The sequence below is a fragment of the Winogradskya consettensis genome (genome assembly GCF_018332715.1).
Classification (GTDB): Bacteria; Actinomycetota; Actinomycetes; order Mycobacteriales; family Micromonosporaceae; genus Actinoplanes; species Actinoplanes consettensis.
Map to the genome: position 1 here is coordinate 57458 of NZ_BOQP01000021.1, position 54573 is coordinate 112030.

At 70.1% G+C, this 54573-nt stretch carries 58 protein-coding genes and 1 pseudogene (2 of these 59 only partly in view); 32 read left to right on the forward strand and 27 right to left on the reverse strand.

Features of this window, described 5'->3' with window-relative positions:
- From Aco04nite_RS20410 to Aco04nite_RS20425, 4 genes are all read right to left on the reverse strand, one after another.
- Positions 1-374: the start of a glycosyltransferase family 2 protein gene (locus Aco04nite_RS20410; protein ID WP_212998838.1), read on the reverse strand. It extends 2398 nt beyond the left edge of the window; 374 of the gene's 2772 nt are visible here — the first part of the coding sequence; its start codon is at positions 372-374; its stop codon lies beyond the left edge, outside the window.
- Positions 375-444: 70 nt separating this feature from the next.
- Positions 445-1962 (reverse strand): glycosyltransferase family 39 protein, encoded by a 1518-nt coding sequence (locus Aco04nite_RS20415; RefSeq protein ID WP_212998839.1) that lies wholly within the window; start codon positions 1960-1962, stop codon positions 445-447.
- A gap of 172 nt (positions 1963-2134) precedes the next feature.
- Positions 2135-3907 carry a discoidin domain-containing protein gene (locus Aco04nite_RS20420; RefSeq protein WP_212998840.1) on the reverse strand — a complete coding sequence of 591 codons (1773 nt, stop codon included), beginning with the start codon at positions 3905-3907 and terminating at the stop codon, positions 2135-2137.
- Positions 3908-3972: 65 nt separating this feature from the next.
- Complete coding sequence (locus Aco04nite_RS20425; protein WP_212998841.1) at positions 3973-4398, reverse strand: DUF1810 domain-containing protein; 426 nt, start codon at positions 4396-4398, stop codon at positions 3973-3975.
- A gap of 89 nt (positions 4399-4487) precedes the next feature.
- On the opposite strand from Aco04nite_RS20425, the gene Aco04nite_RS20430 reads away from it, so the two are divergent.
- The gene (locus Aco04nite_RS20430) at positions 4488-5585 is read left to right on the forward strand and encodes a sensor histidine kinase (RefSeq protein WP_212998842.1); all 1098 of its coding nucleotides are present in this window, start codon (positions 4488-4490) and stop codon (positions 5583-5585) included.
- On the forward strand, positions 5582-6244 hold the full coding sequence (locus tag Aco04nite_RS20435) for a response regulator (RefSeq protein ID WP_212998843.1): 663 nt from the start codon (positions 5582-5584) through the stop codon (positions 6242-6244). The genes Aco04nite_RS20430 and Aco04nite_RS20435 overlap by 4 nt, the downstream gene beginning before the upstream one ends.
- A gap of 2 nt (positions 6245-6246) precedes the next feature.
- Here Aco04nite_RS20435 and glgX read toward each other — a convergent pair whose 3' ends face one another.
- Entirely contained in the window at positions 6247-8352 is a 2106-nt protein-coding gene (gene glgX / locus Aco04nite_RS20440) for a glycogen debranching protein GlgX (protein ID WP_212998844.1), read from the reverse strand.
- A 332-nt stretch (positions 8353-8684) separates the two neighbouring features.
- Positions 8685-10112 carry a DHA2 family efflux MFS transporter permease subunit gene (locus Aco04nite_RS20445; protein WP_212998845.1) on the reverse strand — a complete coding sequence of 476 codons (1428 nt, stop codon included), beginning with the start codon at positions 10110-10112 and terminating at the stop codon, positions 8685-8687.
- A gap of 62 nt (positions 10113-10174) precedes the next feature.
- On the opposite strand from Aco04nite_RS20445, the gene Aco04nite_RS20450 reads away from it, so the two are divergent.
- Both Aco04nite_RS20450 and Aco04nite_RS20455 read left to right on the forward strand, forming a co-directional pair.
- On the forward strand, positions 10175-11614 hold the full coding sequence (locus Aco04nite_RS20450) for an MFS transporter (RefSeq protein ID WP_212998846.1): 1440 nt from the start codon (positions 10175-10177) through the stop codon (positions 11612-11614).
- A gap of 20 nt (positions 11615-11634) precedes the next feature.
- The gene (locus Aco04nite_RS20455) at positions 11635-12531 is read left to right on the forward strand and encodes an LLM class flavin-dependent oxidoreductase (protein WP_212998847.1); all 897 of its coding nucleotides are present in this window, start codon (positions 11635-11637) and stop codon (positions 12529-12531) included.
- Here Aco04nite_RS20455 and Aco04nite_RS20460 read toward each other — a convergent pair.
- A complete protein-coding gene (locus Aco04nite_RS20460) occupies positions 12509-13285 on the reverse strand; it encodes an SDR family oxidoreductase (protein WP_212998848.1) in 777 nt (258 codons plus the stop codon). The genes Aco04nite_RS20455 and Aco04nite_RS20460 overlap by 23 nt on opposite strands.
- A gap of 103 nt (positions 13286-13388) precedes the next feature.
- Between Aco04nite_RS20460 and Aco04nite_RS20465 the strand changes: the two genes are divergently transcribed.
- Positions 13389-14210, forward strand: coding sequence for a helix-turn-helix transcriptional regulator (locus Aco04nite_RS20465; protein ID WP_212998849.1), 822 nt, complete (start codon positions 13389-13391; stop codon positions 14208-14210).
- 298 nt (positions 14211-14508) lie between these two features.
- Entirely contained in the window at positions 14509-15486 is a 978-nt protein-coding gene (locus Aco04nite_RS20470) for a DUF6602 domain-containing protein (protein ID WP_212998850.1), read from the forward strand.
- 67 nt (positions 15487-15553) lie between these two features.
- On the opposite strand, the gene Aco04nite_RS20475 is transcribed toward Aco04nite_RS20470, so the two are convergent.
- Positions 15554-16354 carry an aldo/keto reductase gene (locus Aco04nite_RS20475; protein ID WP_212998851.1) on the reverse strand — a complete coding sequence of 267 codons (801 nt, stop codon included), beginning with the start codon at positions 16352-16354 and terminating at the stop codon, positions 15554-15556.
- Here Aco04nite_RS20475 and Aco04nite_RS20480 point away from each other — a divergent pair.
- Positions 16353-17078, forward strand: a complete 726-nt coding sequence (locus Aco04nite_RS20480; RefSeq protein WP_212998852.1) for a helix-turn-helix domain-containing protein — start codon at positions 16353-16355, stop codon at positions 17076-17078. The genes Aco04nite_RS20475 and Aco04nite_RS20480 overlap by 2 nt on opposite strands.
- Positions 17079-17103: 25 nt before the next feature.
- Here the strand turns inward: Aco04nite_RS20480 and Aco04nite_RS20485 are convergent, their stop codons facing one another.
- Positions 17104-17454 (reverse strand): DoxX family protein, encoded by a 351-nt coding sequence (locus Aco04nite_RS20485; protein ID WP_212998853.1) that lies wholly within the window; start codon positions 17452-17454, stop codon positions 17104-17106.
- A 90-nt stretch (positions 17455-17544) separates the two neighbouring features.
- Between Aco04nite_RS20485 and Aco04nite_RS20490 the strand changes: the two genes are divergently transcribed.
- Positions 17545-17973, forward strand: a complete 429-nt coding sequence (locus Aco04nite_RS20490) for a MarR family winged helix-turn-helix transcriptional regulator (RefSeq protein WP_212998854.1) — start codon at positions 17545-17547, stop codon at positions 17971-17973.
- A 4-nt stretch (positions 17974-17977) separates the two neighbouring features.
- Here Aco04nite_RS20490 and Aco04nite_RS20495 read toward each other — a convergent pair whose 3' ends face one another.
- Positions 17978-19549 (reverse strand): CocE/NonD family hydrolase, encoded by a 1572-nt coding sequence (locus tag Aco04nite_RS20495; RefSeq protein WP_212998855.1) that lies wholly within the window; start codon positions 19547-19549, stop codon positions 17978-17980.
- Between the two features lie 97 nt (positions 19550-19646).
- On the opposite strand from Aco04nite_RS20495, the gene Aco04nite_RS20500 reads away from it, so the two are divergent.
- The 3 genes from Aco04nite_RS20500 (at position 19647) to Aco04nite_RS49665 (ending at position 24501) form a co-directional block, all read left to right on the forward strand.
- On the forward strand, positions 19647-20216 hold the full coding sequence (locus tag Aco04nite_RS20500; RefSeq protein ID WP_212998856.1) for a TetR/AcrR family transcriptional regulator: 570 nt from the start codon (positions 19647-19649) through the stop codon (positions 20214-20216).
- A 68-nt stretch (positions 20217-20284) separates the two neighbouring features.
- Complete coding sequence (locus tag Aco04nite_RS20505; protein ID WP_212998857.1) at positions 20285-23275, forward strand: glycosyl hydrolase 115 family protein; 2991 nt, start codon at positions 20285-20287, stop codon at positions 23273-23275.
- Positions 23272-24501, forward strand: a complete 1230-nt coding sequence (locus Aco04nite_RS49665; protein ID WP_212998858.1) for an SGNH/GDSL hydrolase family protein — start codon at positions 23272-23274, stop codon at positions 24499-24501. The genes Aco04nite_RS20505 and Aco04nite_RS49665 overlap by 4 nt, the downstream gene beginning before the upstream one ends.
- A 3-nt stretch (positions 24502-24504) precedes the next feature.
- Here Aco04nite_RS49665 and Aco04nite_RS20515 read toward each other — a convergent pair.
- Positions 24505-25253, reverse strand: a pseudogene (locus tag Aco04nite_RS20515) (SDR family NAD(P)-dependent oxidoreductase).
- An 87-nt stretch (positions 25254-25340) separates the two neighbouring features.
- Here Aco04nite_RS20515 and Aco04nite_RS20520 point away from each other — a divergent pair.
- Positions 25341-25973: a TetR/AcrR family transcriptional regulator gene (locus Aco04nite_RS20520; protein ID WP_212998859.1), complete on the forward strand. Its 633-nt coding sequence runs from the start codon at positions 25341-25343 to the stop codon at positions 25971-25973.
- Here Aco04nite_RS20520 and Aco04nite_RS20525 read toward each other — a convergent pair.
- From Aco04nite_RS20525 to Aco04nite_RS20545, 5 genes are all read right to left on the reverse strand, one after another.
- Complete coding sequence (locus Aco04nite_RS20525) at positions 25930-26262, reverse strand: ArsR/SmtB family transcription factor (protein ID WP_280519361.1); 333 nt, start codon at positions 26260-26262, stop codon at positions 25930-25932. The two genes, Aco04nite_RS20520 and Aco04nite_RS20525, sit on opposite strands and share 44 nt — an antisense overlap.
- Complete coding sequence (locus tag Aco04nite_RS20530; protein WP_212998860.1) at positions 26259-26720, reverse strand: SRPBCC family protein; 462 nt, start codon at positions 26718-26720, stop codon at positions 26259-26261. Before Aco04nite_RS20530 ends, Aco04nite_RS20525 begins: the two co-directional genes overlap by 4 nt.
- A 74-nt stretch (positions 26721-26794) precedes the next feature.
- Entirely contained in the window at positions 26795-27307 is a 513-nt protein-coding gene (locus Aco04nite_RS20535; RefSeq protein WP_212998861.1) for a hypothetical protein, read from the reverse strand.
- A gap of 107 nt (positions 27308-27414) precedes the next feature.
- Positions 27415-28065 carry a response regulator gene (locus tag Aco04nite_RS20540; RefSeq protein ID WP_244876148.1) on the reverse strand — a complete coding sequence of 217 codons (651 nt, stop codon included), beginning with the start codon at positions 28063-28065 and terminating at the stop codon, positions 27415-27417.
- On the reverse strand, positions 28062-29159 hold the full coding sequence (locus Aco04nite_RS20545; RefSeq protein ID WP_244876149.1) for a sensor histidine kinase: 1098 nt from the start codon (positions 29157-29159) through the stop codon (positions 28062-28064). Before Aco04nite_RS20545 ends, Aco04nite_RS20540 begins: the two co-directional genes overlap by 4 nt.
- A gap of 75 nt (positions 29160-29234) precedes the next feature.
- On the opposite strand from Aco04nite_RS20545, the gene Aco04nite_RS20550 reads away from it, so the two are divergent.
- The gene (locus Aco04nite_RS20550) at positions 29235-29540 is read left to right on the forward strand and encodes a DoxX family protein (RefSeq protein WP_212998862.1); all 306 of its coding nucleotides are present in this window, start codon (positions 29235-29237) and stop codon (positions 29538-29540) included.
- A 100-nt stretch (positions 29541-29640) separates the two neighbouring features.
- Positions 29641-30489, forward strand: coding sequence for an MEDS domain-containing protein (locus Aco04nite_RS20555; RefSeq protein ID WP_212998863.1), 849 nt, complete (start codon positions 29641-29643; stop codon positions 30487-30489).
- 150 nt (positions 30490-30639) lie between these two features.
- Here the strand turns inward: Aco04nite_RS20555 and Aco04nite_RS20560 are convergent, their stop codons facing one another.
- The 3 genes from Aco04nite_RS20560 to Aco04nite_RS20570 are packed head-to-tail and all read right to left on the reverse strand — an operon-like array spanning position 30640 to position 32730.
- Complete coding sequence (locus Aco04nite_RS20560; RefSeq protein WP_212998864.1) at positions 30640-30948, reverse strand: metallophosphoesterase; 309 nt, start codon at positions 30946-30948, stop codon at positions 30640-30642.
- A gap of 55 nt (positions 30949-31003) precedes the next feature.
- Positions 31004-31759, reverse strand: a complete 756-nt coding sequence (locus Aco04nite_RS20565) for an SDR family oxidoreductase (protein ID WP_212998865.1) — start codon at positions 31757-31759, stop codon at positions 31004-31006.
- A gap of 38 nt (positions 31760-31797) precedes the next feature.
- Complete coding sequence (locus Aco04nite_RS20570; protein ID WP_212998866.1) at positions 31798-32730, reverse strand: RNA polymerase subunit sigma-70; 933 nt, start codon at positions 32728-32730, stop codon at positions 31798-31800.
- Between the two features lie 104 nt (positions 32731-32834).
- Between Aco04nite_RS20570 and Aco04nite_RS20575 the strand changes: the two genes are divergently transcribed.
- Positions 32835-32987 (forward strand): hypothetical protein, encoded by a 153-nt coding sequence (locus Aco04nite_RS20575; RefSeq protein WP_212998867.1) that lies wholly within the window; start codon positions 32835-32837, stop codon positions 32985-32987.
- Here the strand turns inward: Aco04nite_RS20575 and Aco04nite_RS20580 are convergent.
- Complete coding sequence (locus Aco04nite_RS20580) at positions 32984-33391, reverse strand: OsmC family protein (RefSeq protein WP_212998868.1); 408 nt, start codon at positions 33389-33391, stop codon at positions 32984-32986. The genes Aco04nite_RS20575 and Aco04nite_RS20580 overlap by 4 nt on opposite strands.
- 50 nt (positions 33392-33441) lie before the next feature.
- Here Aco04nite_RS20580 and Aco04nite_RS20585 point away from each other — a divergent pair, with 50 nt between their 5' ends.
- A complete protein-coding gene (locus tag Aco04nite_RS20585) occupies positions 33442-34059 on the forward strand; it encodes a hypothetical protein (RefSeq protein WP_212998869.1) in 618 nt (205 codons plus the stop codon).
- On the opposite strand, the gene Aco04nite_RS20590 is transcribed toward Aco04nite_RS20585, so the two are convergent.
- The 4 genes from Aco04nite_RS20590 to Aco04nite_RS20605 form a co-directional block, all read right to left on the reverse strand.
- On the reverse strand, positions 34056-35702 hold the full coding sequence (locus Aco04nite_RS20590; protein ID WP_212998870.1) for an alpha/beta hydrolase: 1647 nt from the start codon (positions 35700-35702) through the stop codon (positions 34056-34058). The two genes, Aco04nite_RS20585 and Aco04nite_RS20590, sit on opposite strands and share 4 nt — an antisense overlap.
- A complete protein-coding gene (locus tag Aco04nite_RS20595; RefSeq protein ID WP_212998871.1) occupies positions 35699-35998 on the reverse strand; it encodes a hypothetical protein in 300 nt (99 codons plus the stop codon). The genes Aco04nite_RS20590 and Aco04nite_RS20595 overlap by 4 nt, the downstream gene beginning before the upstream one ends.
- A gap of 120 nt (positions 35999-36118) precedes the next feature.
- Entirely contained in the window at positions 36119-36850 is a 732-nt protein-coding gene (locus Aco04nite_RS20600; RefSeq protein ID WP_212998872.1) for a DUF3152 domain-containing protein, read from the reverse strand.
- Between the two features lie 38 nt (positions 36851-36888).
- Positions 36889-37290 (reverse strand): NUDIX hydrolase, encoded by a 402-nt coding sequence (locus Aco04nite_RS20605; RefSeq protein ID WP_212998873.1) that lies wholly within the window; start codon positions 37288-37290, stop codon positions 36889-36891.
- 110 nt (positions 37291-37400) lie between these two features.
- Between Aco04nite_RS20605 and Aco04nite_RS20610 the strand changes: the two genes are divergently transcribed.
- Complete coding sequence (locus tag Aco04nite_RS20610) at positions 37401-38534, forward strand: serine hydrolase domain-containing protein (protein WP_244876150.1); 1134 nt, start codon at positions 37401-37403, stop codon at positions 38532-38534.
- Here Aco04nite_RS20610 and Aco04nite_RS20615 read toward each other — a convergent pair.
- Positions 38531-39292: an SDR family NAD(P)-dependent oxidoreductase gene (locus Aco04nite_RS20615; protein ID WP_212998875.1), complete on the reverse strand. Its 762-nt coding sequence runs from the start codon at positions 39290-39292 to the stop codon at positions 38531-38533. The genes Aco04nite_RS20610 and Aco04nite_RS20615 overlap by 4 nt on opposite strands.
- 94 nt (positions 39293-39386) lie before the next feature.
- On the opposite strand from Aco04nite_RS20615, the gene Aco04nite_RS20620 reads away from it, so the two are divergent.
- The gene (locus tag Aco04nite_RS20620; RefSeq protein ID WP_244876151.1) at positions 39387-40073 is read left to right on the forward strand and encodes a 3-keto-5-aminohexanoate cleavage protein; all 687 of its coding nucleotides are present in this window, start codon (positions 39387-39389) and stop codon (positions 40071-40073) included.
- Here Aco04nite_RS20620 and Aco04nite_RS20625 read toward each other — a convergent pair.
- Complete coding sequence (locus Aco04nite_RS20625; RefSeq protein WP_244876152.1) at positions 40055-41695, reverse strand: PP2C family protein-serine/threonine phosphatase; 1641 nt, start codon at positions 41693-41695, stop codon at positions 40055-40057. The genes Aco04nite_RS20620 and Aco04nite_RS20625 overlap by 19 nt on opposite strands.
- A 156-nt stretch (positions 41696-41851) precedes the next feature.
- Here Aco04nite_RS20625 and Aco04nite_RS20630 point away from each other — a divergent pair, with 156 nt between their 5' ends.
- From Aco04nite_RS20630 to Aco04nite_RS20690, 13 genes are all read left to right on the forward strand, one after another.
- Positions 41852-42688: a transglutaminase family protein gene (locus Aco04nite_RS20630; protein WP_212998877.1), complete on the forward strand. Its 837-nt coding sequence runs from the start codon at positions 41852-41854 to the stop codon at positions 42686-42688.
- Between the two features lie 177 nt (positions 42689-42865).
- On the forward strand, positions 42866-43672 hold the full coding sequence (locus tag Aco04nite_RS20635; RefSeq protein WP_212998878.1) for an ABC transporter ATP-binding protein: 807 nt from the start codon (positions 42866-42868) through the stop codon (positions 43670-43672).
- Between the two features lie 85 nt (positions 43673-43757).
- Positions 43758-44621, forward strand: coding sequence for an ABC transporter permease (locus tag Aco04nite_RS20640; protein ID WP_212998879.1), 864 nt, complete (start codon positions 43758-43760; stop codon positions 44619-44621).
- An 84-nt stretch (positions 44622-44705) separates the two neighbouring features.
- Positions 44706-45800 carry an ABC transporter substrate-binding protein gene (locus tag Aco04nite_RS20645; RefSeq protein WP_212998880.1) on the forward strand — a complete coding sequence of 365 codons (1095 nt, stop codon included), beginning with the start codon at positions 44706-44708 and terminating at the stop codon, positions 45798-45800.
- A gap of 55 nt (positions 45801-45855) precedes the next feature.
- Positions 45856-46992 carry an ABC transporter substrate-binding protein gene (locus Aco04nite_RS20650; RefSeq protein WP_244876153.1) on the forward strand — a complete coding sequence of 379 codons (1137 nt, stop codon included), beginning with the start codon at positions 45856-45858 and terminating at the stop codon, positions 46990-46992.
- Positions 46993-47029: 37 nt separating this feature from the next.
- Positions 47030-48079, forward strand: coding sequence for an LLM class flavin-dependent oxidoreductase (locus Aco04nite_RS20655; protein ID WP_212998881.1), 1050 nt, complete (start codon positions 47030-47032; stop codon positions 48077-48079).
- Positions 48076-48729 (forward strand): cysteine hydrolase family protein, encoded by a 654-nt coding sequence (locus tag Aco04nite_RS20660; RefSeq protein ID WP_244876154.1) that lies wholly within the window; start codon positions 48076-48078, stop codon positions 48727-48729. Before Aco04nite_RS20655 ends, Aco04nite_RS20660 begins: the two co-directional genes overlap by 4 nt.
- Positions 48726-50060 (forward strand): NtaA/DmoA family FMN-dependent monooxygenase, encoded by a 1335-nt coding sequence (locus Aco04nite_RS20665; protein ID WP_212998882.1) that lies wholly within the window; start codon positions 48726-48728, stop codon positions 50058-50060. The genes Aco04nite_RS20660 and Aco04nite_RS20665 overlap by 4 nt, the downstream gene beginning before the upstream one ends.
- Positions 50060-51292 carry an MFS transporter gene (locus Aco04nite_RS20670; protein WP_212998883.1) on the forward strand — a complete coding sequence of 411 codons (1233 nt, stop codon included), beginning with the start codon at positions 50060-50062 and terminating at the stop codon, positions 51290-51292. The genes Aco04nite_RS20665 and Aco04nite_RS20670 overlap by 1 nt, the downstream gene beginning before the upstream one ends.
- On the forward strand, positions 51289-51678 hold the full coding sequence (locus Aco04nite_RS20675; RefSeq protein ID WP_212998884.1) for a riboflavin kinase: 390 nt from the start codon (positions 51289-51291) through the stop codon (positions 51676-51678). Before Aco04nite_RS20670 ends, Aco04nite_RS20675 begins: the two co-directional genes overlap by 4 nt.
- Positions 51679-51713: 35 nt before the next feature.
- Positions 51714-52142 carry a hypothetical protein gene (locus Aco04nite_RS20680; RefSeq protein ID WP_212998885.1) on the forward strand — a complete coding sequence of 143 codons (429 nt, stop codon included), beginning with the start codon at positions 51714-51716 and terminating at the stop codon, positions 52140-52142.
- Positions 52143-52176: 34 nt separating this feature from the next.
- The gene (locus Aco04nite_RS20685) at positions 52177-52710 is read left to right on the forward strand and encodes an NADPH-dependent FMN reductase (RefSeq protein WP_212998886.1); all 534 of its coding nucleotides are present in this window, start codon (positions 52177-52179) and stop codon (positions 52708-52710) included.
- A complete protein-coding gene (locus Aco04nite_RS20690) occupies positions 52703-53197 on the forward strand; it encodes a flavin reductase family protein (RefSeq protein ID WP_212998887.1) in 495 nt (164 codons plus the stop codon). The genes Aco04nite_RS20685 and Aco04nite_RS20690 overlap by 8 nt, the downstream gene beginning before the upstream one ends.
- Here Aco04nite_RS20690 and Aco04nite_RS20695 read toward each other — a convergent pair whose 3' ends face one another.
- Positions 53198-53518 carry a type II toxin-antitoxin system PemK/MazF family toxin gene (locus Aco04nite_RS20695; protein WP_203835570.1) on the reverse strand — a complete coding sequence of 107 codons (321 nt, stop codon included), beginning with the start codon at positions 53516-53518 and terminating at the stop codon, positions 53198-53200. It abuts the gene before it with no gap.
- A 176-nt stretch (positions 53519-53694) separates the two neighbouring features.
- On the opposite strand from Aco04nite_RS20695, the gene gnd reads away from it, so the two are divergent.
- Positions 53695-54573: the 5' portion of an NADP-dependent phosphogluconate dehydrogenase gene (gene gnd / locus Aco04nite_RS20700; RefSeq protein ID WP_212998888.1), read on the forward strand. The gene runs 555 nt beyond the window's last position; 879 of the gene's 1434 nt are visible here — the first part of the coding sequence; the start codon lies at positions 53695-53697; its stop codon lies beyond the right edge, outside the window.

Genomic DNA, 54573 nt, shown 5'->3' on the forward strand with positions numbered 1-54573 from the left:
CAGTAGCTGGCCCGGGCGACGGCGAGCTGCCAGCCGCCGGCGCCGACGCCCATCGCGCCGGGGACGTGCTCGGGCAGCAGCAGCCAGCCGAGGAACAGCCCCGCGGTGGCGATGTTGGCGAGCACGAACAGCGTCATCACGACGCGTGCCATGGGGCTCGCGATGTGCCGGAAGATGACCGGCTGGTCGGCGCGCTCGGGCGAGATCGGCGGACCGGCGGTCTCGGAGCAGTCGAGATATGCCTGGCGGGTGACGATGTTGCGCTGGGCCCGGCTGAGGTTCAGCTCCGGCTTCGACGTGGGGCCGGATCGCGTACCTGGTGACGGCTTTCGCCGTTTCGGCGCTACCTGGCGTTCCCCCGATTTCACGCCCATGCGCGCTTCCCCATCTCCTTGCCGTCGTCGTGCCCGATCACCTTCATAACCGCGTCACTTCTTCACCGCGTCACTTCTTCACCGCCAGGGCGAGCGTGAAGCCCTTCTGCCGCCACGTCTGCGTGACCTTGTACCGCTCGGCGATCACCACGGACTTGCCGTTGTCCATCTCCCCCAGCGGGTCCTCCTGGTAGCCGAGCCGGACCACCCACAGTCGCGGGGTGTCGCCCAGGCATTTCGGGATGTCGGGGCACTCCAGGGCGGCGAACGAGCCGTTGGTGCGCTGTGGCTGCGTCGCCAGCACGTCCTTGGGCCGGCGCCCGGCGGGTGCGTAGTGGGCGATGGAGTCGCGGCCCACCCAGTTACCGCCCGGGTCGGTCATACCGTAGACGATTCCGTCGCCCGGTTTGAACCCATCGGCGACGGTCAATGCCATCTCGCGGCTGGCCTCGCCGTGCCCGTCGGTGGCGCGGATGTCCAGCTGCGCGGGGACCGCGAGACCGGCGATCGCGAGCACGCCGAGCACCGTCCAGACCATCTTGGCGCGGCCGAGCGCGACCGCGGCGAGCAGGGCCCACGCGGGCAGCGAGAACAGCAGGTAGCGGGTCAGGAAGATCGGGGTGACCTGCGCGGCGACGACCAGGAAGATCGGCGGGAGCACGGCCCACGCGGTGTAGAGCGCGGTGGGGCGGCGCAGCGGCAGGGCGAACAGCGAGAGCACGAGGATCAGCGCCGCGATGCTCGCGGTGCCGACGAGCTCACCCGGGAAGTGCTGCAGCGTGTAGGTGTCGGGCTTGGTGATCCAGGAGACCTGGGCCTTCTGCTCGCTGCCGTACTTGAGCAGCGGGAGGGCCGGCAGTGCACCGAGGAACGCGGTGATCATCCAGCCGAGGGTGCGATGCCTGTACTGGGCGAAGACGACCCAGCCGTGCGCGCCGAGCAGCAGCAGCGAGATCGGGTGCAGCACGCCGAGCACCGCGACGGCGAGCAGGTAGCCCAGCCAGCGGAAGAACCCCGGCCGGCGCAGCGCGGCGACCAGCGTCACCGTGGCGAGCACGGCGAAGAACGTGGCCAGCGCGTAGACGCGGGCCTCCTGCGCGAACCGGGCGGAGGACGGCAGCACCGCGAAGATCAGGCCGGCGGCGAGCCCTACCCGGCGACTGGCCAGGCGGGCGCCGAGCGCGCCGACCAGAGCGGCGGCCAGGACCATCGCGGCCAGTGACGGCAACCTCACCATGAGGTCGGAGTTGCCGACGAGGTCGGTCCAGCCGTGCAGCAGCACGTAGTAGGGACCGATGATCGCGTCGACGTACCTCAGGACCTTGAACATGTCGTCGTACGACACGGTGGTCATGCCCCAGCTCGCCAGCTCGTCGGTCCAGAGCGACGGGCGGGTGATGCCCGCGTAGCCGACCACGGCCATGAGCAGGGCAGGCAGCAGCCACGGCCATACGCCGATCGAGTTGACGTGCACCTGTTCGCCAGGTGGTACGTCCGAGTGGTCCTCGTCCTCACCCCACGGATCGCGACGCGGAGTTTTGGCGTCACGCAGCTTGGGGATGACTGCTGTCTGATCGGGAGTAGTCAAGGTCGTCTTCGCATTCGGGCGCTGGGGTGCGCGCTCTGGCATGGCCGACGCATCCTAAACGGACGATGTGTCCGCCGTGTGTGACTAGGGGCGCATCGGGGGTTCTGGGGCGGCTATATGTGCCTTCTGGAGCAAGTGTTTACCGTCCGGTAACCCACCCTAGCGTCGACGCTCAACGATATACGTGCACGTAGTCGACGACCATGTCCTGCGGTAGCCGGGTCCGGCTGTCGGGCGGGCCGGGGAACGGGCCGCCGATCGCGTTGTTCAGCAGGATCACGAACGGGCGGTCGAAGACCCACGGACCTCGGGTCTTCTCCACCTCGGCGCGGTCGGCCGTGAAGTAGGCGTTCCCGTCGACCGAGAAGACGATCTTGTCGGGGCGCCAGTCCACGGCGTACGTGTGGAAGTCGTCCGAGAGATCTCCGTCGGTGTGATATTTACCGCCGATGCCGTCCCCGCCGTGGTACGCCGCGGCGTGCAGCGCCGACGAGCTGATCCCCGGCTCGCGCCCGATGTGCTCCATGATGTCGATCTCACCGGAGTTCGGCCACGTCGCCCTGCCGGTGTAGAGGTCCGCGCCCAGCATCCAGAACGCCGGCCACAGCCCCTGCGTGCCGGAGACCTTGATCCGGGCCTCGACCCGGCCGTACGTGAGGCTGTAGAGCCCGTTGGTGTTGAGCCGGCCGGAGGTGTACTGGCAGGTCGTGCTCCTGGTGACCGGGTCGCGCGGGCACTTGGACCCGGGCGTGACCTCGCGCTTGGCCTTGATGACGAGGTTGCCGTCGCCGTCGAGCGCCGCGTTGCGGTTGTTGGTGTAGTACTGCAGCTCACCGGTGACGCCGGGCCCGACCTCGGCCACCCACTTCTTCGGGTCGGGGGCCGACCCGGACGCGCCGTCGAAGTCGTCACCCCAGACCAGTGAGTACGGCTCCGACGGGACCGCGGCCTCGCCGGGCGGGGCGATCGGCGCTCCCCCGGTGCCGAAGATCCGGAATTCCCACAGCGCATACCCGGCGCCGGACAGGCCCTTCTTCATCGAGACGCGGACGAAGCGCGCCTGCCCGGTGACCGGCACGTCGTCGACCCTGCCGGTGCCGGTGTCCGTCGTGGAGAGCTGGGTCCAGTTGTCGCCGTCCCAGGAGCCCTCCAGGGTGTACTCCCGCGCGTACGCCTTGCCCCAGACCAGCTCGACCCGGCGGACATCGGCGACCGCACCGAGGTCGACGCGAACCCAGGCCGGGCCGGTCTTGTCCTCGGCGGTCACCCACTCCGTCGCGGTGTCCTGATCGACGACTCGTGACGCGTCGCATCGGGTGCACTGCGACGTGTCACGGGTCGACGAGGCCTCCGCGGGCTTCATGTACGACAGCAGCTGCTCGGTCGTGGCTCCGGGCGGCATGGACGGCGCCGTGCTCGCCCCGGCACCCGAGTTGACCTGGATGTCCCAGATCGAGTAGCCGTACACGGTGGCGCGGGCGCGCAGGAGCACCCGTACGTAGCGGCCGGAACCGGCGACACCGGCCGTCACGTCGCCGCCCGTGCCGGTCGTCGTGCTGTAGACCGCGGTCCACTGCTGGCCGTCATCGCTGAGTTGGATGTCGTACGCCGTCGCGTACGCCTTCTCCCACTTGATCCCGACCCGGCAGATCGGCATCGAGGCGCCCAGATCGACCTGGATGCTCTGCGGGTCGCCCCACGCGCTGCCCCACCGCGTCTCGGGATTACCGTCCGTGACGTAGGAGGGACTCATCGCGTCCGACTCGGACGACGACGCCTCGACGGGCCGGCCCTTCGCGACGTCGGCCGTGCCGCACTTCCCGCCGCCGGACGCGGCATCGTCGGACCCCCCGGTGACCAGGAGGACGACGATGCCGATGACGACGGCGAGCAGGACTGCGGCACCGGCGGCCACGAGGGCCCGGACACCGATCGAGAGACGCACGAAGACCGGCACCCTTCCGAGGCAACGAAGATCCGCTACACCCTAGCCACGGCGCCGACCTGCGGCTACGCCCGGGGTACGCCGATCAGGTCGACAGTTGCAGGATCGTGGACGCCGTCGTAGTAGCGCCGCAGCACCTCCTCGAAGATCGAGGGATCCGCGGCGGCACGCGCGAACAGCGTCATCGACGAGCGTAGCTTCAGGTCGTCGGGGTAGCCCAGGATCTGGTTCGCCGTGCGCCCCTCGACGCCGAGCATTGCCTGCGCGCACTCCGTCAGCCGGGTCCCGAGGACGGGGTCGGCGAGGTAGGCGCGGGCTTCCTCGATGTCACTGATCGCATACTTCCGCGCCGTGGGGCTGGTGCCGAGCCCGGCGATCTGCGGGAAGACGAACCACATCCAGTGGCTGCGTTTGCTGCCCGCGCGCAGTTCGGCGAGGGCCTGCTCGTGGACGCCCTCCTGGGCCGTACGGAAACGGTCGAGATCGGTCATGGGACTCAGCCTGTCATCCTCAGGTATGGCGCGCGATTCGTTCGCCGGACGGATGCTCCCGCGCCCCTGCCTCCCTAGGCTCTTCAGGTATGACACCGCGGTGCAGCCGCCGGCAGGCGATCGACCTCGCCTTCGCCGGCACGCTCTTCCTGATCCTGACCACGCTCGTGCTGGTCACCCCGGGCACGCCCGCGGGCCCATGGGCGCTGGCCCTGACCGTCGCGCTGGCAGCGGTCCAGGCCGGGGCGCTGATCCCGATGCGGGAACACCCCGAGGCGTCCATGGCGGTCGCGATCGCCGCCGGGATCGGGCTCGAGGTGCTCATGCCCGAGCTCGGCTATCTCGGGCAGGCCGCCGCGCTGCTGGCCGCGTATGCCCGGGTGCGCACGCCGCGACGGTCGGTGCCGGTGCTGGCGCTGCTGATCGCCGGGGCGCCCTGGGAGACGGCCGGTGGCGGCGACTGGCGCAACCTGCTGCTCGGTGTGGCCGGGCCGACGATCGGCTGGTCGCTGGGCGAGCTGGGCCGCACCCGGGCGTTGCGCCGCGAGGACGAGCGCCGGGCCATCGCCGCGCAGGAACGCACCCGTATCGCCCGGGAGTTGCACGACGTGCTCGCCCACACCGTCTCGGTGATCGTGGTGCAGGCACAGGCAGCTGAGGACGTGTTCGACCGGCGCCCCGACCAGGCCCGCAAGGCACTCACCACGATAGGTACGGCGGCCCGCTCGACGCTGCAGGAGTTGCGGGTGCTGCTGCACACCCTCTCCGAGGACGCCGGGGAGCTCGGCCCGCAGCCCGGCCTCGACCGGCTGGCGGCGCTCGCGGCGTCGATGGAGGCCACCGGGCTGCGCGTGGAGCTGGAGACGGTCGAGGTCACGGTTCCGGCGGCGGTGGACCTGTCCGCGTACAGGATCGTGCAGGAGTCGCTGACCAACACGCTGCGGCACAGTCACGCCACCCGGGCGCGGGTCACGGTCTCCTGTTCCCCGGCCGAGGTCAGCGTCGAGATCCGCGACGACGGCCCGGCGCGACCGGCGGGCCGGGTCTCCGGGTCCGGGCAGCGCGGCATCGTCGGCATGCAGGAGCGGGCCCGGTTGCTCGGTGGCACCCTCGACGCGGGCCCGACGCCGGGCGGCGGATTCAGGGTCCGAGCGGCATTCCCGAGGGAAGCGATGGTCGCGGCATGATCCGGGTGCTCATCGCGGACGATCAGGAGCTGGTCCGGGCCGGGTTCGCGCTGATCATCGACGGCCGGGACGACCTGGAGGTGGTGGGCGAGGCCGGGGACGGCGCGGCGGCGGTACGGCTGGCGGAGGAGCTGCGCCCCGACGTCGTCCTGATGGATGTCAGGATGCCCGGGACGGACGGCATCGAGGCGGCCCGCAGGATCGCGGCGGCGGGCAACCCGGCCCGGATCATCATGCTGACGACGTTCGACCTCGACGAGCCGGTCGTCGCCGCGCTGCGGGCCGGGGCCAGCGGTTTCCTGCTCAAGGACATCCGCCCCGCCGAGCTGGCCGACGCGATCCGGGTGGTGGCCCGCGGCGACGCGCTGCTCGCCCCCACGGTCACCCGGCGGCTGCTGGACCGGTTCGCCGCCGCGCCTGCGCCGGCCGGGACGTCACCGCGCCTCGACATGCTCAGCGTGCGGGAGGTCGAGGTGCTGACCCTCGTCGCGCGGGCGCTCTCCAACGACGAGATCGCCGACAAGCTGCACCTGAGCCGGGCCACGGTCAAGAGCCACCTGTCGGCGATCCTCATGAAACTCGGGTTACGGGACCGGATCCAGGCCGCTGTCCTCGCGTACGAGACCGGCCTGGTCCGTCCCGGGTCCGGGATTTCCTGATGTCAGCGGTTCTTGAGCACGACCATGGTGTGACCGCCGACCTCGATGTTGCCGCCTGCGCGGACCGTGCGCTTGCGGTTGGCGAGCAGCGGGTCAGCCGTGTCGACGACGGTCTCCCAGCCCCGGCCGTAGGAGCGCGGCGGCACCGTGAACGCCACCGGGTCGCCGAGCGGGTTGAACAGCACCAGGAACGAGCTGTCGACGATCGGCTCGCCGAGCGCGTCCTGCTCCGGGATGCCCTCACCGTTGAGGAAGACCGTCATCGTCATCCCCGACTGCTCGTTCCAGTCCTCGGAGGTCATCGGCTCGCCGTCACGGCGTAGCCACGCGATGTCCGGGATCTTGTTGTCACCGGCCGGGTCCCCGGTGAAGAACCGGCGGCGGCGGAAGATCGGGTGATCGGCGCGCAGCTTCGTCAGCCGCTGGGTGAAGAGCGTCAGCACGTCGTGGTGGCGGGCGTCCTCCCAGTCGATCCAGCTGAGCTCGCTGTCCTGCGCGTACACGTTGTTGTTGCCCTGCTGGGTGCGGCTCAGCTCGTCGCCGTGGGCGACCATCGGCACACCCTGGGACAGCAGCAGCGTGGCCAGGAAGTTGCGCTTCTGGCGTTCCCGCAGTTTCAGGATCTCGAGATCCTCGGTCGGGCCCTCCACCCCGCCGTTCCAGGAACGGTTGTGGCTCTCGCCGTCGCGGTTCTCCTCGCCGTTCGCGTCGTTGTGCTTCTCGTTGTAGGAGACGAGGTCGTTGAGGGTGAACCCGTCGTGCGCGGTGACGAAGTTGATGGAGGCGATCGGGCGCCGGCCGTCGATCTCGTAGAGGTCGGAGGAGCCGGTGAACCGCGACGCGAACTCGCCCAGGCTGGAGGGCTCACCGCGCCAGAAGTCCCGGACACTGTCGCGGTACTTGCCGTTCCATTCCGTCCACAACGGCGGGAACCCACCGACCTGGTAACCGCCGTCGCCGACGTCCCACGGCTCGGCGATCAGCTTCACCTGCGACACCACCGGGTCCTGGTTGACCAGGTCGAAGAAGGCGGCCAGCCGGTCCACCTCGTGGAATTCCCGGGCCAGCGCCGACGCGAGGTCGAAGCGGAAACCGTCGACGTGCATCTCGGTCACCCAGTACCGCAGCGAATCCATGATGAGCCGCAGCGATTCGTGGTGCCGCACGTTGAGGCTGTTACCGGTGCCGGTCGTGTCGTAGTAGAACTGCTTGTCGTCGTCGACGAGCCGGTAATAGGCCGGGTTGTCGATGCCCCGGAACGACAGCGTCGGGCCCATGTGGTTGCCCTCGGCGGTGTGGTTGTAGACCACGTCGAGAATGACCTCGATGCCGGCCGCGTGCAGCGCCTTCACCATGGCCTTGAATTCCTGCACCTGCCCGCCGCGCCCGCCGAACGACGAATAGTCGTTGTGCGGGGCGAAGAAACCGATCGTGTTGTAACCCCAGTAGTTCGTCAGACCCCGCTCGATCAGGCCGCTGTCGTGCACGAACTGGTGCACCGGCATCAACTCGACGGCGGTGACCCCGAGCTCCTTGAAATGCATGATCATCGCCGGGTGCGCCAGCCCGGAATAGGTGCCGCGCACATCGTCGGGAATCTTGGGATTACGAGCCGTCATGCCCTTCACATGCGCCTCGTAGATGACCGTCTGGTGCCACGGGATCCGCAGCGGCCGGTCGTTGCCCCAGTCGAACCACGGATTGACGACGACCGACCGCATCGCGAACGGCGCCGAATCCTGATCGTTGAGCTGCGACGGATCGCCGAAATGGTAGGAGAAGAGCGCATTGCTCCACTCGTTGTGTCCCTCGATCGCCTTCGCGTAGGGGTCCAGCAGCAGCTTCGACGGGTTGGACCGCAGGCCCTGGGACGGGTCGTACGGTCCGTGGACGCGGTATCCGTAACGCTGCCCGGGCACCACCCGCGGCAGATAACCGTGCCAGACCAGGGCCTCGCGCTCCGGCAGATCAACCCGCGTCTCGGTGCCGTCATCGTCGAACAGGCACAACTCCACCCGGTCGGCAACCTCGGAGAACAGCGCGAAGTTGGTGCCGCCGCCGTCATAGGTGGCGCCGAGCGGGTAGGGATTCCCCGGCCAGATTTTCATCCGACCATCACACCAGTTTTGGCCGCGCCGCGCAGGCCAGAAATTCACGAGAACATCACAGACATAAAGGCGCATGTCGCAGCTCAGGAATGGGTACAGACCGCAGTTCCCACCGAGGGTCGGTCCCGGCGATCCCAGGCGCCCTGGCGGCGCCCGAACGGGATCCCCACTCCCTCCACGTGCGTAAGTGGTCCAACCCGCCGCCGGCACCGTCTCCCGGCAGCCGGATCTCGGATCGCCGAGGCACCCGGCTCGGTGTCGCTGCCGGCTCGGTGTCGCTGCCAGCTCGGTGTTGCTGCCGGATCGGTGTTGCTGTCAGATCGGTGTTGCTGTCAGATCGCCGCGGCTACGGGCTCGGGGGCTTCGACGCGCGCCGCCGTGGCACGTGCCCGCGCCGTGGTCGTGACGAGACCGAGCGTCAAAATCGCGACCCCGCAGACAAAGATGATCCACCACGCGGGGTGCGACGCGACCGCGAACCGCAGCGCCGTGTCACTGCCCAGCCCCGACGCGACCACGGCCCCGATCACAGCGACCCCCAGCGAGCTCCCCACCTGACGGCTCGTCGACGCGATCGCCGCCGCCACCCCGGCCTGCGCGCGCGGCATCCCCGACACCGCAGTGTTCGTGATCGGCGCGTTGACCATCCCGAACCCGAAGCCGAACAGCACGTAACTGACCGCCAGCACCCACACCGGCGTATCGGCAGCCAGCCGGCTCAGCGGGATCATGGCCAGCGCGATCCCCGCCCCCGCCAGGATGAGCGGCAACCGCGGTCCGCGTGCGCCGACGATCCGCCCCGACAGCGGCGCGATCACCGCCGTGGTCAGCGCCATCGGCAACGTGTAGAGCCCCGCCTGCAGCGCCGACAACCCGCGCACGTCCTGCAGGTAGATCGCGTTGAGGAACAGGAACCCGCCGAGCCCGCCGAATGCGCACACCGCGATCAGGGTCGCCCCGGAGAACGGCACACTGCGGAACACGTTCAGGTCGAGCAACGGCTGCGCGCGGCGGTTCTCGTAGGGGATCAGCGTCGCCAGCGCCGCCGCCCCCACGGCGAAGCACCCGAGGATCAGCGGCGACGCCCACCCCGCGTTCGGCCCCTCGATGATCCCGAACGTCACCGACGCGAGCGTGACCAGCACCAGCACCTGCCCCACCGGGTCCAGCCCGCGCGGCTCGGCGGCCCGCGACTCCGGCACGAACAGCGCGGCGAGCACGATCGCGGCGACCCCCACCGGCACGTTGACCCAGAAGATCGACCGCCACCCCAGCCCGGCCACGAGCACGCCACCGAGCAGCGGCCCGGCCGCCATGCTCAGCCCGACCACGCCGCCCCACACCCCGATCGCCCGCGCCCGCTCCCGCGGCTCGGTGAACGTGTTCGTGATGATCGACATGGCCACCGGGTTCAGCATCGACCCGCCCACCGCCTGCAACGCCCGGAACGCGATCAGCCACCCGAGACTCGGCGCGAGGCTGCAGGCGAGCGACCCGAGCGTGAACAGCGCCAGCCCGATCTGGAAGACCCGCCGCCGCCCCACCCGATCGGCCGTCGACCCGGAGAGCACCAGCAAACTCGCCAGCACCAGCGAATACGCGTCGATCACCCACTGCAACCCGGACACCGACGAGTCCAGATCGACCCGCAGCGACGGCAGCGCGATGTTCACGATCGTGATGTCCAGCCCCACGATGAACAGGCTCATGCAACAGATCCCGAGGATCAGCATCCGGCGGCGAGGGGTGAGCTCTGTCATGCCGTCTTTGTACCTCGCCAGACCCTGCATAATGCATGTTTCCATCGGGTAGATCGCATCACATGACCACCTCTGACACGGGGACAGTGCGGACAAACGTGCCCGCACGGCTCGACAGACTCCCCTGGGCGCGCTGGCACTGGATGATCGTCATCGGCCTCGGGACCGTCTGGGTCCTCGACGGCCTGGAAGTCACCATCGTCGGCAACCTGTCCGGCCGGCTCTCCGAGGACGGCAGCGGCCTCGCGATCACGCAGAGCCAGGTGACCGGGCTCGGCGCCGCCATCTACGTCCTCGGCGCGTGCGTCGGCGCCCTGTTCTTCGGCTGGCTGACCGACCGGTTCGGCCGCAAGAAGCTCTTCATGCTCACCCTGGCCGTCTACCTCGTCGGCACGGCGATGACCGCGCTCAGCTTCAACCCGGTGTGGTTCTTCGTCTTCCGCTTCATCACCGGCGCGGGCATCGGCGGTGAGTACGCCGCCATCAACTCGGCCATCGACGAGCTGATCCCGGCCCGCCACCGCGGCCGCATCGACCTGATCATCAACGGCACCTACTGGGCGGGTGCGGCCTTCGGCGCCCTGCTCACGGTCCCGATCCTCACCCAGCTCCCGGTCGGCTGGGGCTGGCGGGTGGCGTTCGGCCTGGGCGTGGTGCTGGGCCTGGTGATCCTGCTGGTACGCCGTCACGTGCCGGAGAGCCCCCGCTGGCTCTTCATCCACGGCCGCGGCCAGGAGGCGGAACAGCTCGTCGACGACGTCGAACGGACCGTCGAACGCGAGGACGACGTCACCCTGGAACCGGCCGAGCAGTACATCACCATCGAGCAGCGCACGACGATCAGCTTCGGCGAGATCGCGAAGACGCTGTTCCGCCAGTACCCCAGGCGCGCGGGGCTGGGCCTCGCCCTCTTCATCGGCCAGGCGTTCCTCTACAACGCCATCACGTTCGGCTACGCCCAGATCCTGCAGACGTTCTTCGACGTCCCCTCGGGCAGCACCGGCTACTACTTCGCGGTGATCGCGGTCGGCAACCTGCTCGGCCCGCTGCTGCTCGCCCCGCTGTTCGACTCGGTCGGCCGGAAGATCATGATCACGGGAACGTACGTGCTGTCGGGCGTACTCCTGCTCGGCACTGCCTGGTTGTTCTCGGCCGGTGTGCTCAGCGCCGTGACCATGACGGCATGCTGGTGTGTCGTGCTCTTCTTCGCCTCGGCGGGCGCGAGCTCGGCGTATCTCACGGTCAGCGAGATCTTCCCGATGGAGACCCGCGCCCTGGCCATCGCGTTCTTCTACGCCATCGGCACAGCGGCGGGCGGCATCACCGGGCCGTTGCTCTTCGCCCACCTCGTCGGCACGGGCAGGACCGGCGACACCGTCGTGGCGTTCGTGATCGGCGCGGTCCTGATGATCGCGGCGGGCCTGGTCGAAGCGTTCCTCGGCGTCAAGGCCGAACGCCAGAGCCTGGAATCCATCGCAACGCCCCTCACCGCTCGGCAGTAGCGCGCCGGTATGGTCGCGTGATGGCCTCCCGCATCGGCATCCTCTTCGACCGTGACATCGCCCCCGAGGAGCTCCCCGGCTTCGCCCGCGCCGTGGAGGAGGCCGGCGCCGACGACCTGTGGGTGGTCGAGGATCTGTCCTGGCCGGGCTCGATCGCCACGGCGACGATCGCCCTCGCGGCGACCACCCGGATCAGGGTCGGCATCGGCATCGCCCCGGTCCCGCTGCGCAATCCGGCGCTTCTCGCCATGGAGCTGGCCACGCTCGCCCGCGTCTATCCGGGGCGGCTCGTCGCGGGGCTGGGTCACGGCGTACCCGAATGGATGCGTCAGGTCGGCGCCGAGCACAAGGGCAAACTCGCCCTGCTCTCGGAGACCATCGAAGCGGTCCGCGGCCTGCTGCACGGCGACAAGGTCGAGCTGACCGGCCGCGAGGTCACCGTCGACGGCATCACCCTGGTCCACCCGCCGGCCGAGGCCCCGCCACTGGTCGCGGGCGTGGTCGGCCCCCGCTCGCTGGAGCTCTCCGGCAAGCACGCCGACGGCACGATCCTGCCGGAGGGCTTCGGCCCGGCCCGCATCAAGGACGCCCTCGACGCGATCGCCCGCGGCCGCGCCACCGGCGACCGCCCGGCCCACGAGCTGATCGTCTTCACCTACCTGCGTATCGCGGAAACCGAAGCCCGGGCCGCCGAGGAGATCAGCGACGCCATCGAGGGCCAGGCCGCCTGGCTCGGCGTACCCCCGGCAGACGTCTTCTCCGTCCTCGGCCCGGAGTCAATCATCGAACCCCGCGTCACCGACCTCGAAGCCACCGGCGCCACCACCATCGTCCTGCGCCCCATGGGCCCCGACCCGCTCCCCCAGGCCCTGACCGCGTTGAAAGCTCTGGCGATCAGCGGCCCGGGAGGTTCTTGAGCGTCTGGGAGCGCTGGGCGACCAGGTCGGCGTACGTGCCGTCGCGTTCGGCCCAGCGGTGTTGCAGGACGCCCTGCACCAGAATCTCGTGGGGGGTCGGGGTCTGGCCGAGCTGTCCCATGACCTCGTCGAGGAAGTCGTCCAGGTCCAGGGCGCGCGGGTTCGCCTTCTTGTGCTCCGGCAGCGTGGCGACGGCCGGCGGGACCAGTTCGGTGACCTCGACGCCGGTGCCCTCGAGCTGCGCGCGCAGCGCCTCGGAGTAGGCGTGCACGCCCGCCTTGGAAGCCGCGTACGTGGCCATCAGCGGGAACGGCAGGAACGCGATGCCCGAGGTGACCGTGACGAACGTGCCCGCGCCGCGCGAGATGAGGTGCGGGGTGAACGCGTCGAGTACGCGGATCGTGCCGAGCAGGTTGGTCTCGACGGTGGTCTCGGCGGCGGTGAAGTGTGCCGGGTCACGCAGGTCCTCCAGGAGCATGACGCCGGACATCGTGATGACGACGTCCAGGCCGGGGTGGCTCGCGAGCACCTTGTCGCGGGCCCGTGTCACCGAGTCCGGGTCGGTGACGTCGATCTCGACGGTGGCGAACTCACCGCCGTCCGCGGCTGAGCCTTCCGGGGCTGGGCTTTCCGGGGCTGGGCGGCGGCCGCCGATGACGACCGTGGCGCCGGCGGCGGCGAAGCGGCGGGCGAGCCCCAGCCCGATGCCGGAGGTCGCGCCGGCGATGAAGACCGTGCTGTTCGTGATGTCCATGATCCCAAGGTCGCACCGGCCGCGGGGCGCAGGAAGGACCGTGCGGATCCGGGTAGTGGCAGGACCCCTGCTACGCGGCGCTGCCGGGACTAACCTCGGCGTCATGAGCGGCGACGACCCCACGAACCGGCTCGGCGCCTATCTCAAGGCGCGGCGCGATCTGATCTCCCCGGAGCAGGCCGGGATCCAGCCCGGCATCCGCCGCCGGGTCAGTGGGCTGCGCCGCGAGGAGGTGGCGCTGCTGGCGGGGATCAGCGCGGACTACTACCTGCGGCTGGAACGCGGCCGGGACAGCAACCCGTCGCCGCAGGTGCTCGACGCGCTGGCCCGGGTCCTGCAGCTCGACGACGTCGAGCGCCGCTACCTGACCGACCTCGCCGCACCCCGGCCCCGCACCCGCCCGCGGCGCCGGAGCGAGCACGTTCCCGCACGGCTGCACCATCTGCTGGCCGCGATCGGGGTGCCGGCGTTCGTCGAGGGCCGCGCGTTCGACGTGCTGGCGGCCAACCCCCTCGCCACGGCGCTGTCACCCCGCCTCCGCGTCGGCGAGAACAGACTGCGCTCACTGCTGCTCGACCCGGAGGAACGGGCGTTCCACGCCGACTGGGAACGCTCCGTCGCGGGCTTCGTCGCCGCGTTCCGGCAGAACATCGGCGAGTACGGCGACGACGCCCGGATCGTCGAGCTGGTCGGCGAACTGTCGCTGGCGAGCGCCCGGTTCCGTACGCTCTGGGCCCGCCACGACGTCCGCGAGCTGCAGGGCGGCTCGATGACGGTCCGGCACCCGATCGTCGGCGAGCTCACCCTGCACCGCGACAAACTTCCCGCCGGCAACCTGCTCCTGGTCCTCTACTACGCCGACGAGGGCAGCGACAGCGCCGAGAAGCTCCGCCTGCTGACCAGTCTCACGACTGCGGCAACCTAACCAGGGGAAAATGCCGATCGTTGGGAGCCACCGAACTCAAATGTGATCTGGAAGACGTATAAATCGCCGCGACGCTTCCTCATGATCTTGAGCGTTGGCCTGGTCCCAGACCCATGATTTAGGCGAACCAGTCGTGCATAGCCTCCCGATGGTCGTCGCACCGCAGGTAGCAGCCAAGGATGTAGTGCAGCCCTCACCCTAATGACGGTAATCCGTTTGGGTGATTATGACACTATGGGAACAAGCAGCTTTTATTTAACACATCCTGCGGTTATTAATAAACGAGGGCCCTAAGTCAATGAATGATTTCGACATGCGTTCCATGATTGAATCTTGGCAGCCAAAACCATCGGGCTCGGGGATGGATCGAGCTTTCAACGAACGATGCCACTGGATGGAACGCCGCCTGCTCTTACAAGCCGAATCCGCGATCGGAACGCGATCCTCAAACTTCTCTTCCGGAGCAGTGATCGAGGCTATTCTCAGGGACGAACTTAGCAATATACTTCCCCGTCGATACCAAGTGACATGCGGAATGGTCTCGGACCGCAATGGGCGCACCGCCGGGGATTGCGACGTCGTAATCTTCAATGACACTTGGTTCCCAAGCATCAAACAACGAGCTACATTAGACGACCGGCAACACGTCATGCCAATCGAGGGAGTCTATGCCGTCCTAGAGGTTAAGCAGACACTATCCCTAACAACTCTCGACGAGGCCATGAAGAAGCTCGTTATTTGCAAGCGGCTGGACCGTCCAGAAAATGCTACCAATCAGATAACAGAAAATAGACCCCTTGAGCCAGGTTCGCAGGAAATCGGCAATCCGCTCTTCTCGGCCATCGTCGCTGTTAAGCGCGATCACAGCACATCCCTCGAAGAATTGGTAAGCCGATTCATAAAAGTTAATCAAAAGTTGGACCGTAAGCATATGATTCAGTGCCTATGCATTCTAGGCGAGGCCTGCTACTTTTGGGGATGGGCGCAAGATGGCGCCAGCGAAGCTGGTCTCGCGAACTTCCGGGGCCTAGATCTTCACGAGCCATTAATACCCATCCAGGCTTCCCCCGACAGAGGAGAGCCTCCCTTGGGTGCTTTAATATCGCGCCTATTTGGCGAAATCAGTAACACCGTACTGGCAACCCCGTCGGACATCCCACACTACTACGGTTCAGGAAGAAACTATCAACCACTCTGGGGCGGCATTCCCCTGATACCAGCACCGCAACAGCGCGAGGAAAGCCATTTGCCACAGCCCTCTACCGGCGCTGAATAGTTTATTCAATTTAGACACTCAGACTACCCGAAGTGACTTCTTAAACAATAGGTATGACCCATAAAAATCAGGACCATAAAATTGGTATAATCGCGGCGCTGAGGTCCAGCTCGCTAGCCGCGATGTTCTCCTCGAGATGCTCCAGCGACCCGGTACCCGGGATGGCCAGGATCGACGGCGACGACGCGAGGAGCCGGGCGAGCTGGACCTGCGCGACGGTCACGCCGAGCCGGGCCGCCTCGTCGTCGAGCCCTTCGAGGGGATAGATCCCACCCCCGAGCGGGAAGTACGGCACGTACGCGATGCCCGCCCCCTCGCACACCTCCAGCAGCGTCCGGTCCGCGGTGTGCAGGTTCTGCACCGCGACGACGGGTGCGATCGCGCGGGCCTCGGCGAGCTGGACCGCGTCGACGTGGCTGACGCCCAGGTGCCGGATCAGCCCCTGCGCACGCAGCTCGGCCAGCACCGCGAACCGGTCGCTGATCGATTCGCTGCCCGGCGCCCCGTTCGCCCGCAGATACACCAGGTCGAGCCGGTCCACGCCGAGCGTACGCAGATCCGCCTCGACCAGCCCGCGCAGCTGATCGGCAGCCGCGCGCCCGGTCGGCAGCCCGTCCGGACCCGGCAGCGGCCCGACCTTCGTGGCGATCACCAGGTCGTCCCGGTACGGCGTCAGCGCCGTCCGGATCAGGTCGTTCGCCCACACCGTCCCCCGCCCGTAGAAGGCGGCCGTGTCGATGTGGTTGACGCCCAGTTCCACGGCGCGCCGGAGCACCGCGATGCCGCTCGCGGCGCCGGCCAGCCGCATCGCGCCGAAGCCGAGCCGGTTGACGGTCAGGTCCCCGCCGAGGGGGAAGGTGTTGGTCATGGCTCCCATCGTGGCCGCCACCCGGCGGCCGGGCGAGCGCGTGACAGCTTGCTGCCACACTGGGGACATGCAGGACCCCCAGGTCTTCTCGGTACGTGGTGACGCGGAGCTGATCGCGCGCGCCGGTCACCTGTTCCGATCGGCGCGGACGGAGTTCCTGTGCGCCACCCGGGACCTGAGGACGTGGCTGCGCCCGGAGGCCAGGGACGCCGTGCCGGAACGCATGCGCGCCACGGGCCTCGTCGTCGACAAGCTGCTCAGCCCGCTCGCCCTCATCGACGAGAAGACCCGGGACCACCTGCGACTGGTACGCGGTGCAGGTGCCCGCGTCCGGATCAGCGGCGCCCAGCTCCCCCAGGAAACGATCATCATCGACCGCCGCGTGATGATCCTCGCCGGCGCGGACGACCCCGCGGGCCGCGAGTACACCGTGACGACCTCACCCAACCTGGTCGACGGTGTCCGCTCGCTGTTCCGCACGATCTGGGACACCGCCGCCGACATGGACACGTACCTGCGCGGTGAGGTGCCCTACCCCGACTCCGACGCCCGGCTGGTCCTCGAGGCCCTCGGCGCGGGGCTCACCGACGAGTCGGCGTCCCGGCGGCTCGGGATCTCCCTGCGCACCTACCGGCGCCGCGTGGCCGACCTCATGACCGTCCTCGACGCCGGCTCCCGCTTCCAGGCCGGCCTGCGCGCCGGTGAACTGGGCCTCACCCGCTGACGGGACGCCACCACGCGCCGCGATGTCACCGTGCGGCGATCCCGAGGACCAGGGCCAGGACCGAGAGGACGAAGAACGCTCCCGGCATCGGCATGCCCTTGAAGTCCTTGGCGCGCACGTGGAAGCCCAGCGCGCCGCCGAAGTAGAGGACGAGCCCGGCCGCCGCGGCGATGCCCAGCGGGCGCCAGCCGATGCCGATCAGCAGCCCGGCCGCGCCGGCGAGGTTCAGCAACGCCAGCGGCACGAACCACGACTCCGGCACCTCGGTGGCCAGCAACCCGGAGGTGGCGGGCTCGGCGCGGCGGAGCTTGGCGACGGCAGTGCCGACGTTCGCCAGGGCGAGCACGACGGCGACGACGGTATAGGCGATGAACATGGAAGACCCCAAATAGTTGCTCTGAACAGATCGTTGGAAGCGTACAACGATCTTTACGCCACTACCATCCGGGTGGGGTAAAGTAATTTCGTGCTGACGACGAAGCTCGGTGTGCTGCTCTCCGGCCGGGGCGTGGTGGCCGGCGACCGGGTGCGGGACGCCCTGGCCGATGCCGGGCTGACCATGCGGTCCGCGTTCACGCTGACGCAGCTGGCCGCGGGCCCGGTCAACCAGCAGACGCTGATCGACCTGCTCGGCGTCGACCCGAGCGCCGTGGTCACCGTGCTCAACGAGCTGGAGGGCCGCGGCCTGGTCTCCCGGCAGCGCGACCCCGCCGACCGCCGGCGGCACATCGTGGTGATGACCGCCGACGGCACGAGGACCCTGCACACGGTCGAGGAGGTCCTCGACAAGACCGACGACGACCTCTTCGCCGCCCTGACCCCCCGCGAGCGCGACCAGCTCGAGCGCCTGCTGACCAAGGTCGCCGACGCCGACTCCTGCGCCGAGAAATACTGAGCCGCTACCGGAGCGGGACGTCCAGGTAGGAGCCGCCGGTGACGGTGATCGAGCGGTTCGGGGCGTTGTCGTCGTAGTAGAGCGGGTCGGTCGTGTCCAGGACCAGGGTGAGGGAATGGCCGGCCGGGAGGTCGTAGGCCGTCGCTCCCAGGCCGAGGTCGAGCGTGCGGGCCCCGCCAGAGGTAGTGTGCCAGCCTGCCGGGGCGTGGGTGATCAGCGAGGCCTTGCCGGCCAGATCAAGGTCGTACAGGTACGCCACCACGGTCCCGGTCGCGTCGGTGCCACTGAGGTTCACGTGCAGGCGCGGGATGCCCCGCAGCCGTGTGACCGACGTGGGGCGTTCGGCGGCCCAGACGCCGGCCCGGGTGCGGTCCACGGCGGGCAGCCAGATCCAGGGGCGCCGGCCGGTGAACGCCGCGGCGCCGTTGGTGAGCAGGACCAGTCCCCCGTTGGCGACGGTGTCCCGGTCGGTGGGCAGCGCCTTGCTCCAGCCCGTGGTGGCCGCGCCGCCGAGCAGGCCGGTGCCGTCGAGCGTACGGATCCCGCCGAGGCCGTAGCGGGTTGTCGCCGTGCTGAGCGCGGCCCACGTCGGGTACTGCTCGGCGGGGGCGTTCCACGGGGTGATCCGGACGGCGGGTTCGGCCCCGATGCCGGTGTCGCGGCCCGCGAGGTACTGGTCGAACCACCGGGCGAGGCTGGTCCACACGTCGTTGGGCAGGCCCGCCAGACCGGTCAGCTCGGCGATCGCGTGGTCGCCGGGGCGCAGTTCGAGGCGCTTCGGGCCGGTCAGGCGGTCGAAGAAGCCGGTGAGCTGGTTCGGTGGGAAGAACGAGTCGCCCCACGCGTTGGCGATCAGGACGGCGGGCGCGTTGGCGTTGATCTGGTCGAGATGCGTGGCCGCGGAGCGCGTGGACGCCCAGGTGACGACCTGGTCGACGTCGCGGTTCGCGGCGAAATCGGCCAGCTTGTCCGTGAGTTCCGCGCCGGGGTGCCCGAGCAGGGTCGCGGCGATGCCGAGCAGGTCGGCGGCCTGGCGGTGCCGCGTCTCGTCGCCGTAGAGCGAATACGCCAGGTCGGTCCAGCCGCTGAGCACGCCGACGGCGCGGATGCGGGGGTCGGTTCCGGCGCCGAGCAGGCTGATCCCGGCACCGTACGAGACCCCGGCCGCCCCGATCCGCGCGGGGTCGGCGTCCGTGTTCGCGAGCGCCCAGTCGATCACCGTGGACAGGTCGGCGAGGTCCTGCGGCCCGGCGGTGTCGATCTCGCCGCCGGACAGCCACCACCCGCGCGGCGTGTACGACACGACGACGTACCCGCGCGCGGCGAACGCCTGCGCCTGAGCCACGTACTCGAGGTCGTTGAGGCCCCAGCTCGACGGCATGATCGCGGCCGGATAGCTGCCCCGCGCGGCGGGCATGACGACGGTGGCCTTGAGCGTCACCCCGCCGCTCGGGATGTCGGCGAAGCGCAGCGCAGTGATCGCGGGGGCGGCGGTGGCCGGCGTACCCGGTGCCAGGGCCAGCGGGAAGAGCAGCAACAGCAGGGCGAGCAGGACGGTCTTGCGGCGTGGCGCCATGGGAACTCCCCGGAGCGAAGGTGGCGGCAGCGTAGGAGCCGGTAACGAGAAATTGAAGATGATGACATTCTCGTTACCGGCCGGTAACGTCCAGGCTGTGCTCTACGGTGCGCGCCTCTCCCGTCGCAGCGACGCCCTGCGCAACCGGACCGCGATCATCGAGGCCGCGAGTGCCGTCCTCGGTGGACCGGGGTCGTCGCGGCCGATCCCCGAGATCGCGCGCCGCGCGGGGATCGGGCAGGCGACGCTCTACCGGCACTTCCCGGATCGCAACACGCTGATCGTCGCCGTGATCGAGCACCACCTGGCGCAGGTGCGGGACGCAGCGGCCGCGTGCACCGACCTTCGGCCACTGCTGCGCGAGGTGCTGCACGCCCAGATCGCGATGCGCCCGCTCGTGCTGCTCGCCGAGCGGCTGGCCGCACCCGAGCGCCGCCGCATCGAGCAGCACCTGGTCACGGCGTTCGCCGAACCGCTGCGCCACGCCCAGCAGCAGGGGCTCATCCGCGCGGACCTCACCCCCGCCGACCTGCTGCTGCTCTTCACGATGGTGCGCAGCGCCGCCGAGTCCGCCGGCGACGCGGTCGCCGCCGCCGACCGCTCCATCGACCTGCTTCTCCACGGGATCGCACCGGCCGGAAGTTTCGGGCTTCAAGACCGACATTGACGTGGCTGAATATGGCCCTCTAGGTTGGGAAGTCCACCGAGGCCAGCTCCGAAACTTCCGGAGGCGCCATGTTCCGCTCCCTCACCCGCGCCCTGCTCGCCGCGCCCCTGATCCTCGCCATCACCATCGCCGCCCCCGGCGCGAACGCTGCCGTGAACCGGTCCGCTCAAGGCGAGGTGAGAGAGGACGTGAAAGGCGTACTGAAAGAGGAACCTGGCAGCTACGTCTCCGACCAGCCAGGGCCCGGCCGCTTCCCGCTCGTGGCAGGCGGCAGGGCAGCGCCGCTGGTGGTCAGCGCCGCCGACCACGCCGGGGTGATCCGGGTGGTGGACGACCTGCGGACCGACATCGCCGCCGTCACCGGCGTGACCCCCGCGGTGGGACACGACCGGATGCCGGGCGCCTCAGCGGGCAGCCCGGTCCTGGTCGGCACGATCGGCAAGAGCCCGCTGATCGACCGGCTCGTCGCCGCCGGCAGGCTCGACGTGCGCGGCATCGCCGGGAAGTGGGAAACATCCGTCGAGCAGGTCGTCGACAACCCGCTGCCCGGGGTCCGGCGGGCGTTCGTCATCGCCGGCAGCGACCAGCGCGGCACCATCTACGGCGTCTACGATCTGTCGAAACGCCTCGGGGTCTCGCCGTGGCACTTCTGGGACGACGTGCCCGCCCGCCACCGCGACGCCGCCTACGTCCTGCCCGGCCGGCACACCCAGGGCACACCCGCCGTGAAGTACCGGGGTTTCTTCATCAACGACGAGAACCCGGCCACCGGCACGTGGGCGCCCGGCTACTTCGGCCCCGGCAAGGCACCCGGCTATCCCGGCGGGCTCAACGCCGACTACTACGCCAAGGTGTTCGAGACGATGCTGCGGCTGCGGGCCAACTACCTGTGGCCGGCCGTGTGGGGGCGCGCGTTCGCCGAGGACGATCCGCTCAACCACGCCACCGCCTCGTTCTACGGCGTCGTGATGGGCACCTCGCACGAGGCGCCGATGATGCGGGGCATCGAGGAGTGGAACCGGCACCCGGCCGGCACCGGGGAGTGGAGCTTCCGGCGCAACGCCGACGCGATCAAGGCGTACTGGCGTGACGGCGCCCAGAGAATGGCTGACCAGAAGATCGAGGGCGTGATCACGCTCGGGATGCGGGGCAACGGTGACGTCAGCCTGCCCGACGGCGACGGCATCGACCTGATGAGCTCGATCATCGACACCCAGCGGCAGATCCTGCGCGAGACCGGGCTGATCGACGCGCCCCAGGTGCAGACCCTCTACAAGGAGGTGCAGCGCTACTGGGACAAGGGATACCGGCCACCGGACGACGTCACGGTCGTGTTCTGCGACGACAACTGGGGCAACCTGCGCGAGCTTCCCGACGCGTCGCTCCCGGCCCGGTCCGGCGGGTACGGCATGTATTACCACTTCGACTACGTGGGCGGCGGGCGCAACTACAAATGGGCTGACACGGTCAATCTGACGAATACGTGGGAACAGCTCGATCTCGCGTACCGGTCGGGGGTGGACCGGTTGTGGATGGTCAATGTGGGTGACCTGAAGAACGAGGAGCTCCCCACGCAGTTCTTCCTCGACTATGCCTGGGACCCGAAGGCGTGGCCGGTGACCCTGCTCGGCGAATGGGAACGGCAGTACGCCGCGCAGAACTTCGGCACCCGGCTCGCCGGTCCGATCGCGGAAGTGCTCGGCGAATACGGCCGGCTCCAGTCACGGCGTAAGCCCGAACTGCTCAACCGCCGCATCACCATCGATCCCGCCACGAAGGTCATCACCTACGACGACCAGGCGAGCCCGTTCAGCCTCACCGACTACGGCGAAATGGACCGGGTCACCGCGGAATGGCAGGCCCTGGCGGCCCGCGCGAACAGAATCAAGGTGCCTCAGGCCTGGGAGACAGCCTTCTTCCATCTGGTCGGCTATCAGGTCAATGCGACCGCCAATCTGTACGCCCTGCGGCGCGCCGAATTCACCAACATCCGCTACGCCGGGCAGGGCCGCGCCGCCACGAACGACCTCGCCGACGCCGCCGAGTCCTACTTCGCCGTCGACCAGGGGCTCAACGCGCGCTACAACACCGGAAAATGGCGCAACTGGCAGCTGCAGCCCAAAATCGGTTACGGCAATGTCGCCCGGTACGGCCCGAACGCGCCCTGGCAGCAACCGGAGCTGAACAACGTGGCACTGCCCGACGAGATCTACCCCTACCTGCAACGGATCGACGTGCCCGCCGCGGCGTCGATGGGGGTCGCGCTCGACGGCGGTGATCCGGTGACGCTGCCCGCTTTCAGCCCGTTCCAGGCCCAGCCCACGCAATTCATCGAGGTCTACAACAAAGGCACGACACCATTTGCGTACGCGATCAGCGCGGCAGCGCCGTGGATCAGCATCACACCGCGCAAGGGCACGGTGGACAAGCAGATCCGGGCCTCCGTACGCGTCGACTGGTCCCGGGCACCGCGCGGCGTGACGACCATACCGATCACCATCACCGGCCCCGGCGGCGCGCAGGTCGTGGTCCAGGCCCCGATCGACAACCGGGTGACCCGCCCGCAGGGCTTCGTGGAGGCCAACGGTTACGTCGCGATGGACGCCACCCACTACACCCGCAAGATCGGTGACTGGCAGCTGCTGCCGGGCATCGCCAAGACCGGCGACGGCATCAAGCCGCTCGGCGGCGACGGCGCCCGGCTTGAGTACGAGATGACGCTGACCAGCAGCGGCCCGGTCGACGTGACGGCCGTGCTGTCCCCGCGCAACGACCATCCCCGCTACGCGGTGTCCATCGACGACCAGCCACCGCAGACCGTGGACATCACCGCGGCGACCGGCGCCGACGACACCACGATGAACCGTCAGTGGGAACGCAACACGTCCGACAACGCCAACGTCACGACCACCACCCACCAGATCACCGGCGCGGGCCGCCACACGCTGAAGTTCTGGATGATCGACCCGACGGTGATCATGCAGCGTCTCGTCGTCGACACGGGCGGCGTCCACTACAGCTATCTCGGCCCGCCCGAGAGCAGGAAGGTGACCCGATGAACCGCCGCGCGATCCTCGCCACCGGCACCGCGGCAGCCGTCGCGGCGGCGTTCCGGCCCCGGTCCCACCCTCGCCCGGGCCGGCGCTGGCTGCCCGGCTGGGTGGCGATGCCCCAGCTCACCGAGCCCGGCAACCTGCCACCGGCGCCGTTCACCGCCCTCGCCGACACGACCGTGCGCCAGACCGTGCTCGTGCGGGTGCCGGGCGACCAGGTGCGCGTACGTTTCTCGAATGCTTTCGGCACCTCCGACCTGACCCTCACCGCGGTCTCCCTGGCCCGCCCGCTCGGTGGCCGTGCCGGAGCCGCCGAGATCGAGCCCGGCACGTCCCACCCGGTGACGTTCTCGGGCCGCCCCTTCGTCACGGTCCCGCCCGGCGCGCAGGCAGTCTCCGATCCGGTCGCCCTGAGCACGCCCGGGGTGCTGACGGTGACCACCTACCTCGCGACGGGCCAGCCGGACACGCAGATCACCTCGCACCCGGGCTCGCGCACCACGTCCCACCTGCTCAGCGGGGACCACCACGACGACCCCGCCCTGCCCGGCGCGACGCCCGTCGACCACTGGTACCTCGTCAGCGGCATCGACGTCCACACTGCCGGCGACTCCACCGCCACGGTCATCCTCGGCGACTCCCTCACCGACGGCCGCGGCTCGACCACCAACGGCAACGACCGCTGGCCCGACCAGCTCGCCGCCCGCCTCCCCATCGGAATCGCCCTGCTCAACCAGGCCGCCGGCGGCAACCGCGTCCTGCACGACGGGCTCGGGCCCAGCACCCTCGCCCGCCTCGACCGCGACGTCCTGGCGCTCGGCGGCGCCACCCGCCTGATCGTCTTCGAGGGCATCAACGACATAGGTACGGCCGCCGCGACCCCCACGGCGCAGCAGTCGGTGGGCGACGAGCTGCTGGCCGCGTACGACCAGATCATCACCCGCGCCCAGGCCCGGGACCTGCGCGTCTACGGCGCGACCCTGACCCCGATCGGCGCCAACACCAGCTACGACGACCCCGCCGGGCTGCGCGAGCAGACCCGGCAGCGGATCAACACCTGGATCCGGGCGAGCGGCCGGTTCGACGCGCTCCTCGACTTCGACGCCGCGGTCCGCGACCCCGCCGCCCCGCGCAATCTCCTCCCGGCCTACGACACCGGCGACCACCTCCACCTCAACCCGGCGGGGTACGGCGCCCTCGCCCGCGCCGTACCCCTCAGGCTGCTGCGCTGACCGTCAGACGCTGGTGTATCCCCCGTCGATGAACCACTCGGCACCGTTGACATAGGTGGCGGTGTCCGAGGCCAGCAGCAGCGCGGCCGCGGCGACCTCGTCGGGTTCGCCGAGCCGTCCCGCGGGCAGCACCGTCTCGAACATCTTCACGAACTCGTCCTGCTGGTCCGCGGGGGCGACACCGAGCAGGCCCGGGGTCCGGATCGGCCCCGGGCTCAGCACGTTGACCCGGAACCGTTCTCCCGCGCGTTCAGCGTCCAGCTGCGGGCGAAGTTGCGCAGCGCGGCCTTGGTCGCGCCGTAGACCTCCATGCCCCGGTCGGGTCGCGTCGACGTGCTCGACCCGATGAGGATCACCGATGCCCCCCGCGCCAGCAGCGGCATCGCCTTCTGCACCCCGAACACCGCGCCCTTCACGTTCGTGGCGAACATGGCGTCGAACTGCTCCTCGGTGATGTCCCCGAGCACCGCCGGCACCGCACCGCCCGCGTTCGCCACCAGGACGTCGATCCGGCCCGACCGCTGCGCGACGACCTCGTAGAGGGCATCGAGGTCGGCCAGGTTCCCCACGTCGCACCGCACCGAGACAGCTCGCGGCCCGAGCTCCGCGGCCGCCGCGTCGATCGCGGCCTGCCGCCGGCCGGTGATGAAGACCTGCGCACCCTCGGCGACGAACCGCCGGGCGATGGCCAGCCCGATCCCGCTCGCCCCACCGGTGACCACGGCCACCTTGCCGTCCAGAAGTCCGCTCATCGATCGCTCGCTCTCGTTTTCTTGAATGAGTCGTCCATAACGTAGGCGGTTATGGACGATGTCGTCAAGAACGCATAGACTGCGAGGGTGGCGAGGCCGAGAGAATTCGATGAGGAGCGCGTGCTGATCGCGGCGCGCGACCAGTTCTGGACGACCGGTTACGCCGGCACCAGCATGGATGCGATCGCGGCGGCCACCGGCCTCGGCAAGGGCAGCCTGTACGGCGCGTTCGGCGGCAAGCGCGAGCTCTTCCACCGGATCTTCGGCGACCACTGCGACGAGGCGGTCCAGCTGGCGAACCACCGGCTGAGCGGGTCGGACGAGCAGGCACTCGAGCGGCTCACCGCGTACCTCATGGACCACGCGGCCTTCTCCAGTGACCCCCGCCACCGGGGCTGCCTGCTGGCCAAGACCACAGCCGAGCTGACCGAGCACGACGAGGTGGTCTCGGCACGCTCACTGGGCGCTTTCCAGGCGGTCCAACAGGCCATCACCGCCGACCTCGAGGCCTGCCAGCGCAACGGCGACATCGACCCCGCCGCCGACCCGCGGCAACTCGCCGCCCTGCTGCTGGCCGTTCATCGGGGCATCGAGGCCCTCGGCAAGGCCGGGACCGACGAGGGCACCCTCCGGAGCATCACGGAGACAGCCCTCGCCGGCCTTCCACGCCCGGCCCTCAGTCCTGCTGAGAGCGCTGGATCGCCTCGGCGATCCGCTTGATCCGCTGGAGCCTGGCGTCCCATTCGGAGCCGACCGAGGCCAGCTGGGCCACCGCACGGGCGAGCTGGACGTCGTCGATCCGGTAGCGGCGCTCGCGGCCCTCCGGCGCGGCCCGGACCAGCCCGGCGCGGTCGAGGACGCCGAGGTGCTTGGCTATCGCCTGGCGGGTGACCGGGAGCTCCTCGGCGAGAGTGGTCGCGGTGCCGCCACCCCCGGCCAGGAGCAGGTCGAGCATCCGGCGACGGGTCGGGTCACCGATGGCGGACCACAGGTCGTCGTCGACCGTCACCGGTGGACCTTGAGGCTCTCGGCGTACGGCGCCAGACGGGGCATGAAAACGCCCCAGCCGTTGACATGATCCTGATAGGTCTCCTCCAGAACGGCGACCTCCCAGCCCATCTCGCGGAACCCGGTCTCGGTCATCCGCAGCAACGTCCCGTCCCCCGACGGCGCCAGCTCGAACGTCACCAGCAGCGAATTGCCCTCCGCGGCCGTCTCACCCGCCGGATGCGTCCACCGGAACGAGAACATCCGCGGCGGCTGCGCGTCGACGACGGTGAACGGCACCACCTTGCCGCCGGCATTGCAGTCACCGAAGACGATCTCGCCCTCCGACCCGGGCACGGGCTCGTAGCGGGCATCGTCCGGCCACCACCCGCGAAGATGCTCGGGACTGCTCACCACATCGAAGACGATCTCGGGCGACGCCTCGACATAGACCTCACGCTCGATGGTTCCGTTCTCCATGACATCCTCCTGCAACCTTTGGTTGCACATGACGATAGCCACCGCCACCGCATTGCGCAACCGAAGGTTGCACGTTAGTGGGAGGACACGGGCGGGCCGGGGAACGGGAACCACTCGACGGCGCGGAAGTCGCCGGTCTCCACCCACTCGTACGGCGCGCCGCTGACACACTGCGGGACCGACTCGGTGCTGCCGGGATCGAGCACCCAGCTGTAGCCGACCCGGTCCCTCCTGCCGTGGTCGTAGACGGTCATGCCACGGCGTACGCCCACCCACTCCGGAACGCTGCTCGCCGTGATGATCCCGGTGACCACAGCGACGTCGCCACCCACCACCAGGCAATCGATGGTGCCGGTCATCCAGGCGCCCTGGTCACCGAGGTAGTGACTGACCCGGAACGTGCCACGGACGTCGAGGCCGAAGCCGTGCGCGTCGAACGTGAAGCGGATCTTGTCACCGGCCGCGCGCCACAGGGTCGCGGAGCCGACCAGGCTGGCCTCGGTGGGCGAAGCAGTCCCTGCGGCCGCCGGGGCTGCGCCTGCGAACACGGCGCCGACGGCTGCCAGGGATGCGATCAGTCTTCTCATTGCTGTTCCTCCTCGTGGTGGGGACAGCAATCAGCCTCGCGGGAACGGCCGGCGCGAACCTCCCGCACAGCGGGGAACCGCCTCCCCCACGCGGGGGAGATCCAGTTTCAGCCGCCAGATCCCGGGACCACGAAACCTGACTCGTACGCGGCGATCACGGCCTGCGTCCGGTCGCGCGCCCCGAGCTTCGCAAGCACGTTGCCGACGTGCGTCTTCACGGTCTCGGCGCCGAGCACCAGCCGGCCGGCGATCTCCCCGTTGGACAGGCCCTCGGCCATCAGCCGCAGCACCTCACCCTCACGGGCGGTCAGCCGGGCCGGGGGCGTCGTCCGCCCGTACGCCGCCGCCATCCGCCGGATCGCCGCGGGGAACAGCAGCGATTCGCCCGCGGCGACAACCCGGATCGCCTCGAGCACCTGGGCCGGGCGGGACCGTTTGAGCAGGAAGCCGGAGGCCCCGGCGCGCAGGGCGGCGTACACGTACTCGTCGTGCTCGAGGGTGGTGATCATCAGGACCCTCGGCGGGTCCGGCCGGGTCTCCAGAAGGTGCCGGGTTGCCTGCAGGCCGTCGATGCGGGGCATACGGACGTCCATGAGGATCACGTCCGGACGGGTGCGCGACAGCAGCGGCGGCACCTCCGCACCGTCCCCGGCCTCACCGACCACCGTCAGATCGGGCGCGGCCGAGATTATGGCGGCGAGCCCGATCCGGACGAGCTCCTCGTCGTCGACCACCGCCACGCGGATCGGCGCGCTCACCACGGCAGCTCCGCCCTGACCCGCCACCGGCCATGCCGCGGACCGGCCTGGAGCACCCCGCCGTGCAACGCCACCCGCTCACGCATCCCGGCGAGACCCCGGCCGCCGCCGCCGCCTTCGCCGGTCGCCCGGAGCGTGTTCACGACCTCGACCGTGAGACTGCGCCCGGTCACCATCACCTCGACCGAGACCGGGCCCTGCGGATCATGGCGCAGCGCGTTCGTCACGGCCTCCTGGATCAGCCCGTACGCCTCCCGCGACACCGCCGCCGGGACGTCCCGCACCGGCCCGTGGGCCGTCACCTCGACAGGCAGCCCGGCGCTGAGCCGCCCGACCTGCGCCAGCGTGCGGCCTTCGCCGTCCCGTAGCAGGCCGAGGACCCGGTCGAGGTCCTCCATCGCCGCCCGCCCGGTCTCCTCGATCGCCGACAGGGCCCGCCGGGCGAATGCGGGATCACGGTCGAACAACTGCCCCGCGGCGCCCGCCTGCAGGACACTCACGGTCAGCGCGTGCCCGATCGAGTCGTGCAGCTCGCGGGCCAGCCGGTTGTGCTCGGCGAGGCGTACGGTCTCGGCCTCCAGCGCCGCGGTCCGCTCCCGCGTGGCCGGCCCCAGCAACGCCGGTGCCATCAGGGCGGCGAGGGCGCCGAGACCGGCCAGCGCGTACGCCGTCCCGGGCAGCACCGCCACCCCGAGCAGGATCAGCCCCGCCGCACCCCACCCGCCGGACGTCAGGATGAGCACCACCGCGCCCGGCAGCGCCACGAACAGCAGCAGCCCGACCAGCGCACCCACCGCCAGGTGCAGCGTGAACCACAGCGCGGACCGCAACCTGGCCTCCGCGTCGATATGCTCCGGCGGATCCGGCAACCGCACCCCGAGCAACGCCCGCCCCGCCGCAACCTGCACAGCCCGCGTCCCGCGCAGCAGCGGCGGCGCGCACCCGATGACCGCTGTTACCACGCTCAGCGTCACCCACACAGCCGCGGGCGTCTCGCTGTCGCGGGCCACCCGGACCAGTCCCCAGGTCACCATGGCGTACGGCAGGAACAGCACCCCGCCGAGAACCAGGTAGGCGGCTCGCCGGTACGTCACAGCGCTGACCAACGGTCTCAGGACATCGATGGGTCCACTGTAGGGGTTACGCGCTCACTTCGGCGCCGGCCCGGGGTGGACGCCGTCGTGGTGGCCGGCGTGCTGGGTCAGGCGGGACAGCAGGCCGCGCAGCTGTTCACGGTCCGCCGCCCCGAGCGCGTCGAGGATCGCGGCCTCCTGCTCGTCGGCGAGGCGGGTCGCGTCGGGGAGTGGGTGCCGGTTCTCGGCGCGGCCGCGGCGGCCGGGCTGGTGGTGTACTTCGCCTGCGCGGTCCAGACGCATCTGCTCGCACGGGATTACGGCTTCCAGTTCGGACTCGCGATCTTCCTGCTTGTGATGAACGCGGGCGTGCTCACCGCCCTCGTGAGCCGGACGGCCTAATCCTGCCGGGCGACACGGGATCCACCGGGAGTGTCAGTGACGCCGGTCACGTCGATCCGGACGTAATGTCGGGCGTCTGCCACGTCGAGGAAGGGCCCGGATGGATTCCATGCTGGTCGAGCGGCTGCGGCCCGGCGATCACGTCTGCTGGACGTACGCCACCGATGCGGAACGCCGCCGGCTGGCCGCCGCCTATGTCCGGTGCGGGCTGCGCGACCACCATCGGGTCGTCCACCTGGCCGCCGGGCCCGGACGCGACGAGGCCCTGGCCGATCTCGCCGCGGCGGGCATCGACGTCGCACCCGCCCTGCGCCGCGGCGACCTGCAGGTACTGGCCGCCACCGGCGCCTACCTCGACGACAGCGGCGCCTTCGACGCCGAACGAACCCACCATCAGTGGACCGAGGCCGTCCGCAGCGCACGCCGCGACGGGTACGCGGGCCTGCGCACCCTCGGCGACCTCACCTGGGCGGCCGGCGGGGTGCCCGGCGCTGACCGGGTCGGCTGGTTCGAACGCCAGCTCAACCGCGTCTTCGCCGACGGCTACGGCATGGCGGTGTGCACGTACGACCGCCGCATCTGCAGTCGTACCCTGCTCTCGGACGTCGCCCGTGCCCACCCCTGCACGGTGACCGCGGACCCGGCCGGGCGCGAACCGCTGCTCCGCATGATCCGCAGCGCTGCCGGCCTGCGCCTGTCCGGCGAGGCCGACCTGTCCAACCGCGACTCCCTGGCCACCCTGCTCGGCCATCTCCTCGAGGACACCGGCACCCGCCCCGTCGTCACCATCGACCTCGCGGACCTGCGCTTCGCCGACGCCTCCACCTGCGAACTCATCGTCCACACGGGCCGCGACGCCGGCGGCCGGCTGCGCACCATCGGCGCCCGCCCCCAGGTGCAACGCCTGCTCACCCTGGTAGGCGGCGCCCTCGTACCAGGCCTGCTCTAAAGCAGCGTCGCGCCTTGAAGAACCAAGGGCTCCCAGGCCGGGGCCCCGGCCGTACCGTGCTTCGGATCGACGCCGACGAACCGGGACCCGCCGATCCGCGTCACGGTGTGCCGCGCCTCCCAGTCGACCTCGGTGCGCTCCCGCAACCGCTCACCGCACCGCCAGGTCCGGCTGGCGAAATCCACGATGCTGGAATGCCCGTGAATCTGGCCGACGGCACCGCCCGCCCACCCTCCTATATTGCCACTCATGGTTGCCGATCAGCTGGATCCACCGCCGCGGCCGCTCCCCCAGCCGCGTACCGACCAGCTCCAGCACCCCGCGGCTGTCCGGCCCCCGATCCACCAGATCCCCGACCTGCACAACCACAACATCAGGATCGTGTTCGTACGCCACCAGCGCGTCCGCCAGCTCCTCGATGCACCCGCCGACGTCCCCGATGATCACGATCTTCGTCATCCCGCCCCCGCCCGCTCGACGCCGACGATATCCACCGGGGACAAACCCGGCGGGCTCAGCCGTCGATCGCGGCAAGACCGTCCGGGCTCAGCGTGTACGCCGCCGCGTCGAGCGCCGGATCGCCGGCCAGCCGGGCGACTGCCCCGGCAACCCGCTCCCGGGTCAGGACCGGGCCGAGGTTGCCGAGGAATTCCCCGAGCTCGACACCCTGCCGTTCGGCGTATCCGGCCAGGGCGGCATCGCTCAGCGCGGTGCCCGGGGTGAGCGACGGCAGGAGAGCCGAGAATCGGATGCCGAGCCCTGCCCGCTGCGACTCCTGCGCCGCATAACCGGTGAGGAAACGGATGGCGGCCTTCGCCCCCGCGTACCCGCCGCTGATCGGGGAGCCACCCAGCGCGGCACCGCTGGACATCGCGACGACCACGCTGCCCGGGCGCAACGGCCGCAGCAACGCCTCGCGCGTCCAGTGGAACACGTGCTGGACGTCCACCTCCCACGTCCGGCTGAAGGTCTGCCAGGTGTGCAGGTGGATCGGGCGGGACAACGGGCTCGCCCCGGCATTGAGGACGAGGACATCCGGGCGGTACGCGTCGATGAGCTGGCCGGCCACCGTCGGATCCGTGACGTCAGCGCACACCGCGACGAACTCGCCGCCCAGTTCCGCGCGCAGCTCGTCGAGCCGGTCCTTGGTGCGGGCCACCCCGATCACCCGGGCGCCGGCCCCGGCCAGCACCGTCGACGTGGCACGGCCGAAGCCCCGGCTCGCGCCGGTCACGAGGGCGGTCCTGCCGGAGAGATCGTGCTCGGTCATCGTGAACCTCCTGGTTCGCGGTGGCGGGCGCCACCGGTTCACCGATACCGATCCACCCCGGCCCCGGAAATCATCGGTGCGGCCCCGAACAACGCGAACAGGCCGGGATCGAGAAAGAAATAGAGGTGATCGACGCCGGCGAGGTGGACGGCGTGCGCCTCACGATCGACGTAGACGGCGAACGCCCGCTGCCCGTTGGCCACGACGGGAACCATGTCGACCCGGCCGGGCCGGTCCAGGATCCGCGCGCCGAGAAAGGCCAGCACGGTGTCGCGCCCCCGGAACCACGTCTCGTACGGCGGCATCTCCAGCGTGACGTCCTCGAGCAGAATTTTCTCCAGCGCGGCCAGATCGGCGTTGCGGAAGGCGTCCACGTACCGGTCCAGCAGAGCCTGGTCCACGTGCCCACCCTCCACGTCGCCGGGGGCGGCCCGCAGCGCGGCGAGCTGAGCCCGCGCCCGCTGCGATGCGCTGTTCACCGCCGCTGTGGTGGTCTCCAGCACACCCGCCACTTCAGCCGCGGTCATCCCCACGACGTCGCGAAGCAGCAGAGCCGCGCGCTGCCGGGCCGGCAGATAATGCAGGGCCGCCACCATGGCGAGCCGCACCTGGTCCCGGCCGGCGACAACATCGGCCGGGTCGGTGGGCAGCGGCTGCAACCAGCCTGCCCGACGGTCACCGGCGCCGACCGGATGCCACGGATCCTCGGCCGCCGCGGAAAGATCCGACGGCAGAGCCCGGCGCCCCGACTGCTGCAAAGCCCGCAGGCAGGCATTGGTCGCGATCCGGTAGAGCCACACCCGCACCGACGAACGGCCCTCGAACCTGTCGTACGCCCGCCACGCCCGCAGGAACGTCTCCTGCACCTGATCCTCGGCGTCCTGCGCCGACCCCAGCATCCGATAGCAGTGCACGAACAACTCCCGCCGCAGCGGCTCCGCGACCCCGGAGAACTCCGGCCGATCCCGCATGTCCCACCCCCTACCAGGATCAGATACCGCCGGACCCCCGAACTCATCGCCGCGACCGAAAGTTTGCACACCCGCCGCACACTTCGGCGCAGGAGGTGATCCACATGGTCACGATGCTCGTTGTCCTGGCGCTGACGCTGGTGGTGCTCGTCGCTGTCGTGGTCTGCCGCGGCAGCACGGGAGGACGCCCCGCCGCGCACCCTGGCGTGCCCTCACACCCTGGCGTTCACGACTACAAGGAGAACCGTAGCGACTAGGCGCCCGCGACGACGAGGCGTACGGCCGTGCCGTGGCGCAGGGAGTTGGGGATCTCGGCGATCGTGTCGACGTGGGCGACGAGTTCGGCCAGGCGCTCGGCGGGGGCGTCGCCGGCCACGTCGACCTCGTAGACGATCTCGGTAGAGACCGCCGGGGAGCCGGTGAAGTCGCCGCGCGCGGTCACCTGGACGCGGGTCAGCGCGATGCCGGCCGCGTCGGCCTCGCGGAACAGGTCGTTGGAGACACACCCGGCGACGGCCAGATAGAGCAGCTGACCGCCGTTGAAGCCGAGCCCGCCACCGCCGGCCGCCACGGTCCGGTCGACGACCGGGGTGAAGGCACCGGCCGCGGCGACGGCGGTGGAGCTGCCCTGCAGCGACGTCGTACGCACCTCGAAGTTCATGGGGCCAGTCAAACACGGGCGGGTTGCGGGGCTCCGCCATGATCGCCGTCATGGAGCTGGTGGCCGTCGTTCTGGTGGTGTGGCTCGTGATCGCCCGCAGCGGCCGGGTCCGGTGGCCGGTCGCCGCGGCGCTCGTCCTGGTGGGCGGCGCCGCGTGGCTGGGGGTCCGGGCGTTCCCGCTCGGCACGGCGGAGATCAACCTGGGCAGCCTGGTGCTCGCCGTCGTCCTGGTCGCCGCCGGCCGGGAGGTCGAACGTCGCACCCTGGGGCCGGGCCCGCGGTTGCGGGTCGTCTGGCCGTTCCGGTTGCTCGCCACGGCGAGTCTGCTGCTGGTCTGCTGTGCGAGCTCGGATTGGATCAGGCCGGCTCCGTTCTTCCCCGGCAGCGATGTGGTGCTTCCCCTCCCCTCCGGCCTGCACGCCACTGTCGAGCCCCACGACGGCACCGACTGCGGCACCGGCGTCTGCACCGCCCACCTCACCGTCGCCGGCCGCCCCGGCCAGTCCCCGGCCGACCTGCAGGCGGAGCTCCGGGTGCACGCCCGCACCCGCGGCTGGACCAGCGACTGCCGCCCCGCCGGCTGGATCCTCACCAGGGGCCAGGAATGCCTCTCCATCGACGTCACCCCCACCGGCGCACAGATCACCCTGGAAGGCTCCCGGAACTAACGAGGCCAGTCCGGTGGTGCTTGGCCGTGGTCGAGGTCGACGGCGGAGTAGGCGCCGGACACGATCGCGGCCTGGTTGCGGAGGCTGTCGCTGCCGGGGTCCCAGTAGCGCAGGTGGAAGAAGGTGTCGGCGTCGTATTCGTTCGCGCCGAACGCCGGGGCCTGTGGGCTGGGGCCGTGCACCCCGTCGTACAGGGCGGCGAGGAAGGTGCCGGCGATCGGGACCATGACCGGGCCGCCCGTGGTCGACACCGGGTCGGTGGGGGAGGAACCGATCCAGACGTGGCGGGGATCGGACGTCAGGGCCGTGGCCCGGTCGGTGTGTACGCCGGGGCTGCCCTGGGTCACGATGTCGTCGACCGGCAGCTGCCCGGTGAGCGCGGCCTCCCCGACCACGGTCGAGCCGTAGGAGTGACCCATCGCGACGAGGTGCCCCGGTTCGCCGTCGTGGGTGGCCCGCAGGCCCTGCATGAACGCGGCGTACGGAGCCGCCCCGGCCCGTGACCGGTCGCTTCCGGCAACCGACAGGACCTCCGGCGCGTCGTAGCCCAGCCAGTACACGGTGGCGACGCTCTCGCCGGCCCGTGATGCTTCGCGCTGGAGCTGGACCATCCGCTCGACGTTGCCCCGGGTGTTGCCGATCGTGGTGCCCAGCCCCGGCACCCAGACCGCGGTGTGTGTCGCGGCGTCGGGGTCCCCCACGGCGATGACCGTCCGCCCGTCACCCGCTGAGTCGACGCCGAGGAGCAGCCCCTGCGCACCTGCCCGCTCCAGGCCCCGTCGCACGGCGGCGAGCCCGTCGAGCTCCTCGCCGATCACCCGGAGCCGCCGCCACAACTCGTAGTCCTCCCCCGACCGCGGCGTGACGTGTGGCAACCGGTTGCGGACGGCGTCCTGCGCGACGGCGAGGTCGGCGAGGCGGCGGGACAGCCAGCGTCGGTTGGCGGCGTCGCGGTCGCGGCAGGGCACCCCGTCGAGCCCGCCGACGAGCTGCGGGAAGTCACGGATCGCCTGTTCCTGCCGCTCCGGGCTCAGCCCGAGCCACCACAGGTTCACCTCGGCGGGCGGGCGGCCCTGCCGGGCTCGCACCTGATCCTCGGTGACAGCCACGGCCGGAGCGGACCCGAAGCCGTTCCGCCGATCGGGCAGCCCGGCGGTGATGGCCGCCGAGGTGCGCGCGTCGCTCTCCGCCGCCCGGTCGACGATCCCCTGCAACTGTTGAACGTAGCCGTCCATCCGCTGGTGCATGCACGACAACGCGGACGCCCGTTCATAAACACCCTCCGCGGCAACCACGACGCCCGAGGACAGGTCGACGCGATAGCCACCCACTTTCGCCTCCGCGGAGAGGGCGGTCGCCGTGTCCTGGAGAGCCCGGATGGTCGCGGCATGGTCGCGCAACGCCCGCGCGACCGCCCGGCAGGGCAGAACGGCGTTCGACGCCTCCGCGCGCAGCAGGGTGGCTTCCCGGGATGCGGCCTCCGCCGCGGCGCCGGCGGGCCACACGGTGCCGAGATCGCGTGTGGCGCCGATCAGCGACCCCGTGGCGTCGTCAAGGGCACCCGCCATCGCCTCCCAGGCATACGCCTCGGCGTCGATCCGGCCCGGGTCGGTGCCCATCACCACGTCCAGCGTGATGGTCATCGGGTCACCCCGGCGGCGGTGAGCCGGTCGGCGGATCGCAGGTCGGCGGCGCGGTAGGCAGCGGCCGTGGCCGACATGGCAGCGCCGAGCCGCCGGACCTGATCGGCGAGCTGCTCCAGAAAGCCGCTCCACACCCGCTCGGCATCACTCAGAGTGACACCGGACGGCCACGCGGACATCCTGTCACCAGCCGGGATCACACTGTGCACAGTGTCGAACACGGACGCTACTGCCTGGATGTACGTTCCCATTGTGGCCAGTGCCGCAACGTCGGCCTCGCTGCCGGAAGCTGTCATGATTCGCCGTTCCCCCATGGATTTCCATCACCGACAGTCACGCTACAGCGATCGTCGATGGAGGTTCGACCCGCTCCGGCGTGGCGACCCGGTCAGGAACCCGATAGGTGACGCGGGCCGTTAGCTCTCGTAGGAACCGGGCGGGCCCTGATAGAGGGAGCCGTCGACGTACGGCCAGGCGTTCGCTTCGCAGCCGTGCAGGCCGAGGGTCTGCTGGAGCATCACCGGGGCCGGCTCACCCTCGCCGGGACAGCGTTCGTGACCATGGCCCAGCCGGTGGCCGACCTCGTGGTTGACCATGTACTGGCGGTACACCGCGAGGGTGGCGCCGTAGTGCGGGACGCCCTCGACCCAGCGTTCGACGTTGAGGATCACCTTGTCGCCGTTGCGGCAGGAGGTGTAGCCGTCGGGGACGTCGCCGCACATCGCGTCGCGGGTGTCGGGCGTGACCAGGTAGATCGTGAAGTCGTAGGCCTGCCCCGGCCCGACCCGGCGCAGCTGGCGGCGACCACCCGCGGTCCAGCCGCGCCGGTCGCCGAGGGTGGTCGTCACCGCCTTCGCGAAGCTCGCGGCGCTCAGGCCCTCGATGTCGCGCTCCACGGCGACGCGGTACCGCAGGAGCTGACCGGCATGACCGGCGGCGGGCCCGGTCTGCGCCGCGGCGACCGTCCACCGGCGTGAGCCGTGCGCGGGGTAGGTGATCGGCACAACCACCCGCGGGCGAGCAGAAGGGGACGCGCGCCCGGAAGGCGGATGCGCGGCAGGCTGGAAGGACGGAGCAGCAACAGGGGTGGGTGCGCAGGCCGCAGTCAGGAACAGCACGAGGACGGCCGGCAGTCTCTGAATGATCATCTCGACCCGACAACGTGGCGAGCCGGCGAAAAAGTTGCCTAGGCGGCGAACAAATCCAGCGTCGCGACGAGCTGTGAGTGCACCGGCACGGGCAGTGCGTCCAGGCGGAACCAGGCGAGCTCGTCGAACTTGTGCGGTTCACCGTTGACGACGTCGCCGGGCTCCACCCGTACCGAAAAGATCAGAGCGACCCAGTGGGAGCCGGGGCGGACGACGTTGCGGACCCCCAGCATGCGGATCTCCCGGGGTAACGCCCGGTATTCCTCGCCGACCTCGCGGGTGACGGCATCCTCGAAGCTCTCCCCGAACTCGAGGGCACCCGCGCCACAATCCCAGGTGCCCGGCTCGTCACGGGCGCCGGAGGAGCGGCGCGCGAGCAGGATCCGGCCCTGGCCGTCGTGGCAGACGAAGACGCAGGACACCGCCGGCGCTGTGCTCATCCCGGCATTCTCTCGGGGTCACGGATCAGGGTCCGCTCCGGGGGTTCACGGGTGTCTCTCAGGACACAGTGGACGGCAGGCTCTGGCTCATGCGATTACTACGTACCACAATGAGTGCGGTTGTCCTGGCAGCCGGGCTCGCCGTCGCCACGTCCGCACCCGCGCAGGCCGCGGGAAGCCTCAACACGGCCGCGCAGGCTGGGGGAAGCCTGGATACGGCCGCGCTCGAAGCGTCTCTGGCAGGCCTGCCGGATGCCGAGGCCAGTGCCGCCCTGGTCCAGGTCCGGGGGTCCGCCGGCAGCTGGTCGGGTGCGGCAGGCCATGCTTCAGTACGCTCGGAGCGCCCGCCCGCCGCCGACAGCAGGTTCCGGATCGGCTCGATGACCAAGGTGTTCACCGCCACCGTGGTCCTCCAGCTCGCCGCCGAGGGCAAACTCAGTCTCGACGGCACCGTCCAGCAGTACGTCCCCGGTTTCCTGCCCGCCTCCTACGCGCCGATCACCGTACGTAACCTGCTGACGTTCACCAGCGGCCTCAACCACGTCTCCGTGCCGCACAAGACACCCGCGTGGTTCTTCGAGCACCGCTACGACCACTGGGCGCCCGGCAGCCAGATCGACCTGACCCAGGACCTGGCGTTCACACCCGGCGAGTCCCAGCGGTACGGCAACGTCGACTACATCATGGCGGGGCTCGTCGTCGAGAAGGTCACCGGTCACACGTGGGCCGACGAGGTGAACCGCCGCATCATCCGCCCGCTGCACCTGAACGGCACGAGCACGCCCGGCGACGACATCCGCATCCCCGGCCCGCACGCCCACGGCTACGAGGTCACGGCGGACGGGCGGCGCGACGTCACCCTCGCCAACACGACCCTGCAGTGGTCGGCCGCGTCGATCATCTCCACCGCGGGCGACCTGGACCGGCTGATGGTCGCCCTCTTCTCGGGCCGCCTGCTGCCCCGGCCCCAGCTCGACGAGATGTTCACCGTCCCCGCCGGGATCACCATGTTCGGCACGGACACCCCGGCGGGCTACTCGGCCGGCCTGCAGCGTCTCGACCTCGGCGGCACCGTGATCTGGGGCAAGAGCGGCGACCGCCCCGGCTACAACAACGGCATGGGCGCGACCCGGGACCTGTCCCGCCGCATCGTCTACTCCGTCAACACCCTGAAGATGGGTGGAGACCAGCCGGTCCGGGCGCAGCGCATCATCATGGCCGCGCTGAGTTCCGGCAATCGCTAGGTACGCAGGTACGACGCCCCGTTGACGTCCAGGATCGCACCCGAGGCCCATGCGGACCCGGGGTCGGCGAGGTGCACGACGGCCGCCGCGATCTCCTCGGGCGTCCCCACCCGGCCGAACGGGCTCTGACCCCGGACGGCGTCACCACCGTCCCCGGCCAGCTTCGCCGCCTGCCGCTCCGTGGCCACGAACCCGGGAGCGACCGAGGTGACGGCGATCCCGTGCGGGGCGAGCGCGACGGCCATGGACTGCCCGAACGCGTGCAGAGCCGCCTTGCTCGCCCCGTACGCGGGGAACTCCGGCTCACCCCGGAAAGCGCCCCGGGAGCCGACGTTCACGATGCTCCCGGGCGCGCCCCGCTCGATGAGGTGCCGGGCCACGCAGTAGGTCACGTCGGCGGCGCCCAGCAGGTTGACGTCGAGCATGCTGCGCCACGACTGCTGCCAGTCCGCGTACGAGACGTCGGTGATCTCGTGCCGGTTGGCCGGCGCCGGCGCGGTGGCCGCGTTGTTGACCAGCACATCGACGCCACCCAGCGCCTCCACGGCCGCGGCGACGATCCGCTCGGCATCATCGGGGAGCCCTCCCCCGATCAGCGTGTGCCCTCCGCCGGCCAGCAACCCGAGCGTCTCCTCCGCCTCGGCCCGCGACGACCCGTAGTGAACAGCCACCCGATCCCCCCGCGCCGCGAACGCACCGGCAACCGCCCTGCCGATCCCCCGCGACGCCCCGGTCACCAGCACACCTCGTGAACTCATCAGCCCATCCCACCAGATCGATCGTGGCAGAGTGGCGGGGGTGATCAGGCGGATGAAGGCTTGTCTCAACGGCGGGCGCGCTGCGGGCGTACCCATGAGGCCTGAGGAACTTGCTCTGGATGCCGCGGCTGCGGTCGCTGCGGGGGCTGAGGCCGTCCACCTTCATCCGAGGGACGCGGCGGGGGCCGAGACCCTCGACGCGGTTGCGGTGGGTGCGGCGGTCAAGTCGGTCAAGGAGCGGTGCCCGGGTACGCCCGTCGGCGTCACCACCGGCCTGTGGATCACCAACGGCAATGCGCTCGTACGCCTGGAGCGTCTGCGTGCGTGGGCGGATCTTCCCGAGGCGAGCAGGCCCGCGTTCGCGTCCGTGAACCTGGGTGAGGGGCTGTTCCACGAGACCGTGGCCGTGCTCGAGGCTGCGGGGGTGGCCACCGAGGCGGGGGTGTGGTCGAGACAGGACGCCGATCTGCTGCACGGCGTACCCGTGGAGAAGGTGTTGATCGAGGTTCTTCGCACGCCCGCCGCCGAGGCGATGAGCGCGGCCGACCTGATTCTGGAACGCCTGGAGCAGCTCGGGGTGGCCGGGCCCCGGTTGCTGCACGGGGAGGATGAGGCGTGCTGGCCGCTGATCCGGTATGCCGGGCGGCTCGGGCTGCCCACCCGGATCGGGTTGGAGGACACCCTCGTCGACGAGACCGGGGCGCCCGCCCGGGGCAACGCCGACCTGGTGAAACGCGCTATCGCCGTGTGGGAGGGTGAGCGTTACCGGCCGAGGACGTAGCGGCGCAGGTCGCGGGTCTGGTCGGAGATCGGGCGGACCGCGAGCATGCAGGTGTCGTCGTCGGGGTTGGCCTGGCGCAGGCGGCTGAGGAGTTCGCCGAGGGGGCGGCCCGGGGCGGCCGCGACGGCTTCGTCGACGGAGCGGATCACCGAGGCGAGGCCGTCGTCGGGGCCGTTGCGGCGGTGTTCGACGAGGCCGTCGGTGTAGCACAGGAGCAGGTCGCCGAAGGCGAGGTCGAGGACCGCCGCCTCGTAGACGGCGTTCTCGACCACGCCCAGCATCGGGCCGGAGGGCCGCGGCAGGGTGGCCGTGCGGCCGGCGCGGGAGAGCAGCGGCGGTGGGTGACCGGCCTGGGCCCAGGTGAGGCGGCGGCGGACCGGGTCGTAGCGGGCGACGATGGCTGTCGCGGTGGTCTCCGGGTTGCGGGATTCCTCCGACAGGTCACACAGGAGCCGGTTCAGATGCCCGAGCAGGACGGCCGGGTCGCGGGTGGTGACCGCGAGGGCGCGCAGCGAGTAACGCAGCTGCGCCATCGTCGTCGCGGCGTGGGTGCCGTGACCGGCCACGTCGCCGACGGCGAGCAGGACCGAGCCGTCGCTCATCGCGGCGGCGTGGTACCAGTCGCCGCCGACGAGGTCCTCCTGGCTGGCCGGGAGGTAGCGGACCGCGACCTTGAGGCCGGGCAGGTCGAGGGGCTCGGGCGGGACCGGGAGGATGACCTGCTGCAGCCGGGCCGCGAGCGCGTGCTCGGCGGCCAGGCTGCGGCCCTGCTCGGCGAGCTGACTCTCGACGTCGGCCAGGCGCTGTGCGCTCTGTTCCAGGGCGCTCACGTCCTGCACTATCCCGAAGTAGCGCAGCGGGGTGCCGGTGGTGTCGCGGACCACGTCGGCGACCGCTCGCAGATGTTTGACCCGGCCGTGCAGCAGGACGCGGAAGGTCACGTCGACACTGTCGCCGCGCTGCAGGGCCAGCAGCGACAGGTCGCGGTCCGGCCGGTCCTCGGGGAGCACCAGTGCGTCGGTCTGCGCCGGGGTCATCGCGCCGAGCGCCGGGTCCCGCTCGAAGATCCGGTACAGCTGCTCCGACCAGCGGGTCTCGCCGCTGACCAGGTCCCACTCGGCCCAGCCCAGGTTGCCGAGCCGCTCGGTGCTCGCGATCCGCTGCCCCGCCTCCAGGCTGAGGTCGAGCCGCTCCCACGTCATCAGGAGCGCACCCTCGACGCGGTGGGCGCGGACCCGCCACCGGCCTTCGCCGTGCTGGAACGGGCCGGTCTCCGTGGGCTCGCCCGTCTCCAGGACCCGCGCGTAGGCGGCCCAGCGGTCGCCGGCGGCGGTCCCGGGGAACTCCTCGGCCATCCGGGTGCCGATCAGCTCCCTGCCCAGCCGCCCGTCACCGAGGACCGTGCCGGGGGTCGTGGCGACGTATTCGAGGTCGATCAGCCGGCCTGCCGGGTCACGCACCGGGACGAGCAGGGCCGCCGGTCCCGGCATGGCGTCGAGGACCGCGCGGATCACCGCCGGCCAGGGCCCGGACCGGGGCTCAGGAGCCGGTGCCACGAACTGCACCGCCTCGGCGTACGCCTGCCGGCCACCCATCCAGAACCCCGTCTCCCCCCGAACCACCTGCGACCCTCCCCCCTTGAATACGCCAGCGGGAGGGCCGTCGTCATCACCCGAACGCACCGGGGGTCATCCCACCTGCGGAGTTTCGTCGCACCCGTCACCCGTACGGGCGACCGTGGTCATCGGCCTGAAACAGCCGTATCGGATCATTGACCGATGGACCTCGACGGCGCAGCGCGCATCGGATACCGGGTGGAGCAGAGTTTCCGGTACGCCTACGACGCGCCCGTGACCTCGCTCGCGCAACGCCTGGTGGTGGTGCCGCGACGCCGTCACGGCGATCTCTACCGGCGCTCGCACACGCTGCGGGTGCTGGGCGCCGAGCACGTGCGGCGGTCCCGGGTGGACGCGGCGGGCAACACCGTGGTGCGGGTCGCCGCGGCCCGGGTCGAGCAGGCGGTGGAGTTCCGGCTGACGGCGACGCTGGACCGGGTTGTCGGCGACGGCCCGCCCCGGTTGCCCGCGGCCGCGCTGCACGACCCGCGGGTGCTGCGCCCGACCGGGCTCACGGCAGCCGGCGAGGCCATTCAGGAATTGGCTTCACGTTGCGCCACGCCCGGGATCGGCAACGAAGAGATTGCCGAACGTATCTGCGCGCTCACCCATGCGGCACTAACCTATGAGTACGGAGTGACTTGCGTCTCAACTACGGCAGAGCAAGCGCTCACGGGCGGGCGCGGCGTGTGCCAGGACTCCGCCCACGTAATGCTCGCACTGTGCCGTTTCCTCGGTATACCCGCCCGTTACGTCTCCGGGCACCTGATCGGCCAGGGTGGCACCCATGCGTGGGTCGAGGTGCTGGTCCCGAGCCGGGGCGAGGCGGCGGCGCTCGCGTTCGACCCGTGTCACGGCCGGCGCGCCGGCAACGGCTATCTCACCGTCGCGATAGGACGCGATTACGCAGACGTAGCACCGACTTCCGGGACCTATGTGGGCACTCCGGGCGGCACTCTTACGGGGACCCGGGAGGTTAGCGTCATCGATCTCGTGTAATTTACGATACGGAAACCGGAACTACTCCGAATCGACTTAAATCCTCCCTACCTTTCGTCCCAGCTTGAGTCTCGCGACGCCATTCCTCGTATTCGCCTCGCACGCTCTCCGGCTCCATAGACGATTGTGATTTGTCTGGAGACCGCTTTGCCTGCATCAGCTAACGACGGTGGCACCGTGCCCAGCGGCTCGGTGTCCATCAGCGTGCGTGGCGCCCGGCGCGTGTACCCCGTCAAGGGTGGAACCGACCTGATCGCCCTGGACGACGTCGACCTCTCGGTCCCCGCCGGCAGCTTCGTCAGCGTCATCGGGCCCAGCGGGTGCGGCAAGTCCACCCTGCTCCGCCTCGTCGCCGGTCTCGAGGAGGCCGACCGTGGCGACGTGCGGGTCTGCGGGGTCCGCCCGGCGGAGGCCGCGGCCGCCAAGATGCTCGGCCTGGTCCCCCAGGCACCCGCCCTGCTGCCCTGGCTCACGGTTCTCAAGAACGTGACGCTGCCGCTGCGCGTCAACCGCGCCGCGAGCCGGCGGCGGGCCTCGGCCCCCGGCCCCTCGATGGAGGAGCTGCTGCGCAAGGCCGGCCTGCAGGACGCCATGCACAAGCTGCCGTCCCAGCTCTCCGGCGGCATGCAGCAGCGCACCGCGATCGTGCGCGCCTTCGGGCTGCGCCCCGACGTGCTGCTGATGGACGAGCCGTTCTCCGCCCTCGACGAGTTCACCCGCGAGAGCCTGCAGGAACAGCTCCTCGACCTCTGGGACGAGCTGAAGGCCACCGTGCTGTTCGTGACGCACTCGGTGAGCGAGGCCGTACGCCTTTCCGACAAGATCGTGGTGATGGCGCCCCGGCCGGGCCGGATCACCGACATCATCGACGTACGACTGCCGCGCCCCCGCCGGGCCGAGCTGTTGAAAACGCCGGAGTTCCACCACTATGAGGACCTCGTGCGTGACCGCCTGCGTGGCGCCTTCCAGGCGAACGCGGCATGAGCGACTGCACCGAGACACGCCTCCCGGCAGTGGCCAACGGCCTTGCCGTCGAGGGCCAGAAGCGCATGCCTCGAGTAGGCACTGCATGAACGCCGCCGAGGATGTCCTGACCGTGACCGAGCCGGAACCCGAACTGATCGTCGTCCCGCCCGTGCGCCGCCCGATGTGGCGGCCGGGTCTCGGCTTCCTGCACCCGCGGATGTGGCTGCCGCTGGTGCTGATGCTCGCGGTGCTCGCGACCCTGTGGACGTGGGGCGCGCACTCGATGCCCTACCTGCTCCCGCCGCTCGGTGACATCGGTGCCACCCTGCGCGAGGACGCCGACTACTACCTGAACAACGCCTGGGTGACGCTCAAGGAAGCGCTCATGGGCCTCGGGCTCGGCCTGGTCGCGGCGTTCGTCCTGGCCGTGATCACCAGCGAGTTCCCCCTCGCCCGGCGCGCGATCATGCCGGTGGCGGTGATCCTCAACGTCACGCCGCTGGTCGCCATCGCGCCGGCCCTGGTGGTGGCGTTCGGGTTCGGCGCCGCACCCAAGCTGATCGTGACCGGCCTGATCTGTTTCTTCCCGATCCTGATCAACACCTCGATGGGGCTGCGCGCCGTGCCGCAGCCGGTCCTGCAGGTCTACCAGACCGTGAACGCCTCGCGGCTCGAGACCCTCTGGTACATCCGGATCCCGATGGCGATGCCGTATCTCTTCGCGGCGCTGCGGATCGTGTTCCCGCTCTCCGTGGTGGGTGCGGTCGTGGCCGAGCTCTCCGCGGCCGGCTCCTCCGCGGGCCTCGGCACCGCGATCAGCCTGGCATCCTCGATGAACCGGCTGGCCGCCGTCTACGCGTCCATCGCGATCCTCGCCCTGCTGGGCTCCGTGCTGCTGCTGCTCGTGACCGCCCTGGAGCGTCGCGTCCTGCACTGGCACGAGTCCCGCCAGGGCAACGGCGGATAGTCACCGCGCCATTCTCCGTGTCGTCCACCCAGGACGACGGATGTCCCCTGCCCGGATAACCCCCCATCAGGAGTGTTCGACAAAATGCGATACCGGTTCCGTACGGCCATGGCCGTGGCCGCGTCGGCTGCGCTGCTCACCAGCGTCGCCGCGTGTTCCTCGGACGACGACGACTCGGCCACCCCGGCCGCGTCCGCGGGCACCGCCATCTCCGCCGACCGCTGCGCCAAGAACAAGGCCGCCGGCGAGATCACCTACCTCTCCGGCTACCAGTGGCAGGCCTCGGCCTCCATCCTCGAGTACGCCGCCGCGGACAAGCTCGGCTACTTCAAGTCCCTGTGCCTGGACGTCAAGATGCAGCCCGGCACCGGCGACACCAGCCAGAACACCAAGCTGCTCGCCTCCGGCAAGGTCACGTTCAGCCCGGTCAGCCAGCAGGACGTGCTCTCGGCGAACGCGAACAGCATCAAGGTCCAGGGCATCTCGTCGTACTCCAACGTGGGCCTCGAGATCCTCATGACCGAGCCCGCGATCACCGACCTGAAGCAGCTCAACGGCACCACGCTGGGCCAGAAGGGCGCCATGCCCGTCGGCGTCCAGGCCATGCTGATCAAGGCCGGCGCGGACTACAAGTCGATCAAGCAGGTCGTCGTCGGCTACGACCCGACCGTGCTGACCCGCGGCCAGGTCAAGTCGCTGACCGGCTTCATCTCCAACGAGCCCAACCAGCTCAAGGCCGCCGGCAAGGACGTCACCGTGTGGCGCCCGTACGACTACCAGGTCCCCGGCTCGCTGGGCGCCATGGCCGTCAACCCGGACTTCGCCGCCAAGAACCCGACCGCGGTGGAGGACGTGCTCCGCGCCGGCCTGCACGCGTTCGAGTACTGCGAGACCAACGCCGCCGAGTGCGTCAAGGCCGCGTCCGACCTGACCGGCGCCGGCTACGACGAGAAGTCGAACACCGGTATCTGGCAGACCGAGGACAAGGTCATCCGGGACAGCGTCAAGGCGGGCACCCCGCTGGGCACCATCGACACCGCCAACGTGTCGGCCCTCGCGGAAATGCTGAACACGTACACCGGGACCAAGATCACATCTACCGACGCTCAGGCGGAATTTTCGTCAGAGTACGTCAAGAACATCTACAACGGCGACAAGCTGATCTGGCCGGCTCCGTAAGGGGCAGCGCCGGATAAGGCGCGCCAGTAACGCATCCAGGAAGGAGCCGGACACCATGTCGGCCCGAACACACCGAGGCGAGCTGATGAAGAACCGGATCCGCACCACGATGGCCGTGGCCGCGACCGCCGTACTGTCCCTCTCCGCCGCCGCCTGCTCGTCAGGCGACGGCGGGTCGACCCCGAAGAAGTCCCCCGGGGCGCTGATCTCGGCGGATCGATGCGAGAAGAACAAGGCAGCCGGTGAGATCGTCTACCTGTCCGGGTACCAGTGGCAGGCTTCGGCTTCGATCCTGGAATACGCAGCCGCGGAGAAGCTCGGCTTCTTCGACGACCTGTGCCTGAACGTGACCCTGCAGGCGGGCACCGGTGACGTTGCCCAGAACACCAAGCTGCTCGCCGGTGGGCAGGTCACGTTCAGCCCGGTCAGCCAGCAGGACATCCTGACGGCGAATTCGCACTACATCGAGGTGCAGGGCATCTCGTCGTACTCCAACGTCGACCTCGAGATCCTGATGACCATGCCGGACGTCAAGGACCTCAAGCAGCTCGACGACACCACGCTGGGCCAGAAGGGCGCCATGCCGGTCGGCGTGCAGGCCATGCTGATGAAGGCCGGCGCGAAGTACGACACCATCCAGCAGACCGTGGTCGGCTACGACCCGTCGGTGCTGCCCAAGGGTGAGGTCAAGTCGCTGACCGGCTTCATCTCCAACGAGCCGGTGGCGCTCAAGGCCGCCGGTGAGAACGTGACGGTGTGGCGCCCGTCGGACTACCAGGTGCCCGGCTCGCTGGGCTCCATGGCGGTCAACCCGGAGTTCGCCGAGACCAACCCGACCGCGACCGAGGACGTGCTCCGCGCGGCACTGCACGCGTACGAGTACTGCACGGAGCACGCCGCCGAATGTGTCAAGTTCACGGCGGACCTCGACAAGGCCAACCCGGCGAGCTACGGGTACGACGCGGCGGCGAACGTCGGCATCTGGAACACCGAGACCAAGGTCGTCAAGGACAGTCTCAAGGCCGGTACGCCGCTCGGCACGATCGACACCGGCAACGTGCAGTCGCTGGCGACCATGCTGAACGAGTACACGCAGACCGAGATCACGCCCGAAGAGGCCGAGGACGAGTTCTCGCCGGAGTTCATCAAGAACATCTACGACGGCGACAAGCTCATCTGGCCGGCCCCGTAAGGGTGCCGGAGAGCTATCCAGAAAGGAGCCGGACACCATGTCGGCAAAAGAGTACGGGGTCTTCCTGCCGATCGGTAACGGCGGCTGGATGCTCTCCGAGACGGCACCACACCCCGAGGCGACCTACGCCTACAACCGCAGGGTCGCGGTGGACGCCGAAGCCATCGGTCTCGACTTCATCATGTCGATGGCCAAGTGGAAGGGCTTCGGCGGCACCACCGACCACTGGGGGCAGACCCTCGAGTCGATGACGCTGATGTCGGCGCTCGCCGAGGCGACGTCCAAGGTCAAGATCTGGGCGACGATGCACGCCAACGTGCACCACCCCGCGATCGCGGCGAAGATGTTCACCACGCTGCAGGACATCTCCGGTGGCCGGGCCGGCATGAACATCGTCAACGGCGCGTACGCCGCGGAGTTCGAGCAGATGGGGCTCTGGGACGCGGGTCTCTCGCACGCCGAGCGCTACCGGATGACCGAGGAGTGGACCCAGGCGGTAACGCGCCTGTGGACCGAGGACAAGGTCACGTTCAAGAGTGACTTCTTCACCCTCGACGAGTGCGAGTCCCGCCCGCACCCGGCCACCACCCCGTCGATCATCAGCGCCGGGCGGTCCGAGTCGGGCCGCCGCTTCCAGGCCAAGTACGCGGACGGTGCGTTCCTCAGCGCCGACAACCTGGAGCAGATGGGCGAGTTCTCCCGGTCGGTGCACGACATGGCCGAGGAGTTCGGCCGCACGGTCAAGACGTACTCGATGCTCACCGTCGTGCTCGACGAGAGCGACGAGGCCGCCGCCGCCAAGGCCGCGCGTTACTCCGAGGGTCTCGACAAGGAGGCGCTGTTCAACATGCGTACCTCCTGGGGCATCCCGGCCGACACCGCGCGGGCCTGGGCCGACGGCGCGAAGGGCACCGAGGCGTTCCAGACGCCGTACGTCACCGGTGGCCCGGAGACCGTGATCGAGCACATCCAGCAGATCACGAACGAGGCGGAGCTGGACGGGCTGATGCTGATCTTCCCGGACTACCACGCGGATCTGCTGCCGTTCGGTGAGATCGTGCTGCCTGCGCTGCGAGCAGCGGAATGAGTGCCCTGCGCGACCAGCAGCTCGCGTCGCTGCCGGCGGGGCCCGCCCTGGTGGTCGTCGACGTGCAGCGCTCGTTCGCCGATCCCGAGATGATCGCCGACTACCAGCCGGACCTGCCCGCCGTCGCCGGTGCGGTCGAGCGGACGGCCGCGCTCGTCGGTGCCGCCCGCGACGCCGGTGTCCCGGTGGTGTGGGTGGAGCTCGGCAGCGAGCCGGACAACCGCTGGCGGGCCAGTCAGTGGCTGCGCAGCGGTGACCCCGCCGCACCGTACGGGCCGGGCGAGCCGTGCGTGCTCGGCACCCCCGGCGCCGAGTGGTACGGCATGGCACCCCAGGACGACGAGCTGCGCGTGGTCAAGCGTGGCTACAGCGGCTTCCTCGGCACGGGTCTCGAGGAGAAACTGCGCGACGCCGGCATCGGCTGGGTCGCGGTCTGCGGCCTGACCACCGAGTGCTGTGTGGCGGCCACCGCCACCGACGCGTTCCAGCTCGAATTCCCGGTGCTCATCCCGCAGGACGCGGTCGCCGCGTACGACGCGGACGTGAACCACGCCGCCCTGGAATCGCTCGCCCTCAACGTGGCCGTGCTGACCACGTCGGACGAACTCAAGGAACTGTTCTCGGCTGCCAGGACGGAGGTCACGGTATGAGTGGGATGCACATCGCGCTCGACCTCTCCTTCACGCACACCGAGGGCAAATGGGCCCGCGCGGGCTCCTGGGTCGGCCTGGACTTCCCGGACGCCCGGATGTACATCGAACTGGCCCGCACCGCGGAGCGCGCCGGCATCGACATGCTGTTCTTCGGTGACGGCACCGGCATCCCGGACACGTGGCAGGGCTCGATCGACGCGGCCGTGGAGTGGGGCATCCAGTGGCCCCGCCACGACATGAGCCCGATCATCGCGGCCATGTCCACGGCCACCGAGCACATCGGCTTCGGCCTGACGTACTCCTCGACGTTCATGCACCCGTTCTACGTGGCGCGGCTGCTGAACTCCCTGGACCACGTCACCGGCGGGCGGATCGCGTTCAACGTGGTCGCCTCCACCCGCAGCGCCGACGCCGGCAACTACGGCTTCGACAAGCTGATGGAGCACGGCATGCGCTACGAGCGCATGGAGGAGTTCATCGACGTCTGCCAGGCGTTGTGGGCCTCGGTCGCCCCGGACGCGATCGTGCGGGACCGGGAGACGGGCCGGTTCGCCGACCCCGCCAAGGTGCACGCGATCGACCACCACGGGAAGTTCTTCGACGTGAAGGGGCCGCTGCCGAGCGTACCCAGCCCGCAGGTGTCGCCGGTGCTCGTGCAGGCCGGCAACTCCCCCCGCGGCATCGCGGCCTCCGCCCGGTTCGCCGACCTGATCTTCGGGTTCGGGGGCAGCGTCGCCGGGCAGCAGCGGCACCGCTCGATGCTCGACACCGCGCTGGGCGAGCAGGGCCGCGACCCGGCCAAGGTCGGCATCCTCTGGGCCACGCAGATGATCGTGGGGCGGACCAAGGAGGAGGCGCAGGCGCGGCGCGAGGAGGTGCTGAGCTTCTGGAGCGAGGAGGCCGTCGGCGCGTACCTCTCGCACAACGCCGGCATCGATTTCTCCAAGCTGCCGGCCACGTTCGCCGTCGGCGAACTCAAGCGCCAGGCCCTCGAGGCGCAGGCCTCCCCCGGTGGTCTCATCGGCACGCTCATCACCGAGCACGGCGAGGACTACCAGATGAGCCGGACCGAGTTCTTCGAGCACGGCTGGCGCAGCGCGACCGGCATGGACCACACCCTCTGCGGCGACCCGGGCACCCTGGCCGACCACCTGGAGGAGAACTTCGCGGCCACCGGTGCGCGGGGCGGCTACATGCTGTCCAGCCCGCTCGCCATGCCGCACGGCTACAGCGACATCGCGGAACTGCTGGTTCCGGAGCTGCGCAGGCGTGGGGCGCTCGCGCCGAAGTATCCCGGTAGGACTCTGCGCGAGAACCTCGCGGTCTGATGGCTCAACCCGATACTCGGCCGGTTTCCTCGACGGCCGAGCAGACAGTGCTGCTCTGCGCCCTGATCGGGACAGCGCAGATGACCTGGGGGGTGGTCGTCCCCGTGCTGCCGCTCTTCCTGGACCGGTACGGCATAGCCGCCGGACTGCTCGGCACGGTGGTCACCGCGTTCGGGGTGGGTCGGGTCGTCGCCAACGTCCCGGCCGGGCTCGCCCTGCGCCGGATCGCCGCGCGGCCGTACCTCCGCACGGTAATGATCGCATTGGCCGCCGTGACTGCCTGCACCGGGCTGGCACATTCGGCCGGAACCCTGATCGGGCTGCGGCTGATCGCCGGGATCCTCGGTGGGGCGGCCGTCACGATCGGCTTCGCGGTGCTGGTGGCGGGCTCGCCGCCGGGGCGCCGCGGTGCCGTCATGGCGACCGCGACCGTGGTGCAGATGAGCGCCGGCGCGATCGGGTCGGTGCTCGGCGGGGCTGTCGTCGGGTTCGCGGGGCCGTCCTGGACGTTCGCGATCGCGGCGCTGCCGGTGCTGGCGTGCCTGCTCTGGGACGCCGCCCGGCCGGCCACGCAGTACTGGACCACTCCGGCACCGGCAGCGCCGCCGGTCGCCGGGGCACCGAAGGTATCGCTGTGGCGCGGCACCGGGCGTACGTGGCTGCTGGTGGCGCTCTGCGGGTTGTCGTTCGCGACGTTCTTCGCCCGGTTCGCCGGGGAGCAGGGGCTGGTGCCGGTCATCGCGTACGGCACCGGCGGGCTGACCCCGTTCACCCTGGGCCTGGCCACCGCCGCCGGGACGCTGGTCAGCCTCGCGGCGATGCCGCTGGTCGGCCGCTGGGTCGACGGGGGCGCCCGGGCCAGGCTGCTGGTGCCGGGCGGGATCGCCGCCGCCACGGGGCTGTTCCTGCTGCCCCTGATGCACGTCCCGGTCGGGTTCGCGGCGGCGATCGTCGTGTACTCGGTCGGCACCGGGGTCGTCGGCATCCTGCCGGGGGTGATCACCGGGGATGCGTACCCGGCGGAGGCCGCGGGTGGCATCGTCGGTCTCACCCGCACCGCCGGTGATCTCGGCGCCGCGATCGGGCCGGTCTCGGTCTTCGCGGTCGCCGATCTGGCCGGTGACACCGCGGCGTGCGCGGTCCTCGCCGTGCTCGTATTCCTAGCAGTAGGTGGCCTCATCGCGGCCCTGCCCCGGCGGCAGGCGCCTGTCCTGGCGGGAGCTGTTTCATGACGATCAAGGGTCCTGTTGTCACGGGTGCCGGGCGGGGCCGGGACCTCGGCTTCCCCACGGCCAACATCGGCGTCGAGGACGAGGCGTCGATCCCCGCGGACGGCGTCTACCTCGCCTGGTTCGCGCTCGACGGCGGGCCGGACCGGGCGGCGCTGCTGTCGGTCGGCACCAACCCGACGTTCGACGGGGACCGCCGCACCGCCGAGGCGTACGTCCTGGACGTCGACGAGGACATGTACAGCCGGCACGCGCAGGTGCGCATCGTCACTCTGATCCGGGGGCAGATCAAGTTCGACTCGATCGATGCCCTGATCACCCAGATGCAGGCCGACGAACGCCGGGGCCGGGAACTGCTCGCCGGGCTCGGCGACGGGGAGCCGCGATGATCACTTCTGTCCTGACACGTCGTAGGCTGGGAGGCATGCTGGAGGATGCCGACCCCACCACGAACGAGAAGGGCTGGCGGCGCTTCGGCCCGGACAGCGTCGAGCGCGGCATGCTGCTGGCGCTCAGCGAGACCTTCGGGACGGAGCTGCGGCCCCGCTCCATCGACCTGGGTGACGGCACCTGGCTCGAGATCGAGGGCGCCGACGACAGCTGCTCGATCCTCATCCAGATCATCGGCAACCAGGGCAAGTTCACCTCGCAGCTGCGCAACAAGGTCATGGCCGACATGTTCAAACTGACCTGGCTGCGCACCGCGCTGTTCCCGGAGAGCCGCATCGTGCTCTGCGTCAGCGAGACCGCCGCACAGGTGTTCACCCCCGCCGGGTGGAGCACCAAGGCGGCCCGCGATCTCGGCATCGAGATCTGGCTCTTCGCCGACGGCAAACTCGTGACCCTGATCTAGCTCAGCCTTCAGCACACATAAGGAACCATCTCTCATGAAGATCGCCATCGTGGTGGGCAACCCCAACCCGAAGTCGCGCACCCTGCAGACCGCCGAGGCCGTCGCGGACGCCGTGACCAGCCTGTGGCACGGCATCGAGACCGAGCGGGTCGTCATCGACCTCGCCGATCACGCGGAGAAGCTGTTCGCGTGGGAGGACCCGGAGCTCACGGCGCTGAACGCGGAGGTCGCGGCGAGCGACATCCTGATCGTGGCCTCCCCCACCTACAAGGCCACCTACACCGGCATGCTCAAGGCGTTCCTGGACCGCTACGGCAACAACGGCCTGGCCGGCGTCGTCGCGATCCCGGTGATGACCGGCGCGGCGAGCCTGCACGCCCTCGCCGTGGAGGCCTACCTGCGGCCGCTGCTCGTCGAGCTGGGCGCCAGCGTCCCGACCCGGGGGCTCTACATGACCATGCCGAAGATGGACGAGCTGACCTCGATCGCCGCCGCCTGGGGCGCGGACGCCGCCCCCGCGCTGCGCGCCGCCCTCTCCTCCTCGTTCTCGGAGTCCCGCCATGGCTGAGATCCCCATCCCCAGCCGTGAGTTCCGCCGGGTCCTGGGCGGTTTCGCCTCCGGTGTCACGGTCATCACCGCGATGGTGGACGGCGTCCCGGTCGGCATGACCTGCCAGTCGTTCTTCAGCCTGTCGCTGGACCCGCCGCTGGTCGCGTTCTCGCCGTCGCGGCGCTCCGCGTCCTACCCGCTGATCCGGCAGTCCGGCTCGTTCTGCGTGAACATCCTGGAGGCGTCGCAGCAGGCGCTCTGCGAGCAGTTCTCCCGGACCGGCACGGACAAGTGGAAGGGCGTCAGCTGGACGACCGGCGTGACCGGCAGCCCGCTGCTCGAAGGGGCCCTCGCCTCGATCGACTGCCGCCTCGACCAGGAGCTCGAGACCGGCGACCACTACCTGACCATTGGGCGGGTCGTGGAGCTCGACGCCGTCGAGGGACGCGAGCCGCTGCTGTTCTTCAACGGCGGCTACGAGCGGCTCTGCAGCACGGCCGCGTAATCAGTCACCCAGCTCGAACAGGTTGCGCACGGCCTCGGTGAGGCGGGACATGCTCGCCCCCGTCACCATGCCGATGCGCTCCGCACCGATCGACGCCGGCAGCCGGCGCATGCGGTTGATCACCACCACCCCGGTGATCGGATCCTGCTCCGTGAGGGCCACCGCATACGGCGGGAGCTCCGTCACGCCGCGCTGGCGCACGATCGGGGCACAGAACGGCGACGCGTTCGAACGCTCGTTGTAGCTGTCGGCGGAGAGCACGATCACCCGGTAGCGCAGGTCGGTGCGGCTGCCGATGGTCCAGATCTCGCCGCGGTTCACGCGCCGAGCGTACCGTCGGCGCGATCACCTGAGTTCAGCGCCGTCGGACCATTGCGGTCCGGCGGCGCTTTCCCGCGTACATGTGCAGGTCGAAGGCTGTTCGAACTTTCTCCGTTGTTAATCCGTAACAATAGACGGACGGCGTGCGACGACGCTCGCGTGGAGGAAGGACGTTCATGACGCAGAAGGCACAGATCGGCGTAACCGGCCTGGCAGTGATGGGCCGCAACCTGGCCCGTAACTTCGCCCGGCACGGCCACACGGTCGCTTTGCACAACCGCAGTTACCACCGCACCAAGGAACTGGTCGAGAACTTCGGTGACGAGGGCACCTTCCTGCCCGCCGAGACCGCCGAGGACTTCGTGGCCAGCCTCGAGAAGCCCCGCCGTGTGATCATCATGGTCAAGGCCGGCAAGCCCACCGACGACGTCATCGACGAGTTCGCGCCGCTGCTCGAAGAGGGCGACATGCTCATCGACGCGGGCAACGCCCACTTCGCCGACACCCGCCGGCGCGAGGCCGCGCTCAAGGCCAAGGGCCTGCACTTCGTCGGCACCGGCGTCTCCGGCGGCGAGGAGGGCGCCCTGCACGGCCCCTCGATCATGCCCGGCGGGTCGAAGGAGTCCTACAAGGCGCTCGGGCCGCTGCTCGAGGACATCTCCGCGAAGGTCGACGGCGAACCCTGCTGTGTCCACGTCGGTCCCGACGGTGCCGGGCACTTCGTCAAAATGGTGCACAACGGCATCGAGTACGCCGACATGCAGCTCATCGCCGAGGCGTACGACCTGCTGCGCCAGGCCGGCGGCCACTCCCCGGCCGACATCGCCGAGATCTTCACCGGCTGGAACGAGGGCCGGCTCGGCTCCTACCTGATCGAGATCACCGCCGAGGTCCTCAAGCAGGTCGACCCCGACAGCGGCAAGCCGTTCGTGGACATCGTCGTCGACCAGGCCGAGCAGAAGGGCACCGGCCGCTGGACCGTCCAGTCCGCCCTCGACCTGGGCGTGCCCGTCAGCGGCATCGCCGAGGCCGTCTTCGCCCGCGCCCTGTCCGGC

Bases quoted from the DNA above. Each gene is read 5' to 3' on its own strand.
- Aco04nite_RS20425 (WP_212998841.1), bottom strand. From the start codon at position 4,398: ATGACCGATCTCGACCGTTTCCGTACGGCCCAGGAGGGCGTCCACGAG.
- Aco04nite_RS20430 (WP_212998842.1), top strand. From the start codon at position 4,488: ATGACACCGCGGTGCAGCCGCCGGCAGGCGATCGACCTCGCCTTCGCC.
- Aco04nite_RS20435 (WP_212998843.1), top strand. From the start codon at position 5,582: ATGATCCGGGTGCTCATCGCGGACGATCAGGAGCTGGTCCGGGCCGGG.
- glgX (WP_212998844.1), bottom strand. From the start codon at position 8,352: ATGAAAATCTGGCCGGGGAATCCCTACCCGCTCGGCGCCACCTATGAC.
- Aco04nite_RS20445 (WP_212998845.1), bottom strand. From the start codon at position 10,112: ATGACAGAGCTCACCCCTCGCCGCCGGATGCTGATCCTCGGGATCTGT.
- Aco04nite_RS20450 (WP_212998846.1), top strand. From the start codon at position 10,175: ATGACCACCTCTGACACGGGGACAGTGCGGACAAACGTGCCCGCACGG.
- Aco04nite_RS20455 (WP_212998847.1), top strand. From the start codon at position 11,635: ATGGCCTCCCGCATCGGCATCCTCTTCGACCGTGACATCGCCCCCGAG.
- Aco04nite_RS20460 (WP_212998848.1), bottom strand. From the start codon at position 13,285: ATGGACATCACGAACAGCACGGTCTTCATCGCCGGCGCGACCTCCGGC.
- Aco04nite_RS20465 (WP_212998849.1), top strand. From the start codon at position 13,389: ATGAGCGGCGACGACCCCACGAACCGGCTCGGCGCCTATCTCAAGGCG.
- Aco04nite_RS20470 (WP_212998850.1), top strand. From the start codon at position 14,509: ATGAATGATTTCGACATGCGTTCCATGATTGAATCTTGGCAGCCAAAA.
- Aco04nite_RS20480 (WP_212998852.1), top strand. From the start codon at position 16,353: ATGGCTCCCATCGTGGCCGCCACCCGGCGGCCGGGCGAGCGCGTGACA.
- Aco04nite_RS20475 (WP_212998851.1), bottom strand. From the start codon at position 16,354: ATGACCAACACCTTCCCCCTCGGCGGGGACCTGACCGTCAACCGGCTC.
- Aco04nite_RS20485 (WP_212998853.1), bottom strand. From the start codon at position 17,454: ATGTTCATCGCCTATACCGTCGTCGCCGTCGTGCTCGCCCTGGCGAAC.
- Aco04nite_RS20495 (WP_212998855.1), bottom strand. From the start codon at position 19,549: ATGGCGCCACGCCGCAAGACCGTCCTGCTCGCCCTGCTGTTGCTGCTC.
- Aco04nite_RS20505 (WP_212998857.1), top strand. From the start codon at position 20,285: ATGTTCCGCTCCCTCACCCGCGCCCTGCTCGCCGCGCCCCTGATCCTC.
- Aco04nite_RS49665 (WP_212998858.1), top strand. From the start codon at position 23,272: ATGAACCGCCGCGCGATCCTCGCCACCGGCACCGCGGCAGCCGTCGCG.
- Aco04nite_RS20530 (WP_212998860.1), bottom strand. From the start codon at position 26,720: ATGGAGAACGGAACCATCGAGCGTGAGGTCTATGTCGAGGCGTCGCCC.
- Aco04nite_RS20535 (WP_212998861.1), bottom strand. From the start codon at position 27,307: ATGAGAAGACTGATCGCATCCCTGGCAGCCGTCGGCGCCGTGTTCGCA.
- Aco04nite_RS20555 (WP_212998863.1), top strand. From the start codon at position 29,641: ATGGATTCCATGCTGGTCGAGCGGCTGCGGCCCGGCGATCACGTCTGC.
- Aco04nite_RS20560 (WP_212998864.1), bottom strand. From the start codon at position 30,948: ATGACGAAGATCGTGATCATCGGGGACGTCGGCGGGTGCATCGAGGAG.
- Aco04nite_RS20565 (WP_212998865.1), bottom strand. From the start codon at position 31,759: ATGACCGAGCACGATCTCTCCGGCAGGACCGCCCTCGTGACCGGCGCG.
- Aco04nite_RS20570 (WP_212998866.1), bottom strand. From the start codon at position 32,730: ATGCGGGATCGGCCGGAGTTCTCCGGGGTCGCGGAGCCGCTGCGGCGG.
- Aco04nite_RS20575 (WP_212998867.1), top strand. From the start codon at position 32,835: ATGGTCACGATGCTCGTTGTCCTGGCGCTGACGCTGGTGGTGCTCGTC.
- Aco04nite_RS20580 (WP_212998868.1), bottom strand. From the start codon at position 33,391: ATGAACTTCGAGGTGCGTACGACGTCGCTGCAGGGCAGCTCCACCGCC.
- Aco04nite_RS20585 (WP_212998869.1), top strand. From the start codon at position 33,442: ATGGAGCTGGTGGCCGTCGTTCTGGTGGTGTGGCTCGTGATCGCCCGC.
- Aco04nite_RS20590 (WP_212998870.1), bottom strand. From the start codon at position 35,702: ATGACCATCACGCTGGACGTGGTGATGGGCACCGACCCGGGCCGGATC.
- Aco04nite_RS20595 (WP_212998871.1), bottom strand. From the start codon at position 35,998: ATGACAGCTTCCGGCAGCGAGGCCGACGTTGCGGCACTGGCCACAATG.
- Aco04nite_RS20600 (WP_212998872.1), bottom strand. From the start codon at position 36,850: ATGATCATTCAGAGACTGCCGGCCGTCCTCGTGCTGTTCCTGACTGCG.
- Aco04nite_RS20605 (WP_212998873.1), bottom strand. From the start codon at position 37,290: ATGAGCACAGCGCCGGCGGTGTCCTGCGTCTTCGTCTGCCACGACGGC.
- Aco04nite_RS20610 (WP_244876150.1), top strand. From the start codon at position 37,401: ATGAGTGCGGTTGTCCTGGCAGCCGGGCTCGCCGTCGCCACGTCCGCA.
- Aco04nite_RS20615 (WP_212998875.1), bottom strand. From the start codon at position 39,292: ATGAGTTCACGAGGTGTGCTGGTGACCGGGGCGTCGCGGGGGATCGGC.
- Aco04nite_RS20620 (WP_244876151.1), top strand. From the start codon at position 39,387: ATGAGGCCTGAGGAACTTGCTCTGGATGCCGCGGCTGCGGTCGCTGCG.
- Aco04nite_RS20630 (WP_212998877.1), top strand. From the start codon at position 41,852: ATGGACCTCGACGGCGCAGCGCGCATCGGATACCGGGTGGAGCAGAGT.
- Aco04nite_RS20640 (WP_212998879.1), top strand. From the start codon at position 43,758: ATGAACGCCGCCGAGGATGTCCTGACCGTGACCGAGCCGGAACCCGAA.
- Aco04nite_RS20645 (WP_212998880.1), top strand. From the start codon at position 44,706: ATGCGATACCGGTTCCGTACGGCCATGGCCGTGGCCGCGTCGGCTGCG.
- Aco04nite_RS20650 (WP_244876153.1), top strand. From the start codon at position 45,856: ATGTCGGCCCGAACACACCGAGGCGAGCTGATGAAGAACCGGATCCGC.
- Aco04nite_RS20655 (WP_212998881.1), top strand. From the start codon at position 47,030: ATGTCGGCAAAAGAGTACGGGGTCTTCCTGCCGATCGGTAACGGCGGC.
- Aco04nite_RS20660 (WP_244876154.1), top strand. From the start codon at position 48,076: ATGAGTGCCCTGCGCGACCAGCAGCTCGCGTCGCTGCCGGCGGGGCCC.
- Aco04nite_RS20665 (WP_212998882.1), top strand. From the start codon at position 48,726: ATGAGTGGGATGCACATCGCGCTCGACCTCTCCTTCACGCACACCGAG.
- Aco04nite_RS20670 (WP_212998883.1), top strand. From the start codon at position 50,060: ATGGCTCAACCCGATACTCGGCCGGTTTCCTCGACGGCCGAGCAGACA.
- Aco04nite_RS20675 (WP_212998884.1), top strand. From the start codon at position 51,289: ATGACGATCAAGGGTCCTGTTGTCACGGGTGCCGGGCGGGGCCGGGAC.
- Aco04nite_RS20680 (WP_212998885.1), top strand. From the start codon at position 51,714: ATGCTGGAGGATGCCGACCCCACCACGAACGAGAAGGGCTGGCGGCGC.
- Aco04nite_RS20685 (WP_212998886.1), top strand. From the start codon at position 52,177: ATGAAGATCGCCATCGTGGTGGGCAACCCCAACCCGAAGTCGCGCACC.
- Aco04nite_RS20690 (WP_212998887.1), top strand. From the start codon at position 52,703: ATGGCTGAGATCCCCATCCCCAGCCGTGAGTTCCGCCGGGTCCTGGGC.